Source organism: Pandoraea commovens (assembly GCF_902459615.1).
Taxonomy (GTDB): Bacteria; Pseudomonadota; Gammaproteobacteria; order Burkholderiales; family Burkholderiaceae; genus Pandoraea; species Pandoraea commovens.
The window spans coordinates 1,032,572-1,089,878 of record NZ_CABPSA010000001.1 but is presented as its reverse complement, the minus strand read 5'-3'; the positions used below and the strand labels follow the sequence as shown (position 1 = coordinate 1,089,878).

The window sequence follows — 57,307 nt, the reverse complement described above, 5'->3', positions numbered from 1 at the left end:
TTGCGATTACCATGCTTCAAGCTGGCGGCTGTTTTCTATGAGTAACGGCCGCTATTTACGCAATTTACCACGCTCGATAGAACCCATGATCGATACCAATCTCGCCAGTTTCGACACCGACGTACTGGCCGTCTCGCATCAGGTCCCCGTGCTGGCCGACTTCTGGGCCCCGTGGTGCGGCCCCTGCAACACGCTTGGGCCGATGCTCGAAAAGCTGGAGGCCGAAGCGCAGGGGCGCATCCGCCTCGTCAAGATCAATGCCGATGAAAACGCGCAACTGTGCGCGGAGTATGGCGTGCGCAGTCTGCCGACCGTCGTCGCGTTCGTCGATGGCGAGCCGGTCGATCAGTTCGTGGGCGCGTTGCCGGAAGGGCAGTTGCGCGCCTTCATCGACCGCATCGTGCCGAATCCGGCGGACATGGCGCGCAACGTGGCGCGCAAGGCGCTCGCAGAAGGTCAGCCGACGGTGGCGCGCGATGCGCTTCAGGCCGCACTGGCGCTCGACCCGGCGCATGACGAAGTCCGTCTCGATCTGGTGGATGTTTTGCTCGGCATGGGTGACATCGATGCAGCACGTACTGAGCTGACATTGCTCTCGCCGCGCACCGCCGCGAGTGGCGACGCCCGTATTGCAGCCCTCAACACGCGTATTGCTGCCGCCGAGCAGGCCAGCCAACTGCCACCGGCCTCGGAATTGATCGCGCGCGTGGACGCCGAACCGGCCAATCTTCAGGCGCGTCTGGATCTGGCCAATCGTTATCTCGCGGATCGGGCTTACGAACCGGCATTGCAGACGTTGCTCGATATCGTGCAGCGTGACCGCTCGTTTGGCGACGACGCCGGACGCAAGTCGATGCTTGCGATCTTCGAAGCACTCGCCGAGACCGATCCGGCGACGGTGGCAACGTGGCGTCGCAAGCTGAGCGCGGCGCTGAACTGAGCGACGTCCCGACATCCCATAGCTCTCTAAACTCTTCGACGCATATGACATCTCCCACATCTCCCGCGCTCATTACGTTCGCCCCCGATCAGGCGGGCGAAGCCATCTTCGATCATCCCGCCGAGGCGCGCCGTGTGAGCGGCAATCCGCAGCGCATGACGCGCCCGTTCTACACCGACGCACTGGGTGAGTTCGATTGTGGCGAATGGACTTGCGAACCCGGCGCGTGGCGCATCGCCTTCGGTGCGCATCGTCAGGAATACTTCTCTGTGATTGAGGGACGTATCCGCATCAGCGATCTCGATGGCAACGCGTCGGAGTTCGGGCCGGGCGACGCCTGCGTGATTCCGGCCGGGTTCGAAGGCGTGTTCGAAGTCATCGAACCGGTGCGCAAGCACTTCGTAATGTTCGAGCGCAAGGCGGCCGCATGACACGTCTGATCTTTTTCTGCGGCCACGCCGGGGCAGGGAAGACCACGCTGGCCAAGCGTCTGATACGTCCGCTGATTGCGCGCAGTGGTGAGGCTTTTTGTCTGCTCGACAAGGACACGCTGTATGGGGCGTACAGCGCGTCGGTGATGGGCGCGCTGACCGGCAACCCCAACGACCGCGACAGCCCGCTCTATTTGCAGACGTTACGCGAGCCGGAGTACGCAGGGCTGCTGGAGACGGCGCGCGAGAACCTGCGTCTGGGCGTGAACGTGCTGGTGGTCGGTCCGCTCTCGCGTGAGTTGCGCGAAGGCCTGCTGTTCGACCGGGCGTGGCTGGACGTCGACGACGACGTGGGCGTCCACGTGGTCTGGGTGGATCTCGACGAAGCACGCGCGCGCGAGCGCATCGAGAGCCGGGGCAATCCGAACGACGCCTACAAGCTGGCGCATTGGGACGAGTATCGCGTGCGTCGCTTCTTGCCCCCTGCGGCGGCATTTCCGGGTCTCGTGCGCTTCGATAACACCGCACCGACGCCGGACGACGACGAGCAACTGTTGCAGACGTTGCTGGCGCATACGCGCTAAGGCCACCGTAGAAGGGAAAATCGCAGCGAAGGGAATAATCCGAAAGGGCTGGTGTCGCCGCTCGTTTCGCCGGTGGCCATCGCTAAGGTGTGGGCATTTTCCCTCTTGGCGTTGCGTCGACCATGTCCCTTCTATCCGCTCTATCCCTTCTGTCCCTTCTGTCCCGCATCTCTGCGTGTGTTCGCCGCCGGTCTGGCCGCTTCATTGGCCGCTTCATTGGCATCTTCACGGCCACCATGCTCGCGTCACCCAATGCGACGCTCGCCGCCGAGCCGCCCATGGCGGGCATGCCGCGCCTGAGTACGGTGGCTGCGTCCGCGCAAGCGCCTGCATTCCCTCCCGACACCTCGTTCGCGCCGACGCCAGCCATCGCCGATACGCCGACAACGGCGCGTATTCGCGAGCGCGGACGCATTCTGCTCGGCTATCGGCAAACCGCCGTGCCGTTCTCCTATGTCGACGCTGACGATCAGCCGATGGGACTGGCGTGGGCGCTGTGCCAACGGGTCGTGACCGCGCTGCAACAGGAAATGGCGATGCCGGAACTGCGCGTCACGCCGGTGCGGGTGATCGAACAGATGCGCGCGCCGATGGTGAAGGGGGATGCCATCGATATCGACTGCGCGCCATCGACGGTCACGGCATCGCGTGGGCAGCAGGTGGCCTTCAGCTTGCCTTATTACGCGGCGAACGTCCGGTTGATGGTCAGGAAGGGCACGGGCGTCGCGTCGATCGACGATTTGCGGGGCCTGCGCCTGGCGGTGGTGCAGGGAACGACTGCGGAGCGCCTTGTGAGGGCGCAGCACGCCCGCGCAGGATTTCAGCTTCTGATGGCGCGCGACTACGATGAGGCGTTTCGCATGCTGAAGGAGCGCCGCGCGCAGGCGTTGGCGCTGGACGATGTGCTCCTGGAAGGCTTGCGCGCCACCAGCAAGACACCGGATGCGTACCGGATCGTCGGGGCACCCCTCACCACGCAGCCCGAGTATTACGCGCTGGTACTGCCCAAGGACGACCCTGAGTTCAAGGCGCGTGTCGACGCGGCCCTGACGGCGATTTTTCGGAGTGGTGAAATGGCGCAACTCCAGCGGCAATGGTTTCAGGCCGTCATACCGCCGTACGGGCATCGTCTGGCGGTCGAACCGTCGCCGCAAACCCTGACCCTTTGGGAGACTGGCGGGCATCCCGGCAAGGATCAGGAGGCGTCTGCGGCATCCCCGACATCCCCGACATCCCCGACATCCCCGACATCCCCGGCATCAGGCAGTTGATCGTCCGTGCATAAGCTAATGACAAAGGTTTCTTTGCGCTGCGTGATGCAAATCTGTAACTTCCTATCATGCTGTTAATTCGATAGGAATTTGCTGTGAACGGTTTCAAGAAGGTCGACTGGAAAATCGCTGCCGGACGCGTCGCGCTCGGTCTGTCCGTGTGGTTCGCCGCTCAGGCGGGTATTTCGACGGCGACGGCCGCGCCCGCCAGGACCGAGGCGGTTGTCGCGTTGCCGAAGGTCAACGGTGATCTCACCGGCACGCTCAAGAAGATCCGCGATACCGGCGTCATCACGCTGGGGTATCGCGAAGCGGCCATTCCGTTCTCGTACGTGAACGACAAGGGCAGGCCGGTCGGCTACACGATGGACCTCTGCTACGCAGTGGTAGACGCCGTCAAGACCGCCCTCAATCTGCCGAATCTGCGCGTGCGTGAAATGTCCATCACGCCGCAGAACCGTATTCCGCTGGTGAAGAACGGCACGGTCGATCTCGATTGCGCCCCGAACACCATTACGCCGGAGCGCGCCGAGCAGGTCGGTTTCAGCAATCCGTACTACGTCTCCGAAGTGCGCCTTCTGGTCAACAAGAAGGACAACATTCACGGGCTGGACGACCTGAAGGGGCAGAACCTCGTGGCGTCGGCCGGTTCGACCGGTGAGCGTCTGGCGCGCATGCAGGCGGAGAAGATCGGCTACCGCGTGATTCCGGCGCGCGATCACGGTGAATCGATGGTGACGCTCGAAACCGGTCGCGCCAAGGCGTTTGCACTGGACGACGTGTTGCTTGCGGGCTTCCGCGCGAATGCTCGGGACCCGGAGTCGTTCGCCATCGTCGGCGCACCGCTGGAGACGGAACTCAACGCCCTGATGCTGCCGCGCGACGATCCGCAGTTCAAGCGCTTCGTGGATACGACGCTGGCGCATGTGTACAGCTCGGGCGACATCCGCCGTATTCAACGCAAGTGGTTCCAGCAGCCGATTCCGCCGCGCAACGTCAACCTGAACCTCGAACCGAGCAAGGAAGTCGTGGAAGTCTGGCGTAAAGGCTCGCAGGTGACCGAGTGATGTGCGTCTGACGAACGTCTGATACGCGCGCGGCGAGAAACGCCGCCGCGCCTTAGCCAGCAAGGCCCCGAAGCCCGCCGATAGCGATATCGGCGGGCTTCGTCGTTTACACAATTCGGGCCTGTGTTTACACGTTGTTTACACCCCCTTTACCCCTTTTGTCCCCGTCTTTACGCGCCCCTACGTATCGTTCAGGGCACGGCTGGCATGCGCATGCGAGGGCGCGTCGCGCCCGTGGCGTGCCAGCCGCCACACGATAGGGAGTTGTCATGGACTGGTTATATCTCGGCGTGATCGCGGTGTTCGTTGCCACGACCGTCGGCTTTGTCGCGTTTTGCGCGTCGGTAGGGGGGCAGCAATGACAGCTATGTACTGGCTGAGCGGCGGACTCACGCTCGCGCTGCTCGCTTATCTCGTCTACGCGCTGTTCAAGCCGGAGGACCTAGCATGACACTCAATGCCTGGATCCAGCTCGGCGTTTTCCTCGTCGTGCTACTGGTGCTGGCGCGCCCGCTCGGTCGTTTCATGGCCGACGTGCTTGCCGGTGAATCCCGCGTGAACCGCTGGTTCGCGCCTGTCGAACGCGGTCTTTATCGTCTGTGCGGGATTCGTCCCGAACAGGAGATGCACTGGCGCACCTACGCGTTCGCGCTGATCGGCTTCAACGCCGTGGGCGCGTTCGCCGTCTACGCGCTGCAACGCTGGCAAGTCTGGCTGCCGCTGAACCCGCAAGCGTTCGGTAACGTCACGTCGGACTCGTCGATGAATACGGCCGTCAGCTTCGTGGCGAATACGAACTGGCAGGGCTACGCGGGTGAATCGACGATGAGCTATCTGACGCAGATGCTCGGTCTGGCCGTGCAGAACTTCCTGTCGGCCGCCACCGGTATCGCAGTCGTGGTCGCGCTCATTCGCGGCTTCGCCCGTCACACGGCGCAGACGATCGGCAACTTCTGGGTCGACATGACCCGCATCACGCTCTACGTTCTCGTGCCGCTGTCGGTGGTGCTCGCCGCTGCGTTCATGAGTCAGGGCGTGATTCAGAACTTCGATGCCTATAAGGACGTGACCACGCTGCAAGTCACGCACTACGACAATCCGGTCCTCGGCCCGGACGGTCAGCCGAAGATCGACGCCGCCGGCAAGCCGGTCACGACGCCCGCGCAGACGCAAACGCAAACGCTCGCCATGGGCCCGGTCGCTTCGCAGGAAGCGATCAAGATGCTCGGCACGAACGGTGGCGGCTTCTTCAACGCGAACTCGGCGCATCCGTACGAGAACCCGACGCCGCTGTCGAACTTCCTGCAAATCCTGGCGATCTTCCTGATCCCGGCGGCGCTGTGCCACACGTTCGGACGCATGGTCGGAGACCGTCGTCAGGGCATCGCGATTCTGGCGGCCATGACGATTGCATTCTCGATTGCGGCAGTGGCGACCGTGTCCGCAGAACAGGCGGGCAATCCGATCCTCACCACGCTCGGCGTCGACCAGCAGGTCAGCGCTACGCAGTCGGGCGGCAACATGGAAGGCAAGGAAACGCGCTTCGGCATCGTCTCGTCGGGCATCTTCGCGACGGTCACGACAGCGGCGTCGTGCGGTGCAGTCAACGCGATGCACGACTCGCTCACACCGCTTGGCGGCATGGTGCCGATGTTGCTGATGCAGTTAGGCGAAGTGATCTTCGGCGGCGTCGGTTCGGGCCTGTACGGCATGCTCGTCTTCGCCATGCTCGCGGTGTTCGTGGCGGGGCTGATGATCGGCCGCACGCCGGAATACCTGGGCAAGAAGATCGAAGCGTACGAGATGAAGATGGTCGCAGTGGCCGTGCTCATGACGCCGCTGCTGGTGCTGCTCGGGACTGCGCTCGCAGTGCTGGTCGCGGCCGGACAGGCGGGTGTACTGAACCCTGCGACACACGGCTTCTCGGAAATTCTCTACGCCTACAGCTCGGCCGCGAACAACAACGGCAGCGCATTTGCGGGTCTGTCGGCAAACACGCCGTTCTACAACACAACGCTGGGTATCGCGATGTGGTTCGGCCGCTTCTGGGTGATCGTGCCGGTGCTGGCGATTGCCGGTGCGCTGGCGCGCAAGAAGCGTATTGCCGCGACGTCGGGCACGTTGCCTACGCATGGTCCGCTGTTTGTCGTGCTGCTGCTCGGCACGGTGCTGTTGGTGGGCGCGCTCACCTACGTACCGGCGCTTGCACTCGGTCCGGTCGCCGAACATCTGGCGATGATCGGTGCGCATTGAACAATGAAATGAGGCATTCGAGGCTCTCATGAATCAACCCTCAAGTAATACCGCCACCCGGCAGATGGGCGAAGGGCATACATCGGCGACCAAGTCGATGTTTGACCCCGCCATCGTCAAACCGGCCATCGTGGACTCGTTCCGCAAGTTGCACCCGATCACGCAGGCCAAGAACCCGGTGATGTTCGTGGTGTACGTCGGCAGTCTGCTCACGACCGTGCTGTTCGGCATGGCCGTGGCAGGCCATGCCGAGGCGAGCGCGCCCTTCATCCTCGCGATCACGCTGTGGCTGTGGTTCACTGTGCTCTTCGCGAACTTTGCCGAAGCACTGGCCGAAGGCCGTAGTAAGGCGCAGGCTGCTTCGCTGCGTCAGGCCAAGAAGAACGTGCCCGCCAAGCAGTTGCGCTCGGCACGTCGTGACGCAGAGTGTCTGGTGATCGACAGTGCCAGCCTGCGTCGTGGCGACTTTGTGCTGGTCGAAGCGGGCGATGTCATTCCGGCCGACGGCGAAGTCGTGGAAGGGGTGGCGTCCGTCGACGAATCGGCCATCACGGGCGAATCCGCGCCGGTGATCCGCGAGTCGGGCGGCGACTTCTCGGCCGTGACCGGTGGCACGCGTGTGCTCTCGGACTGGGTCATCATGAAGGTGACCGTCAATCCGGGCGAAGCGTTTCTCGATCGCATGATCGCGATGGTGGAAGGCGCAAAGCGTCAGAAGACGCCGAACGAAATCGCCCTGACGATTCTGCTCGTTGCGCTCACGCTGGTGCTGCTGCTCGCCACGGCCACGCTGCTGCCGTACTCGATCTACAGCGTGTTCGTCACGCATGCCGGGAATCCGGTCACGATCACGGTGCTCGTCGCGCTGCTGGTGTGTCTGATTCCGACGACCATCGGCGGCCTGCTCTCGGCCATCGGCGTGGCAGGCATGAGCCGCATGATGCAGGCGAACGTGATCGCGACGTCGGGCCGCGCGGTGGAAGCCGCAGGCGACGTGGACGTGCTGCTGCTCGACAAGACCGGCACGATCACGCTGGGCAATCGTCAAGCGTCGCAGTTCGTGCCCGCGCCGGGCGTGGACGAGCGTACGCTGGCCGACGCCGCGCAACTCGCGTCGCTGGCCGACGAAACGCCGGAAGGCCGCAGTATCGCGGTGCTCGCCAAGCAACGCTTCAATTTGCGCGAGCGTGAAATGAGCGGTCTGAATGCACTGTTCATTCCGTTCACGGCACAAACGCGCATGAGCGGTGTGGATCTGACCGACAAGCAGATTCGCAAGGGCGCAGCCGATGCCGTCAAGCGTTATGTGGAATCGGCCGGTGGCGTGTGGCCGGTGGCGCTCGCGACGGCGGTCGACGAGATCGCGCGCCGTGGCAGCACGCCGCTGGTGGTGGCCGAGCAGGACGCGAACGGCGCGCGTGCGCTGGGCGTGATCGAGTTGAAGGACGTGGTCAAGGGCGGCATCAAGGAACGATTCGCCGAACTGCGTCAGATGGGGATCACCACGCTGATGGTCACGGGCGACAACCGTCTGACGGCCGCCGCGATTGCCGCAGAAGCGGGGGTGGACGACTTCCTCGCAGAAGCCACGCCTGAGGAAAAGCTCGCGACGATTCGCAAGTATCAGGCCGAAGGCAAGCTCGTGGCGATGACGGGCGACGGCACCAACGACGCCCCGGCGCTCGCGCAGGCCGACGTCGCCGTCGCGATGAACTCGGGCACGCAAGCCGCGAAGGAAGCGGGCAACATGGTCGACCTCGATTCGAACCCGACCAAGTTGATCGAGATTGTCGAGATCGGCAAGCAGATGCTGATGACGCGCGGCAGCCTCACCACGTTCTCGATTGCGAACGATGTGGCGAAGTACTTCGCCATCATTCCGGCCGCATTCGCCACCACGTATCCGCAGCTCGATGCGTTGAACGTCATGCGTCTGGCAAGCCCGTCATCGGCCATTTTGTCGGCGGTGATCTTCAACGCGCTGATCATCGTGGTGCTGATTCCGCTCGCATTGAAGGGCGTGAAGTATCGCCCGCTCGGGGCCGCGACGCTGCTGCGTCGCAACCTCTTCGTCTACGGTCTGGGCGGGATTCTGGTGCCGTTTGTCGGTATCAAGGTCATCGACATGATCATCGCCGCGATGGGCTGGGCCTGATCGCGACGGCTTCCGGGCGCGGCGGCAGCAGTTGCCGTGCGCCCGGGGCCACATTGCTGAAACTCTAAGGAACAGACGTCATGAAAACCCTCTTGCGCCCGATGTTGAGCCTGTTTGTGGTGCTCTCGGTCATCACGGGGCTGGTGTATCCGCTGGTCGTGACCGGCATCGGCCGCGCGGCGTTCTCGCGCGAAGCGGCCGGTAGCCTGATTTATAAGGACGGAAAGGCCGTCGGGTCGTCGCTGATCGGTCAGAACTTCGACGAACCGAAGTACTTCTGGGGCCGTCTGTCGGCCACCTCGCCGAATCCGAACAACGCCACGGCGTCGGGCGGCACGAACTTCGGTCCCCTCAACCCGGCGCTCACGGATGCCGTGAAGGCGCGCATCGCCGCGCTGCGCGACGCCGACCCGAGCGCGCAACTGCCCGTGCCTGCCGATCTGGTGACGGCGTCGGGCAGCGGGCTTGACCCGGAAATCAGCCCGGCGGCGGCCGACTATCAGGTCACGCGCGTGGCCAAGGCCCGCGGGCTGACGCCGGATGTGGTGCGCGATGTGATCGCACGTAACACGCAAGGCCGTCAGTGGGGAATTTTCGGAGAACCCCGGGTGAATGTTCTGAAGCTCAACCTGGCATTGGACGGGTTGGCACGCGGCGCTGTCTGAAAGGCGCAGCCGCAGGCGGGCGCATGAGCCGGAATCTCTGGTTTTGCCTGTCGGCCTGCGGTAGATTGGCGGCACGCCCTGCGCGTGCCGCGTTTTTTTGCTTCATCGGGCAACCGGTGAGGATTTGCCGCCCGACGGTGCTGCCGGGCAGCGTGGCTCGCGCTTTCAAAGTGGACTGACCCGATGGCTGGCATGGAACGCCCCGATCCCGACGAATTGCTTGGCAAGCTGCAACGCGACGAAGCGCGCGAGCGGCGCGGTCGTCTGAAGATATTCTTCGGCGCTTCCGCCGGTGTGGGCAAAACGTTTGCGATGCTGCAAGCTGCCCGCAAGCTTAGCGATGAGGGCACCGATGTGGTCGTCGGTGTGCTGGAAACGCATGGCCGGGAAGAGACCGCGCGTCTGCTCGAAGGGCTGGAAGTCCTGCCGCAGAAGACGGTCGAGTATCGCGGCCGTGTGCTGCGCGAATTCGATCTCGATGGCATGCTCGCGCGCAAACCGGCCGTAGCACTCGTCGACGAACTCGCGCATGCGAACGTGGCGGGCGAGCGGCACCTCAAGCGCTGGCAAGACGTGCACGAACTGCTCGATGCGGGCATCGACGTCTACACCACGCTCAACGTGCAGCACCTCGAAAGGCTGAACGACGTGGTCGGCCAGATTACCGGCATCCGCGTTTGGGAGACGATTCCCGACCGTGTGTTCGATCTGGCGGACGAAGTGAAGCTGGTCGATCTGCCGCCCGACGAACTGCTCGAACGCATGCGCGAGGGCAAGGTGTACATGGCCGCGCAGGCGGAGCGCGCCGTGCGTAACTTCTTCCGCAAAGGCAACCTCATCGCGCTGCGCGAGCTGGCGCTGCGTCGCACGGCCGACCGTGTAGATGCGCAGATGCGTGAGTACCGTGCGGACCAATCGATCAGTCAGGTCTGGCAGGCGCGCGAGCGCTTGCTCGTGGCGATTGGGCCGGGGCCGGAAGGCGTGGCGCTGGTGCGCGCGGCCGCGCGACTCGCGGCGAGTCTGCGCGCCGACTGGCTGGCGGTACATGTGGAAACACCGGCGATTCTGCGTCAGGCGACGGCCCGTCGCGAGAGCGTCTATGCCACGCTCAAACTGGCGCACGAACTGGGCGCAGAAACGCTCACGCTGGACGGCGCGGAAGCCGCGACGACGCTGCTGGCCTATGCGCAGATGCGCAACGTCTCGAAGCTGGTGGTCGGGGCGAGCGGTGCGCGGCGCTGGTGGACGGCGCGTACTCCGCTGCATGAGGCATTGCTGCGTCGCGCACGGGGTGTCGACGTGGTGCTGATCGGGCCGGCTGCGGGTGACCGGTCGGCCGAGAACCGGGTGGTGCGCGGCGACTGGCGCGACTGGTTCGAGACGGCTCCGGAACTGGGGCTCGTCGGTGGTCCGTGGCGGGCGTATGCGTGGGCCGTCGGCATTTGCGGCGCGGTCTCGCTGGCGGCGGCCGAGCTGACGTCGTTCCTCGATCTCGCCAACATCGCCATGCTGTATCTGCTCGGGGTGATCATTGCGGCGATGCGGCTGGGGCGTGGGCCGGGGGTGCTGGCATCGTTCCTCTCGGTGGTGGCGTTCGATTTCTTTTTCGTGCCGCCGAAGATGTCGCTGTCGGTCTCCGACACGCAGTACTTGTTGACGTTTGCCGTCATGCTGACCGTCGCGCTGGTCATCAGCCATCTGACGACGAGCTTGCGATTTCAGGCGCGTCTCGCCACTTGGCGGGAGCGGCGCACCGGTGCGGTGTACGCGATGGCGCGCGAACTGGCGGCGGCGCTCACGACGCCGCAGATCGTCGAGATCGGCTCGCGTCACGTGCGCGAAGTGTTTCAGGCGCGCGTGGCGTTGTTGCTGCCGGACAGCCAGAGCAGTGTGCGTCAGCCGGTGGAGAATGCCCGGGAAGAGACCATGCCTGCGCATATCGATACGGACGTCGCACAGTGGGTGTACGACCGTCAGCAGGCGGCGGGGCGGGGGACGAATACGCTGCCCGGATCTAACGCCTACTATCTGCCGCTGCGCGCGCCGATGCGCACGCGCGGGGTGCTGGTCGTTGCCCCCGAGTCGGGCGGCGGTGCAATAGGCACGCCGGAACAGCAGCGTCTGCTCGATACGTTTGCCGCACAAATAGCATTGGCGCTGGAGCGTGTGCACTACGTCGAAATCGCACAGGACGCGCTGGTGACGATGGAGTCGGAGCGCCTGCGCAATTCGTTGCTCTCAGCGATCTCGCACGACTTGCGCACGCCGCTCACGTCCATCGTCGGCTTTGCGAGCATGCTCAGCCGCAACGCGCAGACGCCCGGTCCGCTGCGTATCGATCTCGTCGATGCCATCCATGAAGAAGCGCAGCGCATGACGGGGCTCGTGACCAATCTGCTCGACATGGCGAAGTTGGAAGGCGGTGGCGTTCAGCTCAATCGTCAGTGGCAGATGCTGGAGGAAGTGGTGGGCACGTCGCTGCGTGCTTGCCGCCGTGTGCTCGCAGATCACGAAGTGACGACGCGCTTGCCTGCCGATCTGCCGTTACTGCGTTTCGACGCTGTGCTGCTGGAGCGTCTCTTTGCCAACCTGCTCGAGAACGCCGCAAAGTATTCGCCTGCGGGCTCACACATCGAAATCTCGGCACGTGTGGTCGGCGAGGAAGTTGAAGTGAGCGTGAGCGACGACGGTCCCGGTTTGCAAGCGGGCATGGAAGGCCGTATCTTCGAAAAATTCATGCGCGGCGAGAAGGAGTCGGCCAAGCCCGGCATCGGCCTGGGGCTGGCGATCTGTCGCGCGATTGTGGAAGCGCACGGCGGTAAAATTCACGCCACCAACGTCCCTGACGGGCATGGTGCGCGCTTCATATTCACCTTGCCGGTGGAAACGCCGCCTGTGGCGCCCGACGTCGCGCAAGGGATCGATGACGGCGTCGCCGAGTCTGGCGATTCGGCGTTATGCGTCGACCCGACCGGCGATGTGGAACCCGCGTCTGGCGCACCTGATGCGCCTGACGCAAACGTAACGAAACAACATGAGTGAACCGACCATCAACATCGTGGTGATTGAGGACGAGCGCCAGATCCGGCGGTTTCTGCGCACGTCGCTCGAAGCCGAGGGCATGGTCGTGCACGAGGCGGAAGCCGGACGGCAGGGCATGGTCGAGGCGGCCACGCGCAAGCCCGACTTGCTGATCGTCGATCTGGGGTTGCCGGATATCGATGGCGTGGAAGTCATTCGCGAAGTCCGCAGTTGGACCGACATGCCGATCATCGTGCTGTCGGCGCGCAACGAGGAAGCCGAGAAAGTCGTCGCACTCGATGTCGGGGCCGACGATTATCTGACGAAGCCGTTCGGGGTGTCGGAACTGCTCGCGCGCATTCGGGCGCAATTGCGACGACATCATCGCGGCGGCAATTCCGAGACACTCGACGAAGCGTTCTCTTTCGGCGACATCAACATCGACCTTGTGCGCCGCAAGGTGACGCGCGCGGGCGAACCGGTGCACCTGACCCCCATCGAGTATCGGCTGCTGGTCACGCTCGTGCGCCATGCGGGGCGGGTGCTCACGCATCGTCAGTTACTCAAGGAGGTGTGGGGACCGTCGCATGTCGAGAGCAATCACTATCTGCGCATCTACATGGGGCACCTGCGGCAGAAGCTGGAAGCCGACCCCGCGCAGCCGCAACACATCCTGACCGAGACGGGTGTGGGCTACCGGCTCGAGGTGGACGCGAACGGCTGAGGCCGTCGGCCGACGTCGGTCGGCGTGGTTTGCTAAAATCGCCCCTGTTCCGTCCGGGGTGTCAGGCGCTCAGCCGCAATTCGATTGACCTTCGATGGAATCCATTGCCGGGACGACCCGGCAAGCGGTTCTCTTTTCTCCGGGGACGACCCCGATCTTTCATCGAAGTCAGTCATGGCCTGGATTCTTCTGGTTTGTGCCGGTTTTCTTGAAGTGGCGTGGGCCGTCGGGCTCAAGTACACGCAAGGTTTCTCGCGTCTCGTCCCCTCCGTATTCACCATTGTGTCGATGGTCGGCAGCGTCTGGCTGCTGGCTCTCGCCGTGCGCACGCTGCCGCTCGGCACCGCCTACGCCATCTGGACGGGCATCGGCGCGGTCGGCGCGTTCGTCCTCGGGATCGTGCTGTTCGGCGAATCGGCGTCCGCTGCCCGTATCGCAAGCGTCACGCTCATTCTTGCCGGGCTGGTCGGACTGAAGCTGACGGCGGCGTGATCGCCTTTCAAGTCACCGGTGGTGCGTTGCCGCAACGCGCGGCATAATGGCGCGGTAACGGTCCAGTTACTCATCGGTCACATGTAGGGTGGATGTCGGGCAGACGCCGGGTGGTTGAACGGCTTTAAGTGGTAAGGGGTAAGGGTTCGATATCCGGCGAGTGGTCGGTGGGCTGTTACCGCGTCGGCAGTGCGCGACGCGTGATCGTGCGACGCCGTCATGTCGGCGGCAGCGAGGTCACCATGCTTGAATCGATTGCGCTCGGCGCAGGGCTGTCCTGGGGCAGCGGCCTGCGGTTGTACCTGACGGTGTTCTGCGCGGGTCTGGCAGCGCGTTTCGGGTGGTTGCACCTGCCGCCCACGCTCGCCGTACTGGCGTCGACCTGGGTGATTGCCACGGCGGGTGTGTTGGCCGCCATCGAGTTCTTCGCGGACAAGATCCCCTTTGTCGACAGCGCGTGGGACGCCGTGCACACCTTCATCCGGATTCCGGCGGGGATCGTGCTTGGCGCGGCGGCGCTGGGTCAGACCGATCCGGCCGTGACCGTGCTGGCCGGACTGGCGGGCGGTGCGCTGGCAGGCACGGCGCATCTGGCCAAGGCGGGCAGCCGTGCGCTGATCAACACGTCGCCGGAACCTTTCTCGAATGTCGCGGCCTCAGCCGGCGAAGATGTCTCCACGGTGGGCGGACTGGCGCTGGCGTTCTTCCTTCCCGCCGTTTTTCTCCTGATGTTGTTGCTGTTCGTCGTGTTGGCTTGGTGGTGGTTGCCGCGCGTCTGGCGCGGTTGGCGCTCGTTACTGGCGCGGGTCAAAGGATTGAGGAACGATGGGGTTCACTGAAGTTGCCCGCCAGGCCTGGCGGATGTTCCTGCGCGATTGGCGCGCAGGCGAGTTGCATCTGCTTCTCGTGGCATTGTTGCTGGCGGTCGGCGCACTCTCCAGCGTAGGTTTTCTCTCCGATCGGATGCAGGGCGGGCTTGAGCGCGACGCGCGTCAGATGCTCGCCGCCGATCTTGTCGTTCGCAGCGACGCTCCTCTGGCACCCGAATTCACCCGTCAGGCACAGGCCGACGGGTTGTCGACGGCCGTGATCGCCAATTTCCCGAGTATGGCCAGTGCGACGGGGGAGAGTGGACAGACGGCCGCGAGCCGTCTCTCGTCGCTCAAAGCGGTGAGCGACGGTTATCCGTTGCGTGGCCGCGTGCGCGTGGCCCCCGACGCCGGGGCCAATACACCGGACGCACCCGCCGACGGCATTCCCGCGCCCGGCACGGTCTGGGTCGACGCCGCGCTGCTCGATGCCCTGCACGTCAAACCCGGCGAGTCGATTCGCGTGGGCAATCGCACGCTGCGCATCGCCGCCGTCATTACCCGCGAGATGGATCGGGGCTACGGCTTCGGCTCGCTCGCACCGCGCGTGATGATGCGCTTCGACGAATTGCCGTCGACCGGCCTCGTGCAGTTCGGCAGCCGCATTACTTATCGTCTGCTGGTGGCGGGCGCCGACACGCAGGTCGGTAAGTTCACCGCATGGGCGCGTCCGGCGGCGGAGCAGGCGCGTGGCGTTCACCTCGAATCGCTGGAAGACGGGCAACCGCAGGTGCGGCAGACGCTCGATCGCGCCGAGCGTTTCCTCTCGCTCGTGGCACTGCTCGCCGCTGTGCTCGCGGCGGTGGCCGTGGGCATCGCGTCGCGCCGGTACAGCGAGCGCCATCTCGACGCGTGCGCCGTCATGCGATGTCTCGGTCTGCCGCGCCGGGCCTTGCGCGGCATGGTGACACTTGAATTCATCGGTCTCGGTCTGATTGGCGGTGTGCTCGGCGTGGCGCTCGGTTACGCGGCGCACTGGGCGCTGCTGGCGCAACTCGGCGACGTGATTCCGGCGGGGTTGCCTGCGCCGACGTGGCGACCCGCTGCGTTCGGTCTCGCAAGCGCGCTGGTGATGCTGCTGGGATTTGCGTTGCCGCCGCTGCTGCCGCTCTCGGAAGTGGCCCCGCTGCACGTGTTGCGTCGCGACGTAGTCGGTGGGGCGCGCCGTCAGGGATGGCTTGCGTACGGTGCAAGCGCGCTGGCGTTCGGTGCGCTGCTGCTGTTCGCGGCGCGTGATCTGCGTCTGGGTGCGATGGTGGCCGGTGGGTTTGTCGTCGGCGCGATTGTTTTCGGCGTGCTGGCCTGGTTGGCGATTCGCGGTCTTGCGGCTTGGGCGCGCAGTACGGGTGCCGCCGGTGGCGCGGTGGGAGGCATCGGCTGGCGGTATGCGGTGGCCGGGTTGCGTCGTCGAGGTCTCGGCAGCGCCTTGCAGGTGGTGGCGTTGGGGCTGGGATTAATGGCGTTGCTGCTGTTGGCGGTGACACGCAACGATCTGGTTGCGGGTTGGCAGCACTCGAGCCCGCCGGATGCGCCGAACCGTTTCGTCATCGACATTCAGCCGGGGCAGGACGCGCCGGTGCTCACACAACTTCACGCGGCCGGTCTGCCCGATGTGCAGCTCTCGCCGATGATCCGCGCGCGACTGACGGCCATCAACGACAAGCCGGTGACGGGCGAAAGCTACACCGAGGAGCGCGCGCGTCGCCTTGCCGAGCGCGAATTCAATCTGTCTTACACGTCGGCGTTGCCCGACGGGAACCGTGTGACGGCGGGCCAGTGGTACGGCGAGACCGATAAGCCGCAGATCTCGATGGAAGAGGGCATCGCGAAGACGCTAGGCCTGAAGCTCGGCGACACGCTGCGATTCGAAGTGACGGGGCAGACCATCGACGCGCCGATTACGAGCCTGCGCAAGCTCGACTGGGGATCGATGCGCGTGAATTTCTTTGTGGTGATGCCGCCCGCCGCGCTGCGCGATTTTCCGATGACGTGGATTACCTCGTTCCATCTGGAGCCGAATCAGCAGAGCGTGGCGGACGCACTGGTGCGTCAGTTCCCCAATGTCACCGTGATCGATACGGGCGCATTGCTCGCACAGATTCAGCAGATTCTGTCGCAGGTGATCGACGCCGTGCAGGCGCTCTTCTTCTTCACGCTCGCCGCCGGGGTGCTGGTGCTGTATGCCGCGCTTGCCGGTACGCGCGACGAACGCATGCGCGAGAGCGGTATTTTGCGGGCGCTGGGGGCATCGTCGCGACAGTTGCGGGATGTCCATCTGGCGGAGCTGGTGACGGTCGGTGCACTGGCCGGGCTGCTCGCCGCGCTGGGGGCGGGTGCGCTTGGCTGGGCATTGGCGCGCTACGTCTTCGAGTTCGCGCTGACGTTCAATCCGTGGCTGCCGGTGCTCGGGATCGGCGCGGGTGTCCTGTGCGCGCTGATTGGCGGCTGGAGTGGTTTGCGCGCGGTGTTGCGTCAGTCGGCCGTGCGCACATTGCGCGACGTGTGATGGTTCGCTGTCGGGCGCGGCAATGTGCCGCGCTCATCGTTCTGATCACGCGCTGTCCTTTTCGAGACGCCGTTCGTGGCACACGCGTTGGGCCTCGGGCACAATATTGCCCATGACGACCGAAAACTCCTCTGAAAACACCCGTCAGGCTGCTGCGGCAGATGACGACGCGCAAGACACGTCGGCACAGCCGACGGCCTTTTCCCTGCTCGGCGGCGAGGCGCGCGTGCGCGAACTCGTCGACCGTTTTTACGACCTGATGGACCTTGAACCCGAGTTTGCGGGTATTCGCGCGATGCATCCGGCGTCGCTCGACGGCTCACGCGACAAGCTCTTCTGGTTCCTGTGCGGCTGGCTGGGCGGGCCGAACCATTACATCGAACGCTTCGGCCACCCGATGCTGCGCGCGCGCCACCTGCCGTTCCCGATTGCATCGAGTGAGCGCGACCAGTGGCTGCGCTGCATGGCGCTCGCCATGCAGGACATCCATGTGGAAGGCACGTTGCAGGAACGCCTGATGCAGGCGTTCTACGGCACGGCCGACTGGATGCGGAATAAGGCGGGTTGAGCCCCCTGCCTCAGGTGACCAGGGGGCGCCAACGCTTACTTCGCCTCCTACGTCATATCGGCTAGGTATAAACGTCATTCGCATTCGTCCGTCGTCTTGACTAATGTTGGAAAGCGTTCGTGCGAGTCGTGGAAGTGCTGCGTGCCGACATTGGACACGCGGGCGATCTGCGGTTTGCATGCCATTCCTTCACGACGTCATAGAGTGCCCGACCGATGTCAGTCACCAACGTAGGACCTCGCTATCAACCTCCGGTCGATGGCGATTTCGACAGGCCAAACGGCCAACCGAAGGCTCCGGCGAATTCGGTGCCATTCGTGCGGTCGCCCATGTTTCCCACAGTGCCCGAACAGTCCCTGCGGACCACACTCCTGCAGTCGGACCGGATGATGGCGACATACATGGAAGGGGTTTCTCGGGAGGCCGGCATGAGCGAGCGCCTGCCGATATCCAACGGGTACGTCATCTCGGTTCAATTGCAAACGACAGTCGGCGCGGAACTTTGGAAGCACGGCACGTTTGTCCAGACAGAGCAATTCAATCAAGGGACCATCTTTCTGGGGCACCTCGGGGATGAGCCGACCGCGTACATGCCGAACGCTTTCGAGTGCGTCATCATGATGATTCCGCAGGTCTCGTTGCTCGAAGTCCAAGCGGAGACGAAAGGTGGAATGAACACGCTTCTGGAAGACGTCAATCACGCGGAAGATCCTGTGCTCTATCACCTCGGCATGGCAATGAAGCTGGCTATGCTGAACCCCGTGACGTCGGGAAAGCTCTTTATCGATCAGGTATCCCTCGCGGTTTGCACGCATCTGTGCGCGACCTATGGGAATCGTGCCACGTCGTCGACGACGAAGCGTCGCGGATTGTCCAGACGCGAGGAGCGGATCGCGAAGGATCTGTTGACGGCGGACCTTGGCGTCGAGCCGTCATTGCCTGACGTAGCCGCTGCGTGCGGGATTCCGGTTCGCAGATTTGCCGACGCGTTTCGTGTGACGACGGGTATGCCTCCGTTTCGCTGGCTGAGAGGCTATCGTGTCGAGCGCGCGAAGACGCTGCTTGTCGACGCCCGGTTGAGTCTCGCCGAGATTGCCTACGCTTGCGGCTTTGCGGACCAAAGTCATTTCACGCGCGTCTTTTCTGCCGCAACGGGAGTGACGCCGGCTGTCTGGCGCAAGTCCAGCATCGGCTGAGCGGCGGTGGCTTCGCGCGTAGCGCGTCCATGTACGAAATGAAGCATCCCGTCGCGCCACCGCCTGCGCGAACGGGACCTTCAACTACCGCTGCGAGAAGTCTGCCGATCAGGGGGAGCGATCGTAGACGACTTAGGTGACGTCGCGCTGCCGACGGTGGCCACTGACACGCGATTCACCAATGCGCTCGTGAAACGGGGAGCGCCTCCTTCACATCAGGCTTGCCGGGGGAGCAGGGGATAAGGCAAAACCCGGCAAACCGTAGTGATCTGCTATTCGAACTGCTTGACCGCTTGCGCTCATTCAGCGGCGTCGGCCAGTTACGCCGCCAGTCGCTGCTTGTGCTGTGCGACGACTTCGGCTTCGTCCTTCAGGGCCTTCTGAACGGACGGACGTGCTTCGATACGGGCGATATAGGCCTTGAAGTAGGTCAGGTGGTCGAGATTGACACCCGAGCGCTCGTTCCACAGCGTGGCCCAGGCGTAAGCGTCGGCAACGGTGAAGTGCTCGCCGGTGAGATACGCACGACCGTCCGAGAGCATGTCGTCAAGACGACCGTAAGCGGAAAGCAGCTTGTTCGTGTGGAATTCGATACCCTCGGCGGTCATGAGCTTGCGCATTAACGGAATGTGCTTCTGTGCGATTTCCGTCGCGATGAACGTCAGCAGTTCGTCCATACGAACGCGTTCCCAGGTACCGCGTTGGGGAATCAGACCGGCTTCCGGGTGCTGATCAGCCATGTACGACGTCACAATCACGGTTTCAGAGAGCACGCCTTGCTCGGCATCGTCCATGACGAGCGCCGGTACATAGAGCAGCGGGTTGACGTCGGCGAACGCGCTACCGTCCGACGTCGATTTACCGAAGACGTCGAAGTGAACGAGTTCCGGCGTCAGGCCGATTTCGTTAGCGATGGCTTGTGCCGCGAGCGAGCAGGTGGCTTGTGCGATGTAGAGTTTCATGTCGTTGACTCACAAATTGACGGGTTGGACCGTAAGGCGGTCGGAGAAATCAGGCGCGCTTGTTTCGTGCCCATGGAAATCAGTATGAAGTGAAGGGCACGGGCGATAAACAGTCCAATTTGCGTCACTCTGTAGGCGCTCGAGCGACAATCGGACGCATCACGGTGTGCTGCGCGACATGCGAGCCGATCGCGACGAACGCGAGAAAACTCAGCACTGCGCCGCAGATGACAATGGCGTCGGGGCCGAATTCGCGACCGAGGATTTGCGAGAGCGAGATGCCTGCCAAGGCGCCGCCTGCGGCCATCGTCACGTGCAGTGACGCCATCGAATCCCGACGATTCCGATAGGGCTGACCTAACAGGAGGCGCGAGAGCAACATGCCAGTGGTATGGACTGCGCCCCAGAACGCCACAACGAAGAACGACCCCATGCCGGATTCCCTCCCTAATGCGTAAAGCAGGACGTAAGCGGCGGCGAGCGCCATCGGATGCAGACACAACAGGGTGCGCGTGAGTGACTGCATCCAGCGGCTGATCGACAACGCACCGAAGACACCGCCCATGCCGAAGATCACCATGAGGAATGCCGACGTTTGCGTGTCAATATGTCCGCCGGATTCGAGAAAGAGATGCGCGTGCGAGTAGACGGCAAACAATGCGGCGTATTGCAGGGCGATGGCTAGCGCGGGCCGCCAGATCGCGGCGAGACGGTGCGTGCCGTGACGCCACGGCCGAAGGATCATATGGGTGTCCTGAAATCGCGCAGGCCCGCGTAGGTGGCTGTCATCGCGTAGCAGGATCACGGCACCGATCGCCGCTGTGCCAAACGCAGCCACCTGGAAGATTCCGGGCGACGCGAACGTCGTCGACAACCAGGTCATCATCGGCATGCCCAGCCACAGTCCGAGCAACGATGTGCGTGCCGGGAAGACACCTTGCCATGTCGACGCCGGGCGCCGCTCTCGCGGTGCGCCGTTCGAAAGCGCCGCAGCCAGCATGACCGGATGAAGCGACGCGAGCACGCGGCCCCAGCCGTGCATGTTGCCGATCCCGATTTGCAGATGGGGCGTGGCGGCGAAGAGGCAACCCAACGTCGCGAGACCAAACAGCGTGCTGACCAGCACTGCGTGTCTGAAGCGCGCGGGCGAACATATCGCGAGCGATGGCGCGAGCAGCACGGCACAGTAGACCCATCGATTCGTCACGTCGTCCTCGCGCTTCTACAGAAAGTCCCGCTGCGATGCGCGTTGTTTTTGCACCCGGGAGCGCGCACGCAGCGACAGGCATATTGCCGATTCGATCAGACGAACCGTGCCTTCCAGAAGGCGCTCGGTTAAGACAAGCAGTCCGCGCGACACTTCCGCTCGCGTTCGCGATAGCTGACGACGCAGGGACGATGCGAGCAGGGTGCGGTCACGATTCACGGCGTTCTCCTTTGCGTTGCGTGTTGCCTCCAATCTAGTGCGCAGCCGTAGTCGGATAAAGACGCTCGAAGCGAATTGAGATTTCGCGTTGCTACAACGTCGTTGCACAACGCATTCGTAAAGCATCGTCTGGACGAAAAGACAATTCGGCACGCGGCAATGACGGGCGTGACCGTATCGGCGTAGCATCGACGCAGGTTGGTCGGCGGCCAGCGCCGCTTCGACCGAACACGGAATCCGCTCCCAAGGAGACACCCATGACTCAGCCTCTTCACGCGCCGCGCGAACCCTCTCCCGATCATCCGATTACGATCACGCGCAGTGCATCCCGCGTGGTCGTGCAAGCCGGGGGACGCGTGATCGCAGACACACGAGAAGCGCTGGCGCTTAAAGAGTCCACCTATGCCGTGGTCCACTACATCCCGAGGAAGGACGTCGACATGTCTGCGCTCACGCGCACGTCGCACTCGACGTTTTGCCCTTATAAGGGCGAAGCGTCCTACTTCTCGATCAACGTCCCGGGCGGCGGGGCCGAGAACGCCGTCTGGACTTACGAGTCGCCGTATCCGGCGGTCAGCGCCATTGCGAGCCATCTGGCGTTTTATCCAGACCGCGTCGAAAGCATCGACACGAGCGAATTGCTCTGAATAGATGACGATGGGGGGGGCCTGAAGCAGCCTTCGATTCGCGATTTGAGCTTCGTGTTTTGAGATATGACTGAATTGTCGCCATCGAGGCGACACTCTGACCACGACCCGACGGTTTATCGAACGTCCGTTCCTTACGAGAATTCAGCCAGACCAATCACCGTAAAGGGATTGGATTTTGCGTAAATTTTTCGTTCGGAAACGTTCATGAACACTGCAACACAGGAACGCGACGGCGGGGGCAAGCTCATGGTGCTCGTGGCCGTCTGCCTTGCCGCGCTGGTATTGCCCCTTTCATTTTCAGGCGGTGCGGTCGCCACTCCGGCGATTGGCCGCGACCTCGGCGGCAGTCCCGTCATGCTGACGTGGGTCACCAACGCCTTTATGCTCAGCTTCGGCAGTTTGCTGATGGCCGCCGGCGCGCTCGCGGATCAGTTCGGACGTAAGCGACTGTTCGTCTACGGTCTCGGCGGCTTCATCGTGACGTCGCTTGCGATGAGCTCCGCGCCGTCGACGCTTTGGCTGGACATCCTGCGTGGCGCACAGGGCGTTGCCGCTGCGGCATCGCTCTCGAGCGGTGCCGCGTCGCTCGCGCAGGAGTTCGACGGTCATGCTCGCACCCGCGCGTTCAGCATGCTCGGCACCAGCTTCGGCATCGGCCTCGCGTTTGGTCCGCTCATGGCGGGTGTGCTCATCGAGCACTTTGGCTGGCGTGCCATCTTCCTCGTCATCGCCGTGATCGGAGTCGCCGCCTTCGTGTTCGGCGTGCCACGCATGCGCGAAACCCGCGACCCCGGGGCCACGGGACTCGACTATCCGGGAACCATCTCATTCACGGCGACGTTGGCGCTGTTTACGTTTGGCGTGATTCAGGCACCGGAAAGCGGTTGGGGAAGTGCGCTTGTCGTCACGCTGCTTGCCGCGTCGGTGATCTCGCTGGCCGTCTTCATTCTGGTGGAGACACGCGCGAAACGGCCAATGCTCGACCTGTCGCTCTTTCGCTATCCGCGCTTCGTCGGCGTGCAGATCCTGCCGGTCGGTACGTGCTATTGCTACATCGTGCTCATCGTGATGCTGCCGTTGCGATTCATCGGCGCGGAAGGTCTTAGCGAGATCGATGCCGGGCTGCTGATGATCGCCCTGTCTGCGCCGATGCTGGTCGTGCCGATGCTGGTCGCGTCCTTCACCCGTTGGTTTTCGGCCGGTGTTCTGTCCGGCGTCGGGTTCCTGATCGCAGCGGCAGGACTGTACTGGCTGAGCACGGTGAGCTTCAGCGGTCCGAGGTTCGATCTGGTTCTGCCGATGATCGTGATCGGGATCGGGGCGGGTATGCCGTGGGGGCTGATGGACGGACTGTCGGTCAGCGTCGTTCCCAAAGAACGTGCAGGCATGGCTGCCGGGATCTTCAGTACAACCCGTGTGGCGGGTGAGGGGATTGCACTGGCGATCGCCACCGCAGTGCTTGCCGCCCTTGCCCATCAGACGCTTGCCGATTCGGTGACGTCGACCGATGCGGGACTGACGGCGCGTATCGCCGAAGCGTCGCAACGCATTACGGCTGGCGACATGGTTCACGCTTCAGCCGTGCTGCCGGAGGTCGGCCGTCAGGCACTCGCCGCCAGCTACGCCGGGGCTTTCACGAATCTCATCCACATCCTCATCGTCATCACGCTGTTCTCCTCGCTGGCCACGTTCGCATTTCTGAGCCGGACGCCCGCGCAAGAGGAGACCGAGGTCGATGAAGATGGCGACCTGATGACGAACGCCTCCTGACGCACCGCGGTTCTCTTAACGCAGGAACGGCCGTTCACCGGTTGTTCCTGCGTCATCGTTTGAACAAGGGTTCTAGGGCCATAGGAAAAACATGAGACACAGCGCTGTCCGGCGACTCGACGCCGAAAGACTCTGGCAGCAATACCAAAAGACGCGTGAATATACGCTGTCGCTGACCGGGACGCTGAGCGTCGAAGATCAGAACATTCAATCGATGCCCGATGCCAGTCCGACCAAATGGCATCTCGCGCATACCACATGGTTCTTCGAGACGTTGGTGTTGCTAGGGCACTGCCCGGCGTACGTGCCGTTTTCGCCCAGCTTTTCGTATCTCTTCAACTCGTATTACGAAGCGCTCGGGCCACGGCATGCCAGACCGGCGCGCGGCCAGTTGTCCCGTCCTGGCGTCGACGAGGTGCTCAGCTACCGAATGCACGTCGATACCCATCTCCGTTCGCTGCTGCTTAACGCGCCGGAAGACCGTCTTGGCGAACTGTTTGGCGTCATCACACTGGGGATCCATCACGAGCAGCAACATCAGGAACTGATCGTCACCGACATCCTGCATGCTTTCTCGCGCAACCCGTTGCGTCCGGCATTCATGACGGGTGACGACGATCTGCTGCGTTTTCCCAAGGCGGCGGGCGGCCCGGCGGAATGGTTGTCTGTTCAGGGTGGACCGGTGGACGTGGGACATCAGGGGTCGGGTTTCTGCTTCGACAACGAACTGCCTCGCCATACCACGTTAGTCAACGCATTCGAGATTGCCGACCGATTGGTCACGAACGGTGAGTTTCTCGATTTCGTCGCCGATGGAGGATACTCGCGCCCGGAATTCTGGTTGTCTGACGGATGGAGCGTGGCCCAGCACGAGGGCTGGCAGGCACCGGCCTACTGGATCGCGCCGACGGACGAACGCTCACCGTTCGCCAACGTCTGCGAGTGGCGCTGCTTCGGCCCGTGGGGTGTCGCGGCGCTGGATATGCGCGCCCCGGTATCTCACATCAGCTTCTACGAGGCCGCGGCATTTGCCGAGTGGTCCGGCACGCGACTGCCCACCGAATTCGAGTGGGAAGCCGCGCATGGGTTGCCGGGGATGCGCCAGATGAGCGACAGCGTTTGGCAGTGGACACGCTCGGCTTACGCACCATACCCCGGCTTTCGTCCGATGGCAGGGGCCGCCAGCGAATACAACGGCAAATTCATGGTCGGGCAACAGGTGCTGCGCGGCGGCAGTATGGCTACGCCGTCAGGGCATGCGCGCCCGAGCTATCGCAATTTCTTTCCGCCAGCAGCACGCTGGCAGTTCTCCGGAGTCCGCCTTGCACGCGACACAACCCGCTAACCCTGCGTCCGGCATCGATGCATTGCCGGGCATCCAGCTCGCTTCCATGGCGTTTGCCCGTGATCTGATGAGCGGCTTGTGCGAATTTCCGCGACACGTTCCCCCGAAGTATTTCTACGACGCACGTGGCTCGGCGTTGTTCGATCACATCTGCGAACTCCCCGAGTATTATCCGACGCGAACCGAGTTGGCGATTCTTCGCGACAATGCCCATGACATTGCGCGGCATATGGGCGCGCACGCCAACATCATCGAATTCGGTGCAGGGTCTCTCGCGAAAGTCCGTATCGTGCTAGACGCTTTCCCTGCAAAGTCGGGGCCGGACAGGTATATCCCCATCGATATCTCTGGCGAACATCTGGAGAGCGCGGCTGCAAAACTCGGGGCCGAATATCCCACTCTGGAAGTGTCGCCCCTGGTCGCGGATTACATGGACCCCCCGCAGCTTCAGACACTCGACTGGATTCGCGGCCGGCGCGCCGGATTTTTCCCGGGTTCGACGCTGGGCAACCTGTCAACCCATCAGGCGGCAACTTTCATGGCGCGTGCCCGGCGGCTGCTCGTCGGTGGCGGTCTGCTCGTCGGTGTCGATCTGGTGAAGGATCACCGAACGTTGCATGCGGCGTACAACGACCGGGAGGGCGTAACGGCGGCCTTTAACCTGAACTTGCTCGAGCGCGCTAACCGGGAGCTTGGTGCAGATTTCGACTTACAGGGGTTCCGGCATCTCGCCTTCTACAACACGGAGGCTCAACGCATCGAGATGCATCTTCTGAGCGTGAGACATCAGACGGTGCAAGTGCTGGGTCGGACCTTCGACTTCTCCGAAGGCGAAACCATCCACACCGAGAACTCGCGGAAGTTCACCACCGAGGGCTTCCGCTCGCTGGCCATCGCGGCGGGCTTTCAGCCGGGGCCGGTGTGGATGGACGCCAATGAGCAGTTCAGCGTGCATTGGCTGGAAAGCCCGGCGTTCGGCACCTCGCGGTGATCTGACGGCAATCTGACAGAGCGTCCGTCGCAGATCGGTGGCGGCCTCTGATACAGTCTTTGACAATACCCTAAACGTCACAGGGAGAGATGGCATGACCGAGCGTTCGGACGCGCAAATCAGCGACATTGTGGCCTTCATTGCCGTTGCGCAGAGCGGCAGCTTCACGCGCGCGGCGGAGGATATCGGCAGCAGTAAATCCAATGTCGGCAAGGCGGTTCAGCGTCTTGAGGCAAGTCTCGGGACGCGCCTCTTTCAGCGAACCACGCGTGCCGTCAGACTGACGGAAGACGGGGAAACCTATCTGCTCGCGGCGAAAGAGGCCATCGATGGCCTGCGCGACGCAGAACAGCAACTGGCGTCGCGACGTGCCGAACCGTCTGGCCGGGTCAAGATCGATCTCCCCGCCGGGTTCGGCCGGTTGCTCTTGCCTAGCTTTATCGAGTTGCGGGAAAAGTACCCGAAACTCACGTTGGAAGTCGCATTGACCGACCGCATGTCCGATCCGGTGGGAGAGGGATGGGACGTCGTGGTGCGCATCGGTGCGCTCCCGGAAGATAGCGAAATGACGGTACGGCGACTGTGCAATCTCAGAGTGGGGCTGTACGCGTCGCCTGACTATCTGGCGCGCCACGAGCCGATTCGTGGCATCGCCGATCTCGCCACCCATGACGCCGTCGTGTTTCGCGGACCGACCGGACGCTTGCGTCACTGGACGTTGCGCGACGGCGATTCCATCCAGGAAATTGCGCCGAATGCCGTGCTGGTCCTTGCCGACGGACAGGCGCTGGTGGACTCGGCTGTCGCCGGTTTTGGGATCGCGCAGATTCACGATCGCGTGGCACAGCCCTATATCGAAGACGGCCGATTGGTTCAGGTGTTGCCGGGCTCGGATGTCGAGGGCCCGCCGGTACATGCCATCATCTCGCTGGGTCAGAAGATGGCAGCGAAGACCCGCGCAGTGGTGAACCATCTCGCGGAGACGTTGCAGAAGCCAGCACCGACATCGTCTCCCAAATCCCCTCAAAAGCCGACGCGATAGGTTCGCGAGCAACGCACTTCGCCACGTATCGCCAAAGAGAAACGCCGCGTCATATGAAATGACGCGGCGTTTTTTCATGGCTTGCCGTGCTTACTTGCTGGCCAAGGGGGGTGTGGCCGGTTGCGGTTCTACGCCGTCCCAACCGCCGCCGAGCGCGCGGATCAGGCTGACGGTCGCCGCCGCCTGCACGCCCTGCAATTGGATCGCGTTGCGTCGGACCTGAAGGACCGTGCGCTCGGCGTCGACCACGTCGAGATAGCTGACCTCTCCCTCGTCATACTGCGTGCGCGAAAGACGCGCTGCACGTTGCGAAGCCTCGACCGCTTGCCCCTGAATCGCCGTCTGGGACTCGAGAATCCGCATGTCGGACAAGCTGTCTTCGACTTCCCGGAACGCCGTCAGGACACGTTGCCGGTACTTGGCGACATCTTCCTCGAAGACGGCATGCGCGTTGTCGAGGTTCGCCGAGCGGCGTCCGCCGTCGAAGATCGGAATGTTCAGCGACGTTCCGGCGAGCGGGCCGAGCAGGAAGGCGCGGCTGCTCCACTTGAACAGGTCGCCGATGGTGCCCGACTCGAAGCCGCCCGTCGCGGTCAGCGTGAGCGACGGGAAGAAGGCCGAACGTGCCACCCCGATTCTGGCGTTAGCCGCCGCCATCGCCCGCTCGGCGGCGGCGATGTCGGGGCGGCGCTCGAGCAGCGCGGATGGCAATCCAGCAGGCACCCGGATACGCACGGGCTTCAACGGGTTCGGCGTCATGGAAAACTCCGCCGGTGCTTTGCCGAGCAATACGGCAAGGCTGTGTTCGGATGTCGCCCGCAAGCGCTGGACCGTCATCGAGTCAGACTTTGCCGTTGCCAGCTCCGTTTTGGCTCGCGACAGGTCGAGTTCGTTGACCGCGCCTTCGTCGTACCGTCGCTGAATCAGCTTGAGCGCCTGCTCGCGAAGCGTCACGGCCGAGACGAAGACCTCCGTTTCGGCATCCAGCTCGCGTAGCGCGAAATAGTTCTGCGCCACGTCGGCCTGCAATGCCAGTTGTACCGAGCGGAACAAGGCTTCGCTTTGCTGCACTTCGGCCTTCGTCGCATCGGTATTCGCGGCGACGCGGCCGAACAGATCGACCTCGTAAGACATACCCGCCTGCGCACGCCAGAAGGTCTGCTGCGGTACGTTCGTGCCGTCCGGCTCGAACAGCGAGGCAGCGGAGACTTTCTGTCGCGACGGGCCGAAGCCCGCATCCAGTGTCGGGAAAAAGTCGGCGCGCGCCGCCTGATTCATCGCGCGTGCTTCCTTGACCCGGGCCGCCGCGGCGGCCAGATTCTGGTTAGCCGCCAGCGCCTGTTCTTCGAGCGCGTCGAGGGCGGTGTCGTCGAAGACAGTCCACCACTTGCCGCGAGCGACTTCCTCAGAGGGTTGCGCAACCTTCCACGTGCCGAGGTTCTCGTTGGGGCTGACCGGCGCCTCCTTGAACGCAGTCGACATCGGCGTGGATGGCACCTCGTAATGCGGTGCCAGCGAGCATCCTGCCAGCACTAGCAGTGCCGAGAGCAACGCCGATCCCACGAAGGCGGATTTCATTGACTTAATTCCTTTCATGATGGCCTCTCACTCGTGCAGCGCGGGCTTGGTCGCGCGTGCATCGGGTTGCATATCGGCGTCGCGCTCGTCGGGGCCGTGGATATTCGGATGATTGCCATGCTTGTCGGCGAGCTTCTTGCCGCCCGCCAGCTTGCGCAGGAGGACGTAGAACACCGGCGTGAGCAACAGACCGAACAACGTCACACCGAGCATGCCGAAGAACACGGCAATCCCCATGGCACGGCGCATTTCCGAGCCGGCACCGGTCGAAGTGACCAGCGGGACCACGCCCATGATGAACGCGATAGACGTCATCAGAATCGGACGAAGGCGCAGGCGACACGCTTCAATCGCAGCCTGCACGATGGTGCGTCCCTGCATTTCGAGTTCGCGGGCAAACTCCACAATCAGAATGGCGTTCTTTGCCGACAGACCGACAAGCACCATCAGACCGATCTGCGTAAAGATGTTGTTGTCACCGCGTGTGAGCCACACCCCGAAGAGTGCCGACAAGATGCTCATCGGCACAATCAGCAGAATCGCGAGCGGCAGCGTCAGGCTTTCATACATGGCGGCCAGCACGAGGAATACGAGCAGCACGCTGATCGGGAACACCCAGAATGCGGTGTCGCCGGTGATGATCTGCTGATACGTCAGGTCGGTCCATTCGAACTTGATGCCACGCGGTAACGTCTGCGCAGCAATGCGTTCGACGGCGGCCATTGCCTGACCGGACGAGTAGCCCGGTGCCGGACCGCCGTTGATGTCGGCCGCCAGGAAGCCGTTGTAACGAATCACCGTCTCCGGACCGTAGGTCGGCGTAACTTTGACGAGCGACGCGAGCGGCACCATGTCGCCCTTGGTGTTGCGGGTCTTGAGCGCGAGGATGTCCTCTGCGTTTGCGCGATAGGGCGCGTCAGCCTGCGCACGGACCTGGTACACCCGACCGAACTTGTTGAAGTCGTTGACGTACAGAGAGCCGAGATAGATCTGCATGGTGTCGAACACGTCGGTTACCGACACGCCCAACTGCTTGGCCTTCTCACGGTCGAGTTCGACGTTCAGTTGAGGCACGTTGATCTGGAAGCTCGAGAACGCCGGGCCGAGTTCGGGGGCCTTGGCCGCTGCCGCGAGGAAGTCCTGCGTGGCTTTGTTCAGGGCTTCGTAACCTAGTGCACCACGGTCTTCCAGTTGCAGCTTGAAGCCGCCAATCGTCCCAAGTCCCTGCACCGGCGGCGGCGGGAAGGTGGCGATCATCGCGCCCTTGATCCCCGAGTACTCCTTATTCAGGTTGGCGACGATATCGTTGGCCGATTCGCCTTTGCCGCGCTCTTTCGAGGGGCTCATCACCGGGAACACCAGACCGCTGCTGGAGGAGTTCATCAGGCCTGTCACATTCAGTCCCGGGAATTCCGGAGAGTGAACAACGCCCGGCTGTTGGCGTGCGATCTTGCCAACTTCTTCCACGACCTTTTCCGTGCGATCGAGCGACGCACCTGCGGGCAGTTGCAGAATGCTGACGAGGTAGTCCTTGTCCTGTGCGGGCACGAAACCGCCCGGCACGATCTTGCCCAGCAACACCGTCGCACCGAGCAGGACGGCGTACACCGCCATCATGCCGGCCTTACGATTGATGACCGAACCGATACCGCGACCGTACTTTTCCGAACCGCGATTGAAGACCTTGTTGAAGGCATTGAAGAACCGGCCGAACAGGCGATCCATGACGCGTGTCAGCCAGTCCTTGGGGGCGTGGTGATCCTTGAGCAGAATGGCCGACAGGGCGGGGGACAACGTGAGCGAGTTGAAGGCCGAGATCACCGTCGAGATGGCGATGGTCATGGCGAACTGCTTGTAGAACTGACCCGTCAGGCCCGACATGAAGGCGAGCGGCACGAACACGGCGACCAGCGTCAGCGCGATGGCGATAATCGGCCCGCTGACCTCTCGCATCGCTTCATAAGAAGCCTCCAGCGGACTTAGCCCGGCAGCGATATTACGCTCGACGTTTTCTACCACGACGATGGCATCGTCGACCACAATGCCGATGGCCAGCACCATCCCGAACAATGACAGGGCGTTGATCGAGAAGCCGAATGCGAGCATCAGCGAGAAGGTGCCGACAATGGAGACCGGAACCGCGAGCAACGGAATCAGCGAGGCGCGCCACGTCTGAAGGAACACGATGACCACAATGACTACGAGGAAGATCGCCTCGAAGAGCGTGTGGACTACTGCGTCGATACTCTCGCGCACGAACTGCGTCGGGTCGTAGACGATCTCGGCCTTGACGTCTTCCGGCATGTCCTTCTGCAACTCGGCAACAATGCGGCGAACGTCCGTCGAAATCTGCAACGAGTTGGCATTGGGCTGCTGGAAGATGATGAGCTGAACGCCCGGCTTGCCGTCCAGACGTGCGCGCAAGGCATATTCCGCAGCACCCAGTTCTACGCGTGCAACGTCGCTAAGCCGCACGACTGCGCCGTCCGGGGTCGTCTTGAGAATGATGTTGCGGAACTCTTCTTCCGTCTTGAGTCGGCCCTGTGCGTTGACGCTGAGTTGCATGGGCACGTCGGTGAGCATGGGCGCACCGCCGACGATACCGGCAGCGACCTGCACGTTCTGTTCGCGAATGGCTTTGATGACATCGCTGGCCGTCATGTCCTGACGTGCGACCTTGGTCGGATCGAGCCAGATCCGCATCGAATAGTCGCCTGCACCCCACATCGCCACTTCACCCACGCCCGCGACCTGTGCCAGCCGGTCCTTGATGTTGATGAGCGCGTAGTTGCGCAGGTAGGTCAGGTCATAGCGGCCGTTCGGCGACACCAGATTGACCCCCATCGTGAGCGTGGGAGACGATTTCACGGTGGTCACGCCAAGGCGCTGGACGTCGTCCGGCAGGCGCGGCATGGCCTGCGATACGCGGTTCTGTACCAGTTGTTGCGCCTTGTCCGGGTCCGTGCCGAGCTTAAAGGTCACGGTCGTCGTCATGTTGCCGTCGCTGTTGGCCTGCGACTGCATGTACAACATGTTCTCGACGCCGTTGATTTGCTCTTCGATGGGCGACGCCACCGTTTCGGCAATGACCTTCGGGTTGGCGCCCGGGTACTTGGCGCGTACGACCACTGAGGGGGGCACGACTTCGGGGTACTCGGCCATCGGCAGTTGCAGTAGGGCGATGAAGCCCGCCAGCACCGTGACCACCGAGAGCACACCTGCGAAGATTGGCCGGTCGATGAAGAATTTTGAGATGTTCATTTGAGCGACTCCGATCGCTTTGGATGGCGTCGAATCACGCGGCAGATTTGGCCGCGTCGACCATATTCACGACCTTCGCCTTGACAAGGTCGTTGGGACGCACGCGTTGCAGGCCGTTCACGACAATGCGCTCGCCCGGCTTGAGGCCGGAAATCACGATGCGCAGGCCGTCGCTCAGACCGCCGAGCGTGACTTCGCGGTATTGGACTTTGTTGTTCGCGTCGATGACGAGCACGAACTTCTTCGCCTGGTCGGTGCCGACGGCCGCATCGTCGATCAGGATCGCGGCGTGGGCTTGCCCGCCGCCGACTTTCACGCGGGCGTACAGGCCCGGCACGAGCGACCCGTCGGCGTTGTCGATGCTGGCGCGCACACGGATCGTGCCCGACGATGTGTCCAGACGGTTGTCCACCGACGTCACAACACCCTTTCGGGAGTAACCGGTTTCGTTCGCCAGGCCGAGTGCGACCGGGACCTTGCTGTTGCGGTCGCGTCCGAGATACTGGAGGTAGGTCTGTTCGTCGACCTCGAACGAGGCGTAGATGGGGGAGACGGACACGAGCGTCGTCAGAAGCGGCGCATTCGGCCCGCTCGACACGACGTTACCGACCGTGAGTTCCGCCCGAGAAACGCGACCTGTCACCGGTGCGGTGACTTGCGTGTAGCCAAGGTTGACCTGTGCGGCCTCAACAGCGGCCTTCGCTGCCTTGACGTTCGCCAGTGCTTCTTTGGCGGCGTTCTGCTTCTCGTCGTAATCCCGCTTGGCAATGGCGTTATCCGCAATCAGACGGTCAGCGCGGGCGGCATCGGTCGTGGCATAGCTCGCGCGTGCCTGTGCTGCGGCCAGTTGTGCTGCGGCACGGTCGGCCTCTGCTGCGAAGGGACGCGGATCGATCGTGAACAGGACATCGCCCTTCTTGACGAGCGCACCGTCCTTGAAGTGAACCGACACGATGGTGCCCGCCACCTGAGGACGCACGTCGACCCGGTCGACCGCTTCGAGCCTGCCGGAATAGCTTTGCCATTCGGTGATGGTGCGTGAGACGACGGCAGCCACGTCCACCTCGGCCGCCGGTGGCGGCGCATCGGCGGCGTGGGCGAGCCCGACCGGCAGTGCCTCGTAACGGGACACAACGATGACGGTGATCGCACTGGCAAGCGCGATCGCCGTCAATGAGCTGTAAAGCAGCTTTCGATTCTTGTTCATGAGTAGTACTCCTTAATAAAATAAGGTGTTCTCGGACGATGCGAGGGTGATGGGTTTTCGAATCGATCGCGTTATCAGCCTTCGGGATCACTGGACGGGCGACAACACGAGTCGATTCGGTTAAACCAAATTATGGATAGCCCCTGTCGGGCGATAAAGGCACTAAACGTGGTTGCTTCGTATCCAATCCGGCGACAATGCCGGGACTACCGCGCGTCTGACAGGTGCTGTCTGAGGAACGCGACGACCTCTTCAATTGCCGGTGTATGCCGGGTCAGCGCCTCGGCGCCCACGCCGCGGTGGCGTGTCGCAACGACGGGGACACCGGCAGGAATGAGTTCACTGGCATACGCTTCTCCTTCGGCCCGGAACAGATCGTGTTCTGCGCTGACGACCAACGTGGGCGGCAATTGGGCGAGACGCTTCGATTCAAGTGGTGCTGCGTAGGGATGTATCCGGTCGCTGATCGTCGGCAGGTAGGCCCGGTAGTGCTGCGCGCAGTCGCGCGCCCGTCCTTCGTTGCTTACCGACATCCTGCCGGTGAGTCGCGTCATGCTTGGATCGAGCAATGGCGAGATCAGTACCTGCGCCTGTAACTTCAGGTAAGAGCGGTCCCTCGCAATCGCGGCGAGACTAGCAGCAATGTTGCCGCCGGCCTCTACGCCAACGGCAGCCAGACGTGTCAGCGAAGCGCCATAAGCCGACGCATTCGTCACGGCCCATTTCAACGCGAGGTATGCATCTTCGGAGGCTGCCGGGAACGGAAAATGGGGCGCCAGCGAATAGCCGACGTCGACGACCCACGCCGGTAGCGATCGCGCCAGTCGCGCAGCCAATTCAGCGGAGTCGCGCAGTTCGCCACCGACGAAACCTCCACCGTGAAAGCACAGAACGACAGGGAGCCGAGCCGGGACATGCGGGCGATATGAGCGCAGCGGGATGCGCTGCAAATATCCGTCAATCGTGACGTCGGTGATGTCAAACTGAGATTCCATTGCATTTCGGGACTAAGGTTGCCGGTCGCACACTCGCTGAGTGCGTGCGAGCGCCATTGTCCGTAGAACGATGCTTCCGATAAACCGTCTACTCGCGATAGGACAATTCGGAATTTCCGAATCGAACGCTGTGCGAACCGTCATTGCGAAGCTCTGGCAGTTCATCGTCCGGGTCGTTCACACCGTTCGAATCCGGTACCGCTGAGCGGCGCATGATCGACGTCACGCGTTTTGCTTTGGAGGGTGCCAATTCGGAAGGGTGGATATTGTCGCTACTGAGCAGCGGGCATTTGTTTGCTAGTTCCGTCACCCATTCGGCAAAAGCGCGCACTTTGGGCGACAGGTGCCGGTTTTGCGGATAAACGACGGAGACCGGCAGCGGTACCGGGCGAAATGCAGGTAGCACCTCGACCAGATCGCCCGCATCGATGTGCGACTGCGCCAGGAAGCGAGGCACCTGAATCAGTCCTAGTCCGCGCAATCCGCATTGCAGGTAGGCGTCGCCATCGTTCGCGGCAAGGTGCGACGGCAGGCGGGTTTCGATGGCCTGACCGTCCACGAGAAAGTCCATTTGCAGAATGCGGCCGTTGGAGAAGTAGTTGACCGCGACGTGCCGGCCCAGATCGTCGACGGTCGACGGCGTGCCATAGGCCTTCAGATAGCCGGGACTGGCGACGGTCACGAATGCTGCCGCGCCGATGCGCCGGGCGACCAGTGTCGAATCCTGAAGCTGTCCGATACGAATGGCGCAGTCGATGCTGTCTTGCACCAGATCGACGTGACGGTCACCCACGCCCAGCATGAGATCGATGTCGGGATAGCGCCGGTGAAATTCGTCGAGCGCGGGCACCAGAAGCAGCCGGCCAAGCGTGCCAGGCACGTCGACGGTCAGTCGGCCTCTCGGAATGGAGATGGCAGAGAACGAGCTTTCCGTTTCTTCGATTTCGGCGAGCACCCGCACGCAGCGTTCGTAATAGGACGCACCGTCCGGTGTCACACTGATGCGGCGCGTCGTTCGATTGAGCAAGCCGACCTTCAGATACGCTTCGAGCTGCTGAATCATCGTCGTTACCGACGAGCGGTTCATGGACAGCGAGTCCGCAGCGCCCGCGAAGCTCTTCGTTTCGACCACTTTCGTAAACACCAGCATTGCCTGAAGTTTGTCCATGATGCTCACTCACGAGTATTTCGATAGCGCATGTGCCGTTACCGCGAATCCCCGGCGGCCGAGGAGCGGTCGGCCGCCTCATGTGCCGGACGCTCGATCTCCGCGATCAATGCGTTGATGTAGGGGTCGCGGAGCTGCCATGCGTGCAATGCCGTTCGAAGGTTGAAAAGGTAGTCGGCGTTGCTGCCGAACTGGCCCGTCGCCTCGCGAATCAGGGGGGCCGCCACCGACACGGAAGCGTCGCCCTCGTATTGCTCGCTGCTCTCGTCCGCTACGAAAGCGACGGCCTCGACGCGCGTGCCGTCGTCCAATTGCAATGTCACCCACGTCGGTCGGTATGACCCGAGGATCATTTCCCGAACCCATACGACTTGCAGTTCTTCGGCCAGCGATGCGGCCGCGAGCCGGAAGGCCAGACCTTGTGTTTGCCCGCCCGGACGCAGCGCAAGCATGCGACCTGGGCGCTCCGGGTTGCCCCGACCGGCGACCATCTTCAGGCAGAACGCGCGATGCCAACCGTCGAGTGTGGCGACCCGACGCCGGTCGAACTGCACCATCGGATTCCATATCAGCGAGCCGTACCCGAAGATCCAGACCTCGTTGGGCATGCCGCGTGCGGCCATGGTGTCGTTCAGCGATTGTTCGATGCGCTCGATCGTCCAGCGATTCGGAAGCGACTCGAATTGCTCCAGATACTCTCCGGAATGAATGATTTGCCGTGTCAACATCGCAGATGCCCAGAATGAATTGACTATTGCGGCGTACAGGCGTGCTTTTCGCACATGGGCCTACGCCAGAATGGTCGAAAGTATGACTGTGGCGATCTGTGGAATAAACACGCTGCGGGGATACGCTTTGACGCTCCGGGCGCGACAATGCCTGCGCATATCGGTTGTGGGGCTGACCGCCGCTAGGCGTCGGTGCGGGCTTAGTCGCGTTCGCTGACATGATCTAGTGCCGATGCGAGGATCATGGCGCGCGCGTTGAGCGGCGGCGTCTTGCGATGCGTACGCGGCATGTAGACGCGTGCGCCTGCGCGAAAGCGCTGGCCGGTCAGCGCGCACCGGCCGGAGCGGTGCGCCGATGTCGGGGCCCAGAGCTGCTCTTCGTAATTGCAGCGTGTTGGGTCGTGCCAGGACAAGGTCACGAACGAATTGGGTAGCCGTTCGATGAGCTCGATGGAGACGGAGGTGTGTGAGGTGTGCACTGCACCGCTACGCGACACGTTGCGTGTCGCGGCGAGCCGCTTGGGCAGGCGGGGGGAGGATTCCGGCATCATCGAGAAACGTTCGAGTGCGGCTAGCGTGCTCGACCAGGGATCAGACCCGTGTTCACCGACTGTGCTTAACATTTTCGCCCTCTCGCATTGCGTCCCGATGTGATTCAAGCGTAGGGGACCGGGCGGGGCGAATCCACTCTACGGTGGGGTATCGCGATAGCGCTTTTGCATCGTCCGACTATCCGTCCGTATAAGGTGTCGACGAGTTGCAATATTCGGTAATGAAGCGCGCTCAGGGTTAGCGATTAGCCATATTCTGAATCGCGCTATACCAGTGTATAAGTGTAGAAATTGACGTCCAGGTCATTGAAAACGAAAGGTTTTCAATGAGAAAACCGGAGGCGGTCCGATCCTTTTTGGAGGACGGTTGTGAAAAGTCTGGGATCCTCTCGACACCGAAGCCGGATGGGTTATCTGTTGCCGCTCTGGATCGTCGGGTGCGCAGCGCTTTGCGCGATTGCGTGGATCGCGTTGTCATTGCATTTGCGTCTCGCGACGACAGGCTTCACGATGCTCCTGCTGATCGTTGCGTTGTCTTATCTGGATAGTTTCGTTTCGTCGCTGCTGTTCTCGGTCACGGCGGCGCTGCTTCTGAATGTCTATTTCACGCCGCCGATCTTCAGCTTCCGGATCGACAAGTCGATCGACTATATTCCGCTGGTCACATTCATGACCTGCTCGCTGCTCGTCACGTCGCTGGTGCGCAGAATCCGGGATGCCGAGCGGCTTCAGCGCGATCATGCGCGGTTGCTCGACCTCACGCACGATACCGTCTTCGTCCGCGATCCCGATGACGTCGTCACGTACTGGAATCACGCCGCAGAGCAACTCTATGGATGGCGTCGCGACGAAGCGCTCGGGCGACGCGCTCAAGACCTGCTGAAAACAGAATTCCCCGCGCCCATTGACGCGATTCAAGCAACCTTTCTTGCAAGCGGCGAATGGGAGGGGGAGCTGACTCATGTCAAGCGCGACGGCACCCGGGTCACCGTGGCCAGCCGATGGGCGATGCAACGCGATGCGCACGGGCGATTCTCGGGAACGCTCGAGACGAACAACAACATCACGCGCCGGAAGCAGGCCGAGGCGCGACTGCATCGCATTCAGGCGCAATATCTGGAGGAAGCGCAACGCCTGAGCCGGACGGGCAGTTTCGGCTGGAACGTGGAAACCGGGGCGTTGTTCTGGTCAGCGCAGGCGTACGAGATCTTTGAGATCTCACCCGACGTGCCGCCCAGTCTGGCCTTTGTGCGAAGCAGAATCCATGCTGACGATCTGGCAGTGTTCGAATCGATGCTCAGGCGCGTCGCGGACCATGACGACTGCTTCGATATCGAGCATCGCATTATGCTACCGGACGGCCGGACCAAGTATTTGCATGTCGTCGCGCGTGAAGCGTCGGGACAAGTCGAGGGGCGTCAGTTCATCGGCGCTGTCATGGATGTGACGGAAGCCAGAGAGACGGCCGCGAGACTACGTGTGGCGCAGGCCGACCTCGCGAAGACGAGCCGCATGACCTCGCTTGCCGAACTGAGCGCGTCGATCGCACACGAGATCGGTCAGCCGCTTGCGGCGGTTGCGACGAACGCCGAGGCCTGCCTTCGATGGCTGCACCGCGTGCCGCCCAATCTCGCCGAGGTCGAAGGGTGTGTCACGCAGATCGCCGAGGAGAGCAACCGTGCAGCCGACATCGTTCAGCGCGTGCGGCGTCTGATGAAGGGCGCGCCGCCCGAAGCACAGCCGGTTGACGTCGGGCGGCTTGTCCGCGAAGCGTGTGTGATGGTTCGCTCCGAGCTCGACGAGCACGGTGTATTGCTCAAGCTCCATCTCGCTGACGAACCGTTGACGGTTTGGGGAGACGCCGTTCAGCTTCAGCAGGTCATGGTCAACCTGTCGACCAATGCGATACAAGCGATGGCGTCTCAGTCGGGACCGCGGCAGCTGTCGATTACCGCGCAACGCGCCGGGGACGATAGGGTCAGCATTTCCGTACGCGATACCGGCCCTGGAATCGCCAACGACGATGTGCCCAGACTCTTCGATGCGTTCTTCACGACGAAACCCAACGGCATGGGAATGGGGCTCGCGATTTGCCGCTCCATTGTGGAGTCGCACGGCGGCTCGGTTCGTATTGGACATTCAGGCGGCGCGGGCCCTGAAGGGGCGACGTTCACGCTGGTATTACCTTGCCCGTCCATTGCGTGAGCCCACCTCGTCCCCGGTTATACGTTTGTATCATCGCGCTCGCGGCAAACTTACACTACGCTGACAATACCGGGGACGGAAGACACCACATTCTCCCCATCCAAGGGAGCCCTATTTTGCAGACGACCCCAGTCGTGGCCATTGTCGACGATGACCGTGCGGTCCGGAGCGCCCTCGCAAGTCTGGTCAGATCGTTGGGCCTCGACGCGCATCTGTTCGCGTCGGCAGAAGCATTCCTCGCGTCGGGGGAGGCCAGTGCGACCGCTTGCCTCGTTTCTGACATTCGTATGCCGGGAATGTCTGGCGTCGAACTTCATGAGCAACTGATTGCCGACGGACTGAACCCGCCCACAATTTTCATCACGGCCTACGCGACGCCTGCCGTCGCAGCGAAGACCACCACAAACGGTGCGCTCGTGTTGCTTCCCAAGCCGTTTCTGGCGCGCGAGATGACACACTGGCTCTCGGTGGCCATTGGCTCGCCACTGGCAGGGTAACGGTTAGGGGGCAGGGTTGAACGCCTGCACGCCTAACAGTTCGGCCTTGCGAACGAGATCCGGGATCGAGCGGGCGAGCATTTTTCGCATGAGCTGCCCTCTGTGCACTTTGACGGTAATTTCGCTCAGTCCCATTTGCGCTGCGATCTGTTTGTTCAGCAGACCGCTGAGCACATAGGTCATCACCTCTTTTTCTCGCGTCGACAGCGATTCGTAGAGCAACCTGAGCGTCGAGCGGCTCGATTCGTCGGCGATCCGTGCGCGGTCTTTCACCAATGCCTGCGTGATGGCGTCGATCATGTCCTGATCGCGAAAGGGCTTGGCAAAGAAGTCTGCCGCGCCGCCTTTCATCGCCTTCACGGACATTTCGATGTCGCCGTGCCCGGTGATGAATACCACCGGCAGCTTGATGCCGCTATGCACGATGTCTCGATGAAACGTCAGCCCGTTGGTGCCGCGCAGCCGTACATCCAGGACAAGGCAGCTCGGCAGGTCCGGGCGGGCGTACGCAAGGAAGTCCTGCGCGGAGGCGAACGTCTCAACCTGCAGGTCAACCGATCGCATCAGTGTCGCAAGAGCTCGTCGCACGCCGGCGTCATCGTCGACAACGTAGACGATGCCGGGCGTTGGCCCGTCTGCGCGATTGTCGGAAACCTTCAACGTGTCCGGCGGCATGATGGTCCTCTGGCGATTTTGAGATGGCTGACGAGTTCAGGCGTGCGAGAGCTGCGGCGACACGGTGGAAGATACCGTTCTGTGTGCGCTTTCCCGCTTCACCGCGTAGTCTGAGGAAATGGCCGGGGTTCGGTCGCCTGTTGGCAGGCCGATGGCGTCGAGAATGAGGTTGACGAGACCGGTCAGCTTCGGGCGCGGGCCGCCGTCTTCGAGGTAGACCAGATGGGCGGGGCGCGGGGGCGGCAGAACGTCGCCGAGCACCTGCACCAGACGCCCCTGCGCAATGTCCTGTGCTACGAGCACTTCCGGTTGCAGCAGTAAGCCCGCTCCCTCCAGCGCAGCCGAGCGTAGCGCGTGGCCGTCATTCGACGTGAAGGTGGCCGTATCCGGCCACATGATTTCCTCGCCGTCGACATGCCACCGGAATCGTGAGCGCAGTGCGAGATGTCCGAGACAGCGGTGGGTCGCGAGGTCGACGAGCGTGCGCGGCACACCCGATTGGCGAAGGTATTCCGGCGAGCCGCAAATCACCATCTGGTATGGCTGAATGGGACGCGCAATGAGCCGCGAATCGGCGAGCGGCCCGATGCGAACGGCGAGGTCGAATCGGTCCTCGATCAGGTCGACACGCTCGTTGTTCAGCACCAGCTCTACGTGTACCCCACGGTGCTCGCGCGAGTACCTTGCGAGCAGGGGGGCGATGACTGTCGCCCCCAACGTGTGGGGCGCCGACACGCGAATGCGCCCCTGCGGCAACGTCTGAAACCGCTCGATGCTCTGCTGTGCGAGTGCGGCCTGACGGAGGATCTCGCGAGCATGTTGGAGGAATGTCGTGCCTGCGTCGGTGAGATTTTGCTTTCTCGTGGTGCGATTCAGGAGTCGGGCATTGAGCTTCGTTTCCAACGCGGCGATGTGCTTGCCGATCATGACCGACGACACGCCCAGCCGGTCGGCAGCGGCACTGAACGTTCCCGTTTCCACGACGGCGACAAATGCCTCGATATCTCTGATGCGGTCCATTGGCTTAACTCGACGTTTGCACTGTTCTAACTCAATTCAACTGGTTCCGAGTGAAAGCGAAGCTGAAAATCGCATCACCTTTCACGCGGAGTACATCATCATGAAAATCCTGGTATTGGGTGGCACGGGAACCATCGGCACGGCAGTCATGGCGGAACTGAAACATCACGATCTCATTTCCGTCGGGAAGACGTGCGGCGACCAACAATGCGACATCGGCAGCGATGAAAGCGTTAGCGCCTTGTTCCAGCGAGTCGGTAAAGTCGGTGCGATCATTTCCGCGACGGGAGACATGTTCTTCGGCGCGTTCGACGACATGACACCCGCGCAAGTCAATGTGGGTCTTCAAAGCAAACTGCTGGGCCAGATTCGGGTTGCACTCATTGGCAAACGCCATCTTGAAGACGGCGGATCGATTACGCTGACCAGTGGTATTTGTTCGCACGAACCGATTGCGCAGGGCAACAATGCCACGGTCGTGAATGCTGCTGTGGACGCGTTCGTTTTCGCAGCAGCCAGCGAGATGCCGCGCGGTATTCGTATCAACGCCGTGAGCCCTTCGATCGTGACGGAGTCGAAGGGCATGTACGGCCCGTTCTTCCCCGGATTCGAATCGGTCGACGCCAGTCGTGTGGCGCTGGCTTACCGGCGCAGCGTCGAAGGTATCCACACGGGGCGCACCTATCGCGTCTGGTAACCGGTTGCCCCCTGCGCATGCGTTGGGGGGAACGCATGCGCAAGTTCCGGCAGGGGGCATTGTCTGCCAGATTGGGGGCACCATTGTTTGCCAACGCCAAACACACCGTTCGCGTTGCCAGACGTCTTGGGTCGAATGTGAAATGTTATGCATTGCCGCCGATGCGAATATGGCCGTTTCGCCATGTTTCGAAGACTCGTTTAGTTTGATTTTCGACGGCAAGGCGGTGTCGATATAGAACGGAATTACGTTCGATTGAACAAGAACGCACGTAGCTGGCAGAAATGTCCGGGCCAGATGCGCCAGAAGCGAAAACCAGACTTCCGTTCGTTTTTTTCTGCGGTTCTCTACATGCGTCGGCGTCGCGCCGGATGAGATTGTTCGGCAGATGCTCGCAGTCTGAAGCGTGAGGCCTCGACTATTGGCCGCCGCCAATTATTCAATTCGGAACGCGATGCTTTCGCGATCGCCGGTGCTTACCTAGGCTCAAGTCGTCGCCTCCGGACGTGCGGCCTGCCGTGCAGGCGAAAGATGGGTGTCGTAGTCAGAGGTTTTCTGAGTTCAGATCATGATGAGATTGTGTTCCCGTGCTTGCGAGCCGTCCGTTGGACGGCATCCGTCGACAAGCTGCCCGTGTCTATCGGCGCAAAAGACCTGTGCCCGCTCACGACGGCTGTCGCGCAGACGCGACCGTTCGACCGACGACATGGCGTTTCGGCCTGCCCGGCGAATGCGCATGTCGCCGGGCAAGCGGCCCTGTTTGCTGAGCGTATGGCGCTGGGACGATGCGTGAACTTCACGGCGGCGTTGGCGCAGTAAATGATCGGCTCGCATGACCGCAATCAGGCGAGCCGAGTGCGGGGTTACTGGCGCGGCAACGCGTCGAGTACCGGATACATCTCGCTGGGCTCCGGACGTTGCGTGTAGTCCGGATTGATCTCGGCGTAGGCGATGGTGCCGTCTTGCGCGATGACGAAGCGTGACGGCATCGGCAACGTCCAACTGTCGTCGCCATTGATCGCGGGCAGCTGAACGCCGAAGCTCTTGTACGTCTCGATCAGATAGTCCGGCATGCGGAAGCGAAGTCCGAACGCGTTCGAGACGTCGCCGTTGGCATCGCTCAGGATCGGAAAGCTCAATCCCAGCTCCTGCGTCGACTTTTTGCTGTTGACCGGCGTCTGCGGCGAGATCACGACGAGCGACGCACCCTTGGCACGAATCTGGTCGGCGGCTTCTTCAAGCGCCGTCAAATCCAGCTTGCAGTACGGGCACCAGCCGCCGCGATAGAAGGTCACTACCACCGGCCCCTTGGCCAGCAGCTCCGACAGCACGACGGTGTTGCCGAGCGCATCTGGCAAGGAGAACGACGGTGCGACGTCTCCGGTTTTGATGGCGCGTTCGGCCTGGCCCGTGGCAATCAGCTCATCGGTGGCGCGGTGCATGGCATCGACGGCGGCCTGCGGAACTTGTGATTCGAATTGGACTTTGAAGGCGTCCAGTTTGGCTTGGAGAGTCATGACTTAATTCCTCTGTGAAGTCGAAAGCGACTTGTGTGTATTGACGGCAGCGAGGCATTCGATGAAGTCGCCGCCAGGTTTCCAGTCGATGCACGCGGTAGGTGATGCGGTATGTGATGTGCTTCGATGGACACAATTTCGCTTATTTGCAGAGTGAGGGGTAGACTGCCGAATCAACTAAGATTTATTTGAATTTCGTATGAGTGATCGTCTCTATGCTTTGCGGCTGTTCGCACGGGTCGCTCGTGCCGGGAGCTTTTCGCGGGCAGCGAAGGAAATGCATCTCTCTCAGCCGTCGGTGTCGAGAATCATCTCCACGCTCGAGGGTGAAGTCGGGGCGGCGCTATTCACGCGAACCACTCGGGCCGTGACGCTGACGGAAGCCGGGGCCGATTACCTGTCACGCGTCGAACGAATCCTTGCCGAGCTTGAAGAGGCGGATCACGCCGTGAGAGGGACCGGGGAGTTGCGCGGCATATTGCGTGTCGGCGTGGCCACGAGCTTCGCGATCCGCGAAGTCATCCCGCATCTACCCGCATTCATGCAGCGGCATCCGGCCCTGAAAATCGAACTCCAGATGAGCGATCGTCGACAAAATCTGGTGGTCGAAGGGGTCGACGTGGCGCTCAGATTCGGTGCGTTGCCGGACTCGTCTGCGCTGGCGAAACGTCTCGGTACTTCGGTGCGCCTGCTCGTGGCCTCGCCCGAGTACCTCGCTCGGGCGGGGACGCCAGCATCGCCTTTGGACTTGTCGGCGCACGCGATCATCGTCGGTCCTGCGGCCTCCGGGCAGATCGGCTGGACATTCCGTCGCGACGGCCGGGAAACCTCGGTGGCCGTCGACGGACGATTGCTGGTCAACGTGAACGAAGCCGTCACCGTGGCGGCCGTTGCCGGTCTTGGCATTGCATCGACGGGCACCTGGGGCTGTCGGGCCGAGTTGGCTGACGGACGGTTGATTCAACTGCTTGCCGACTGGGAGATGGAGCCGGTGGAGGTCCATGCGGTGCTGGCCGCAGGCCGGGCGGCAAAACCGTCGGCCAGAGCATTCACCGCTTATCTGGCCGACGTGTTTCGGGCGATGTGAGGGCAGCCTCGACGTCGACGTCTTCCCGGGGCGTTGCGTCGGCATCCCGAAGCCTGAACTTCCCCACGGTCCCGAACGCTTCTTCGTAGTTCATGCTGCGCTCGACCACATCCATGTTGCGTTTTGCTTCTCTCGCGTTCATCCAGTCGATGACCGCTGTCGTCGCAACGTCCCCGAAGGCGCGGTAAGCCGTGGCGACCAGACCGATGCAGCTTTGCAGCGAGTCGAGTTCCTGTGCGCGGGTCTGCGGTGAAGCGGACGGCGCGGGCAAGTCCAGCGAGTTCGGCGTGACGGTGTCCTCGTGTTCGTGCTGCGCGTGGTGCTGGCCTGCGATCTGGCCCGCCTGATTGAAGAACAGGATCATCGACGTGCCCAGCAACGCCGTCTGATATTTCCCGCCGTAGGTCTCGATATGCTTCGAGCCGAGGAGCTTTCCGGCAGAGGCGAACCATGCCGTATTCATGATCTGCGACGTGGTCGACGCGGGATTACAGTACTTGCCGACCGCCACCGCCAGATCCATCACGCTCGACAACGATGCGACTGCGGCAGTACCCAACGTAATCTTGTGCGCGCTCGATAGCGAGCTGCTCACATACGTTTCCTTCACCGTATTCAGACTGGCGGCGCCCAGCGCACTGATGCTCAGCGCGACATTACCGACGTGGTGCATCAACGCCGTAAAGCGACCGACCGCAGGCGGCGACGGCGCCATCTCACTCAATGAACTCGAAATTTCGGAAAGGCGTTTAAGGGCGTTTGCCGCGTCGTTTCGCACCGCAGCGTTGTCCGCGTCGGGCAAAGGCATGCCACCGGTGTAGGTGTTCGAAGCGTTGGCAGGCGTGAGGTAGGTGTTCGAATGTGTGCTTGGCATTGACTTCAGGGGCTTGAGCGTCGTTGAAAGAGTTGCGAATCAGAGGGCGTCCAGCAGGCGCGTCAAACGCGCGCGCAGGTCGGTGTTGTCGTGGGCGCAGCGGGCCATGTCCAGCGCGTCGGTGGCCATCTCGCGCGCGGTTTTTGGGTCGCCCGTGCGTTGCATGCAGATTGCAGCGAAGTAGAGCGGTTCCGGATTGCCGTATTCACGGGAGATCGCCACCATGAGCGGCGCAATCGCCTGTTCGAAATCGCCGAGCTGGCAAAGCACGTAGCCGAAGGCCTTGTACGCGGCGGTGTGATCGGGAAGCGCGCGGCAAATCGAGGCGAACGCGCGTGCGGCGCCTTCCAGATCGTTCGAGGCGTACAGGGCATACGCATGCGCGAGCGCTTGCGCATCCACAGCGCCATTGATGCGGGAGACGGGGGCCGAGGAGGACAAGGCGTGAGCCCGATGATGAGCGGCCGCATCAGGAGAGGGGGCCCGTGGACGGGCAAGAGGGGGTCTCGTCATGGCGTCGTTCCTTTCAAATGCGATCGCGTCATTGCGATCGTCCGTAATATGCGGCGAGCGAAAGCAGTGGGCTGTTGCGCCGGGACAATCGATGTCGAGAAGTCGCAAACGCGGCGTCGGGTTGGGGCGCAACCTATGAGGTCACGTTGCTCATGGACCAAAGTGCGCCGCGTTGGGAGAAGCACGAGGAACTGCCTGATGGCGCTGGAAGTCGCAGGACTGCTGTCACAGGGCACGACCGTACCGGCGTCGGCGCATCGGATTGTGTCTTGCCAGCGGGGCGGGAGTCGCGCGAACATGTCCCGTTCCCACAGGAGGCCGCATGACAACCGAAGCGCTGTTCCGACAAGACGCCTATCTGCGCCAATGCGAGGCGCGCATCACGCATATCGACGAGACGGGCATCATGCTCGATCGCACCGTCTTCTATCCGCTCGGTGGCGGGCAAGCCGGTGACGCTGGCGCATTCGTGCTTGCCGACGGTACGCGCCTGACCATCGCCGACACCCGCAAATCGAAGCACGAAGGCGCGACGCCCGACGATGCCGTGCACGTACCTGCCGAAGGGCAGGGCCACCTACTGGCCGGACTGTCGGTCGGCGATGTCGTTCAGGCGGAAATCGACTGGGAGCGACGCTTCCGTCATATGCGGTTTCATACCGCGTCGCACCTGATGTGCGCCGTGCTGCCGCACCCGGTCGACGGATGCAGCATCACCACGGAGTACGCGCGGCTCGACTTTGTGACGAACGAACCGATCGAGCGCGAGACAGTGGAGGCCGGGTTGGCGGCGCTTGTGGCGGCGGCACGTCCGGTCGCGATCGACAGCATCAGCGACGAAGAGATGGCGGAGCGCCCGGAACTCGTGCGGACGATGAGCGTGAAGCCGCCGGTCGGGTTGGGCCGCGTGCGACTCGTGCGCATCGAAGGCATCGACTTGCAGCCTTGCGGCGGCACGCACGTCGGCAACACTGCGGAGATCGGCGCATTGCGCGTGTCAAAGATCGAGAAGAAGACGTCGCGCACCCGCCGGGTGGTGTTGGCATTCGCCTGAGTCTGGCATCATCGGGCGATCTCACAACGTTCACCTCAGGATTCTCGATGGCGACTCCGGCAGCAGACATTCTTTCGCAAACCCAACCGTTGCAACCGTGGCAGGCGGTGCTCGACTTCTGGTTCGGCACGCCTGACGCCGAGGTCTATGGGATGGCACGTCCCGAGTGGTTCCGTAAATCGGATGCCTTCGACGAGGAGATTCGCACACGCTTCGGTGAGATCCACGCGCAGGCGGTTGCCGGGGCGTTGAGCGACTGGGCACAAACGCCGCTCGGCGCTTGTGCGCTGATCGTGGTGCTCGATCAGTTCTCACGCAACTTGTTCCGGCATCGCGGCGAAGCGTTCGCGGGTGACGCGCAGGCGCTGGCTGTGGCGCGTCGTCTTGTGGAGGCGGGTGACGATCAGCGGTTGCCGACTGCGCAGCATCGCGTGTTCGTCTATCTGCCGTTCGAACACGACGAGTCGCTTGAGAGCCAGCACACGTCGCTGGCGCTCTACGAGCAACTGGCGCAAACGTCGGGCCTCGTCGACAACCTCGATTACGCGCGCAAGCACGCCGTCATCATCGAGCGATTCGGTCGATATCCGCACCGTAATGCAGCGTTGGGACGCGACTCGACGCCGGAGGAAATCGCTTTCCTTAAGGAGCCGGGCTCGTCGTTCTGATCTGCTGAGGTGGGAAGGGCAGTCAGCCGCGCGGCGGGTTTCTCACCGCTGCTGTGGCTGCTGAGGTTGGCGAAGCCACCGACGTTGCCGGTTGACGTTGCTGGTGCCACCGGATCGAGAAGAAGCCGATGACGTACGCCAGCGCGCCGCCTGCGACGGCAAAGGCGGCCAGACCTGTACCGAGATGCAATGTCGCGGTGCCGAAGTCGAAATTCAGCAATTGCGTCCAGAAGCTCTCACCGGCCTGCGTGGCCGCCGCGACAGTCGCTTCGATCTCGGCCTTGGGGGACCAGTCGAGCATCCAGCGGCCGACATGATGCGCCCCGAAATAGACGAACGGCACCGTGAGCGGATTGGTAATCAGCGTGCCCATCGTCGCCAGAAAGAGATTCCCGCGCAGCAAGGCTGCCACGAGAATCGCCACCGGCATTTGCGCCACCGGAAGCAGAAACCCGAAAAAGACACCGCACGCCAGTCCGATGGCCACGCCACGCGGCGTGGCTTGCCACAGACTACGGCGCAACAGCAGGCCAGCATGTGGACGCAGCCAACGGGATCGCAGCAGCCGCATCGGGCGGAACATCTTTAACATCATGGGCAGGTTGCTCGTCGGATGGTGTTGACCCAGGCGGGCAGAAGGGCGGGCGCGCACGCAGAGGTCCGCATGCAACGGATGTCTGAGTGTCGGGGACGTCGAGAGTTCAATCGCGCCGTTTGGCGTGGGATGAGGCTGCTGGAGGGGCGGGGGACGGGGGAGGAGGAGGTGCTGCGCGACGGTCGTGCCGCGCAGCGATGAAGCGAAAGGCAACGACGCGACTGCTTAGATCTGCGTGCGTTGATGCGCCCAGCGATCGACCTGCGACGGCTTGAAGTGACGCATCGTCTCCAACAACGATTCCGGCGATGCGGCGATCTGCAACTGATCGAGTTGCGGCGCCTTGAGGAACTGTTCGGTCACCATCGACTTGAGGAACACCAGCAGCGGATCGTAGTAGTTCTCGACGTTGAGCAAGCCAATCGGTTTCGCGTGGTAGCCGATTTGCAGCCAGGTGAAAACTTCGAATAGCTCTTCGCACGTACCGATGCCGCCGGGCATGGCGATGAAGGCGTCCGAGAGATCGGCCATCATCTGCTTGCGCTGATGCATGTTCTCGACGACGTGGAGTTCCGTCAGCCCGGTATGGCCGACTTCCTTCTCCATCAATGCCTTCGGAATGATGCCGATGACCTCGCCGCCATGCGCGAGCACGGCGTCGGCAATGATGCCCATCAGGCCGACCTTGCCACCGCCGTACACGAGACGGATACCCGCTTCGGCCATGCGACGGCCCAGATCACGGGCCGCGTCTGCGTACTCGGGGCGAGCGCCGGTCGCGGCCCCGCAGTAGATGCAAATGGATTTGACTTCCGACGACATGCCTTACTGCACTCCCTTGGACGATGATTCCCGGGCCATCTTGTCATACAGCTCGCGTGACTTTCCCTTGAGGTAGGGCGCCATCTGCGAAAGGATGTGATAGCTCGATTGATGCAGCCCTGCGCCGATTTCTGCGGGATCGTTGTACTTGCGCGGGTTCATCACGAATTGATAGGACAACCAGTACGTGGATAACACCACCATGTTGGTGGTCACGATCTCGATCTGCTCCGGCGTGATTTCCATTTCGCCATCGGCCACGAGCAGGTCGCACATCTCGCGTGCGAAGCGCTTCTTGTGGCCGACGATCTGCTTGAAGTGCGTCTCCAGCGTACGGTTACGCGCGAGCAGGTCGTTGAGGTCGCGATAGAGGAAACGGAAACGCCACAGAAATTCGGACATGTATTGCAGATACGTCCAGACTTCGTCGAGCGTGGGTTTGTGATCATCGGGCAGTCGCAGGCGACGTTCGATTTCCTGCTCGAACTGCGCAAAGATGCTGTTGATGATGTCGTCTTTGTTGCGGAAGTGATAGTACAGATTGCCGGGGCTGATTTTCATCTCCTCGGCAATCGTGGTGGTGGTGACGTTCGGTTCGCCGATTTCGTTGAAGAGTCGCAGGGACACTTCGAGAATTCGTTCGCGGGTTCGGCGTGGCGGCTTTGCTTCCATGTCTGTCGGCCCCGGTTAGCGGCAAGCTCGGCGAAGGAGGTTCTCCGCTTGCGTTTATGAGTTGAGTATTGGGTATACGGCGAACGATTATACCCGGCAGCCAGACGCTGCCAAGCCTGCAACCCGGGGCGACGAGCGATATCAGAAAAATGCCGTACGTACGAGCTCCACAATGACCGGGCCGGCGAGCGAGGCCCAGGTGAGAAGGCACAGACCGAGCGCGACCAGCACGGCGGCACTGCCGAAATCCTTCGCACGCTTGGACAGTTCGTGCCGTTCGAGCGAAATACGGTCGATGGCGGCCTCGATGCTCGAATTGATCAGCTCGATGATGAGCACGAGCAGGATCGAGCCGATGAGCAGTACGCGCTCGACGGCCGTCACCGGCAGGAAAATCGCAGCGGGCAGGAGAATGGCGGCGAGCGCGAGTTCCTGACGGAAGGCGCTCTCCTCGAACACGGCAAACTTGAATCCGGACAGCGAGTACTTCAGGGCACGCCAGGCGCGCATGACGCCCCGGTTGCCCTTGTACGGATTCGGTTGTTTGTCGCGTGGCGGCGGGTGATCGATGAACAAGCGTCAGGTTCCTCGCCGCAACGGGCTCTGGAGGTGGATCAGACCGCGGGCGCGAGCGACGGCTCGGGCTTGCGCGGATGCAGATGCGAGGCGAATTCTTCAGAGGCCGCCTGCCACGAGAAGCGCTCGGCCCAGGCACGCGCGCTGGCTCGCGAGACCTTGAGGGCGTCCAGACACGCCTCGCGCAAATCCTCGCGCAGTGCGCCGCCGTCGCCCTCGGGGCAACCGGCGAACACATCGACCGGCCCGGTCACCGGGTAGGCCGCCACCGGCAGCCCGCACGCCATCGCTTCGAGCAACACCAGACCGAACGTATCGGTGCGGCTCGGGAAGACGAAGACGTCGGCCGACGCATAGACCTTCGCCAGTTCAGGCTGCGAGAGCATGCCGAGATAGTTCACATCGGGGTAGCGCGAGCGGAGTTCGGCCAGTTGCGGCCCTTCGCCCGCGACCCATTTCGAGCCAGGCAAATCCAGCTTCAGGAAGGCTTCGATGTTCTTCTCCACGGCAACGCGCCCCACGTAGAGGAAAATCGGATGTGCTGAATTTAGCACATGTGCTTCCTGCACACGGAAGATGTCGAGATCGACGCCGCGCGTCCACAACACCACGTTGTCGAAGCCATTCGCTTCGAGGTCGCGTTTGACGACCGGTGTAGGGGCCATGACCGCACGCGAGGGTTTGTGAAACCAACGCAGGAAACGGTAGGTGGCAGAGAGCGGGAAGCCGAAGCGCGCCTGCACGTATTCCGGGAAGCGCGTGTGATAGGCGGTGGTGAACGGGAAGCCGTTACGCACCGCCCACTTGCGGGCCGCCATGCCCAGCGGGCCTTCGGTGGCGATGTGCAGGGCGTCCGGGGCGAAGTCTGCGATGCGGCGTCCGACGCGCCCGCCCGCGAAGAACGCGAGGCGGATTTCCGGATAGGTCGGGCACGGGATCGTGCGGAATTCCTGCGGCGTGAGCAGCTCGACACGATGGCCGGCCCCTTCCAGCTGAGCGCGCGTGTTCTTCAACGTGCGGACCACGCCGTTGATCTGCGGATCCCAGGCGTCGGTGACGATCATGATTTTCATCGGGCGCTCCTTCGCGCGTTTGGCGCGGGTGGAATGACACGCGCAATCGCGCGTGAAGTAACGCGCACGTCGGGCGGTGTTCGGCCGTCCGTGCGCAGGTTGAGTTCGGGGTGTCTCGTGCTGCTGAGTCAGGCGCTGACCGGTGTAGCTTTCACGCGCTCGCGCGTGTTGCGCTTCTGTGTCCAGTAGATGATCTTCAGCTCGCCTTCGGTCGTCTCGACGAGTGCGGACAGGCTTTCGACCCAGTCGCCGTCGTTGCAATACAGCAGCCCGTCGATCTCGCGGATTTCCGGCTTGTGGATGTGCCCGCACACCACGCCGTCACAACCGCGGCGGCGCGCTTCGTCGGCCATCACGTTCTCGAACGCGGAAATGAAATTCACGGCGTTCTTCACTTGGTGCTTCAGGTACTGCGAGAGCGACCAGTACGGGAAGCCGAAGCGCGTGCGCACGCGGTTGAACCAACGGTTGAGCAGCAGTGTGAGCGTATAAAGCGAGTCGCCCAGATAAGCGAGCCATTTGGCGTGCTGAATCACGCCGTCGAACAGATCGCCGTGGGTGATCCACAGGCGCTTGCCCGAGAGCGTGGTGTGAAACGCTTCGTCGCGCACTGCGATGTCGCCGAACGCCAGCCCGCAGAACTGTCGTGCCGCTTCGTCGTGATTGCCCGGCACGTAGATCACCTGCGTGCCCTTGCGTGCACGCCGCAGCATTTTCTGGACGACGTCGTTGTGCGCCTGAGGCCAGTGCCAGCCTTTGCGTAAATGCCAGCCGTCGATGATGTCGCCGACCAGATAGAGGTAATCCGACTCGTGATGCCGCAGGAAGTCGAGCAGATATTCCGCCTGGCAGCCTTGCGTGCCGAGGTGGATGTCCGAGAGCCAGATGGTGCGGTAGCGGGTGATGCCTTCGGGCGGCGGGTCGAGCGGATCGGGAGTGTCCGGCGGCAGGTCGATGATGGAGGGCGGTGTGGCGGGAGGACTGGCGGGCGGGGAGGCGGGGCGGCCCGGCGGGGTGTCTGCGAAGTGACCGGCGCGAGCCGAAGGCGTTGGGATCGGCAGATCGAAAGTGGGTGTCGTCGTCATAGCGGCTCGCACGTCGCGTTGAACATGCGAGCATTCCGCCATGCCTTCGTGAACGCACGATGACAGTCATGCGTGTGTCGCGAAAGTGTCTTTTAGCGTCGTGCCGATGCGACAGCCTGCAGCGCATGCATCCATCGCGAGTTGCCGGGCGGCATCGTCGCGCCCGCGTCAGTTGCCGTGCCGCAACCCTTGCGCCACGCGCTCAAGTGTCTCCAGCACGAGTGCCCGCGAGCGCGGATGCGTGCCCAGAGAGACGTGCCCCAGACCGTCCAGCGCAATGTTGTGTGCACCCGGCAAAACAGACGTGCGCACCGGATACACGACGTTGTCGTGCGCCGTGTAAATCGACGTGATTCGCGCGCGTTCGGCATCCTTTTCGCTGCTTGCCAGCGCCACCAGCCACTCGCTGCCGATGCTCATCTGACGGACGTTATGTCCGATGCCATGACGCGCATGCAGCGTGCCGAAGTGCGGCGAACCCAGGGTGATGGTGTGCGCGACAGGCAGCGTCGGATAGCGGCGCAGGCCGGCGCGTGCGGCGATCCCGCCCATGCTGTGGCCGATGATGACCACAGGCAGCCGCGTGCGCTCTGCAAGGTGCCGCGCGGCGTTGGCGATGGTTTCGGCGTAGTCGTCGATGTCGCCGAAGATCGGGGCGAGATTGACGGCGTCGCAATGATAACCAGCGTCCGCCAGATGACGGGAGAAACGCAGCCAGAAGGCGCGATTGCAGCCGTAACCATGCAGCAGGAGGACCGCCACGGGGCGTGCCGGTCCGCTGGGCGCGGGCAGTGGGGCGGCGCTGAACCACGGTTGGTACAGGTCGAGCAGGAGGATCGACGCTGCGCACTCATAGACCCAGATGGCGATGTTCGTGCCTGCGGTGGTGCGACGCTCAGGGCTCGGGTCGCCGTGCGCCGCCATGACGAAGCCAGCCGCGAGGCCGAGTGCGTGGGAGAAGGGAAGCCAGAGGAGTGTCCAGAGCACGGTCGTCCACGGGCTGTGCCACGCTGACCACGTCGCGATGGCGACAACGATCGACAGGGCGATTTCGATCGCGCCGTAAATCAGATGTGGACGGGAGGGCCGCAGCACCGGGGCGGCGGCCAGCGGCGGCGTGCTCATCGTCCCCTCATTTGCCCAAAACGCTGACGAGCCGCGTACCGGCGAGCCGGTCGTGAACGAACTGATGATCGGGCATCACGCGCATGGCGAGCGCCCAGATCACGAGCCAGCCGCCGAGCAGCGCCACGCTGTTCCAACCGGTGAGTCCCAACGCCCAGTCGAGTGCCATGGCTGGCAGCACCCAAAGCCACGCCAGGACATAGCGCAGGACCGCCCGCACCGGGCGTACCGGCAAACCGTGCGCGTCGACCAGACGGATCTTCCAGGTCTTCATGGCAAGCGTCTGACCGCCGTGCGTCCAGAACCAGACGAAGTACGCGCCGAGCACGAGGAACAGCCAGGTTTGCATGGCGTGGCGGTACATCAGTCCGCTGCGTTGCTGCGTCAGCGCGCTGAAGAGGTAGCCCGCGAGGAAGAGCACGCCGAAGAGCAGCAGCGACTCGTAGACCATCGAGAGCAGACGGCGACGCAGCGTCGGCACGGCATAGCTTTGCGGCCCGGCGGAGTCAGGTGCGTCAGGTGTGTCGGCAGCAGGGGACGAATGAGACGAACGAGGCGGCTTGGCAGCCTGAGTCGTAGCGGAGTCGGTCATCGCGGCGTGGTCTGAGGTCTTGTTGTCGAAGGCGCGGGGCGGCCCGGTTGGCATCCGGCAGCATGCGTTCGTTACGTATTCGCTGAGAAGGCGTCGCCCATTATGCGGAAGATTGGGCGGATGGGCCAGCCAGCCGGGGTGGCCTCACACGGGCGCCAAATGCAAACGGCCGCCCGAAGGCGGCCGTCGACTGTCATGTCGGCTGACGGTTGGCGTCAGTTGTGGTGATACAGATCCGAATTGAAGGTGTCCGCGTTCTTGTCGCTGTTGGCCGGGGCGGCGCTGGCTGCACCGTTGCTGGCGGCTGACGGATTGGACGCGGCGGGTGACGACGAGCCGGATGCCGGTGCCGGAAGGGCGGCCGACGGGGTCGACGCGACCGGTGCGGGTACGGGCAACGCACCGTTCTTCGAGGCGGCAGCACCATCCTTGCGATGCACGGCAGCGTACGGATTCTTCACGCCGGAACGGCCTGTGGGCGGTGCGCTGACCACGTTGGGACGGTTGGATTGCTTCTTGTCGTCCGCCGCCAGACGCTTTTTCTGCTCTTCCGTGAGCTGCTGGTACTGCTGCCAGACCTGCGCTTTGCGCTCCGGCGGCAAGGTCTTGGCGTTCTGATAGCTTTCGCGGGCCAGTTGGCGCTGCTCAGGCGTCAGGCGCACCCAGTCGGCCATACGGTCGTGCAGACGCTTGCGGCCTTCGGGCGACAACGTCTGAAAACGCTTGGCGATCTCGACCCACTTCTCGCGCTGACGTTCGCTCATCCGGTTCCAGTCCTGGGCGAGCGGGGCGAGGGCTTCCTGCTGTGCGGCATTGAGCTTCGCCCACGCACCACCCGGCGAGGGCAGGGCAGCCAGCGGCGCGCTGGTTGCAGCGGGCTGGCTGGCGGTGAGCGTACCGACGGGGCCGGAGACCGCCGCCGCGCCGTTGCCGGATGCGGTGGTGCCGTCGATCACCGGCGGCGCATCGGACACCGGTTCGGGGGCTTGCGAGCGGCGCAGCGCTGCCGTGCCGGCAAGAGCGGCGACGACTAGCGCGGCGACCAGAAAAAGTACGTTGCGTCGCGTCACTGGCTGGTCTTGGATGGGGGGACTACTGGGCACGCTTCACGTAAGCGTTGAAACCATGATCGGCATAGGCCGATAGCGGCAGTTCGTCGCTCAATACGGCAGCGTCGATATCCGCCAGATCCTGAATATGCTGCTGATGTTCCCAGTACGCTATGCCTGCCAGACCGATCACCAGTGCGGCGAGCGGCCAGAGCAGACCCAGACGGCCCAGTTTGTCGAACGCGCGACGCGGCCCGCCGATATCCGGCGATTGCATGCCGCCTACACCCGCGAGCACCAGCGCCGGTTGCACAACGGCCACCGGTTCGGGCTTCTTGCGGGCGAGCGCCTCCTGGCGCGCGGCGGCCAGCCGGGCCGCGATGTTCGGCGACGGTGCCTCGGACGCTTCGTCCAATGCCAGTCGCACGCGATGTGCGAAGCGAATTTCCCTCGTTTCCAGATCGTGACTCATAACCTGATCCCTTTTGCCTTCAACGCCTGTGCCAACGCGTGAGTGGCACGCGAGCAGTGCGTCTTGACGCTGCCTTCCGAGCACCCCATCGTGGCGGCGGTCTCGGCAACGTCCATGTCTTCCCAGTAACGCATGAGGAAGGCTTCTCGTTGACGTGTCGGTAGTTTCTGTATTTCCGCTTCGATGAGCGTGAGAATTTCGGCACGCGAAACCGAGTCTTCGCTGCTCTCGGTTTGCACAGACCCATCCTCGCCCAGTAAGGTTTCCAGCGGGTCGAAGTCGTCGCGTTCGTCGTCGCCGGGGCCGGCGAGGTTGGAGAACAGCGTGACCCACGTGTTGCGTACCTTCTGGCGGCGGAAATAGTCGTGAATGGTGTTCTGGAGGATGCGCGTGAACAGCAGCGGCAGGTCGGACGGCGGCTTGTCGCCGTACTTCTCGGCCAAACGGATCATCGCATCCTGAACGATATCGAGGGCGGCCTCGTCGTCGCGTACGGCATAGACGGCCTGCTTGAAAGCGCGCCGTTCGATGCCCGCGAGAAAATCCGCCAGTTCCTTGTCAGATGCCATCCGGTGGGGTACACGCAGCGTCGGCCGCTGCGCCTGTGAAATGCCGTGTAAGCGTAAAGATTACGTAAAGATCGCGTAGTCGGTGCGGATGCTACCAAAAACGCGCCTGCCTGTAACCGCTTTTGCTTCCGGTTGTGTCACGTTGTGTCGAGTTAGGTCGGTCGGATCGGTGCCGGCTTCCTATCATGTCAAGATTGTGCACCAGCGTGGGGATGCGCGCCGCATGATGTGGGAATTTTGCGAACTGTACTTCGCAGTCATGCTGCAAATGCATAAACTTGCTTGACCATTTTGCTGCAAACCGGTAACGTTGCCAGTTCGCAATATCTGTGATTGTCTCAATATCGGCACACCCATCAGGTGGGTCCATCATTCAGACGCGCAGCTTGAGCCCGGACCACAAGTTCGAGGGGAGAGCACCCAATCAAAATTTTTGCCGAAACTTTGAAAGGTCGACGATGAACATGCCAAGCGCGGAATTCTCCGAGGCGGAAGCTACACGCCACCAAAATACTTCTGAAGACATGATTGGCGCCGAGATCCTCGTGCGCTCGCTTCAAGAAGAGGGGGTCGAACATCTGTGGGGTTATCCCGGCGGTTCGGTTCTCTACATCTACGACGAACTCTACAAGCAGGACAAGATCCAGCACATTCTGGTGCGCCATGAGCAGGCAGCCGTGCATGCGGCCGACGCTTATTCGCGTTCCACCGACAAAGTCGGCGTGTGTCTCGTGACGTCTGGCCCGGGTGTGACCAATGCGGTCACCGGGATTGCCACGGCGTACATGGATTCGATCCCGCTCGTCATCATCACCGGGCAGGTGCCCACGGCCGCCATCGGTCAGGACGCCTTCCAGGAGTGCGACACGGTCGGTATTACCCGTCCCTGCGTCAAGCACAACTTCCTTGTGAAGGATGTGCGCGACCTCGCCGCCACCATCAAGAAAGCCTTCTATATCGCCAAGACGGGCCGTCCGGGTCCGGTACTGGTTGACATTCCGAAGGACGTTTCCAAGGCTCGCTGCCGCTTCGAATATCCGAAGACGGTGTCGCTGCGCTCGTACAACCCGGTGACGAAGGGCCATTCGGGCCAGATCCGCAAGGCCATGAGCCTGCTGCTCTCGGCCAAGCGTCCCTATATCTACACCGGCGGCGGCATCATTCTGGCCGACGCGTCGAAGGAACTGAACCAGTTCTGCGACCTGCTCGGCTATCCGGTGACCAATACGCTCATGGGCCTGGGCGGGTATCGCGCGAGCGATCCCAAGTTCCTCGGCATGCTTGGCATGCACGGCACGTACGAAGCCAACATGGCCATGCAGCACTGCGACGTGCTCATCGCCATCGGCGCGCGCTTCGATGACCGTGTGATCGGCAACCCGGAACACTTCTCGTCGACCGCCCGCAAGATCATTCACATCGATATCGACCCGTCGTCGATTTCCAAGCGTGTG

The 57,307-nt window shown here is 62.6% G+C and carries 54 protein-coding genes (1 of these 54 only partly in view); 29 read left to right on the top strand and 25 right to left on the bottom strand.

Going from position 1 to position 57,307, the window contains the following annotated elements; all coding sequences use genetic code 11:
- Window positions 1-88 precede the first annotated feature (88 nt).
- The 16 genes from trxA (at window position 89) to PCO31010_RS04795 (ending at window position 18,742) form a co-directional block, all read left to right on the top strand.
- Window positions 89-940, top strand: coding sequence for a thioredoxin (gene trxA, locus PCO31010_RS04870; RefSeq protein WP_150663514.1), 852 nt, complete (start codon window positions 89-91; stop codon window positions 938-940).
- A gap of 44 nt (window positions 941-984) precedes the next feature.
- A complete protein-coding gene (locus tag PCO31010_RS04865) occupies window positions 985-1,371 on the top strand; it encodes a cupin domain-containing protein (RefSeq protein ID WP_150663196.1) in 387 nt (128 codons plus the stop codon).
- Entirely contained in the window at window positions 1,368-1,955 is a 588-nt protein-coding gene (locus PCO31010_RS04860) for a P-loop nucleotide/nucleoside kinase family protein (RefSeq protein WP_150663195.1), read from the top strand. The genes PCO31010_RS04865 and PCO31010_RS04860 overlap by 4 nt, the downstream gene beginning before the upstream one ends.
- Before the next feature lie 236 nt (window positions 1,956-2,191).
- Window positions 2,192-3,226 (top strand): amino acid ABC transporter substrate-binding protein, encoded by a 1,035-nt coding sequence (locus PCO31010_RS04855; RefSeq protein ID WP_174984323.1) that lies wholly within the window; start codon window positions 2,192-2,194, stop codon window positions 3,224-3,226.
- 95 nt (window positions 3,227-3,321) lie between these two features.
- A complete protein-coding gene (locus tag PCO31010_RS04850) occupies window positions 3,322-4,293 on the top strand; it encodes an amino acid ABC transporter substrate-binding protein (RefSeq protein ID WP_246184443.1) in 972 nt (323 codons plus the stop codon).
- A 358-nt stretch (window positions 4,294-4,651) separates the two neighbouring features.
- The gene (gene kdpF / locus PCO31010_RS04845) at window positions 4,652-4,744 is read left to right on the top strand and encodes a K(+)-transporting ATPase subunit F (protein WP_063389843.1); all 93 of its coding nucleotides are present in this window, start codon (window positions 4,652-4,654) and stop codon (window positions 4,742-4,744) included.
- Window positions 4,741-6,546 carry a potassium-transporting ATPase subunit KdpA gene (kdpA, locus tag PCO31010_RS04840; protein ID WP_150663193.1) on the top strand — a complete coding sequence of 602 codons (1,806 nt, stop codon included), beginning with the start codon at window positions 4,741-4,743 and terminating at the stop codon, window positions 6,544-6,546. The genes kdpF and kdpA overlap by 4 nt, the downstream gene beginning before the upstream one ends.
- Window positions 6,547-6,574: 28 nt before the next feature.
- Window positions 6,575-8,701, top strand: coding sequence for a potassium-transporting ATPase subunit KdpB (gene kdpB / locus PCO31010_RS04835; RefSeq protein WP_425494997.1), 2,127 nt, complete (start codon window positions 6,575-6,577; stop codon window positions 8,699-8,701).
- An 80-nt stretch (window positions 8,702-8,781) separates the two neighbouring features.
- Window positions 8,782-9,366 carry a potassium-transporting ATPase subunit KdpC gene (gene kdpC / locus PCO31010_RS04830; protein ID WP_150663192.1) on the top strand — a complete coding sequence of 195 codons (585 nt, stop codon included), beginning with the start codon at window positions 8,782-8,784 and terminating at the stop codon, window positions 9,364-9,366.
- Window positions 9,367-9,558: 192 nt separating this feature from the next.
- Window positions 9,559-12,408, top strand: a complete 2,850-nt coding sequence (locus PCO31010_RS04825) for a sensor histidine kinase (protein ID WP_150663511.1) — start codon at window positions 9,559-9,561, stop codon at window positions 12,406-12,408.
- On the top strand, window positions 12,401-13,111 hold the full coding sequence (gene kdpE / locus PCO31010_RS04820) for a two-component system response regulator KdpE (RefSeq protein WP_150663191.1): 711 nt from the start codon (window positions 12,401-12,403) through the stop codon (window positions 13,109-13,111). Before PCO31010_RS04825 ends, kdpE begins: the two co-directional genes overlap by 8 nt.
- A 174-nt stretch (window positions 13,112-13,285) precedes the next feature.
- Complete coding sequence (sugE, locus tag PCO31010_RS04815) at window positions 13,286-13,603, top strand: quaternary ammonium compound efflux SMR transporter SugE (protein WP_039397603.1); 318 nt, start codon at window positions 13,286-13,288, stop codon at window positions 13,601-13,603.
- Window positions 13,604-13,845: 242 nt separating this feature from the next.
- A complete protein-coding gene (locus tag PCO31010_RS04810) occupies window positions 13,846-14,442 on the top strand; it encodes a DUF4126 domain-containing protein (protein WP_039402874.1) in 597 nt (198 codons plus the stop codon).
- Window positions 14,429-16,978 carry an ABC transporter permease gene (locus tag PCO31010_RS04805; RefSeq protein WP_246184442.1) on the top strand — a complete coding sequence of 850 codons (2,550 nt, stop codon included), beginning with the start codon at window positions 14,429-14,431 and terminating at the stop codon, window positions 16,976-16,978. The genes PCO31010_RS04810 and PCO31010_RS04805 overlap by 14 nt, the downstream gene beginning before the upstream one ends.
- A gap of 112 nt (window positions 16,979-17,090) precedes the next feature.
- On the top strand, window positions 17,091-17,546 hold the full coding sequence (locus tag PCO31010_RS04800; protein WP_150663190.1) for a group II truncated hemoglobin: 456 nt from the start codon (window positions 17,091-17,093) through the stop codon (window positions 17,544-17,546).
- 428 nt (window positions 17,547-17,974) lie between these two features.
- Entirely contained in the window at window positions 17,975-18,742 is a 768-nt protein-coding gene (locus PCO31010_RS04795; protein ID WP_174984320.1) for a helix-turn-helix domain-containing protein, read from the top strand.
- Window positions 18,743-19,062: 320 nt separating this feature from the next.
- Here PCO31010_RS04795 and PCO31010_RS04790 read toward each other — a convergent pair whose 3' ends face one another.
- Complete coding sequence (locus PCO31010_RS04790) at window positions 19,063-19,704, bottom strand: glutathione S-transferase C-terminal domain-containing protein (protein WP_150663188.1); 642 nt, start codon at window positions 19,702-19,704, stop codon at window positions 19,063-19,065.
- Between the two features lie 124 nt (window positions 19,705-19,828).
- On the bottom strand, window positions 19,829-20,911 hold the full coding sequence (locus tag PCO31010_RS04785; RefSeq protein WP_150663187.1) for an MFS transporter: 1,083 nt from the start codon (window positions 20,909-20,911) through the stop codon (window positions 19,829-19,831).
- Between the two features lie 476 nt (window positions 20,912-21,387).
- Here PCO31010_RS04785 and PCO31010_RS04780 point away from each other — a divergent pair, with 476 nt between their 5' ends.
- The 5 genes from PCO31010_RS04780 (at window position 21,388) to PCO31010_RS04760 (ending at window position 26,928) form a co-directional block, all read left to right on the top strand.
- Window positions 21,388-21,777 (top strand): DUF427 domain-containing protein, encoded by a 390-nt coding sequence (locus tag PCO31010_RS04780; RefSeq protein ID WP_150663186.1) that lies wholly within the window; start codon window positions 21,388-21,390, stop codon window positions 21,775-21,777.
- 207 nt (window positions 21,778-21,984) lie between these two features.
- Window positions 21,985-23,550 carry an MFS transporter gene (locus PCO31010_RS04775; protein ID WP_150663185.1) on the top strand — a complete coding sequence of 522 codons (1,566 nt, stop codon included), beginning with the start codon at window positions 21,985-21,987 and terminating at the stop codon, window positions 23,548-23,550.
- Between the two features lie 91 nt (window positions 23,551-23,641).
- Window positions 23,642-24,895 (top strand): ergothioneine biosynthesis protein EgtB, encoded by a 1,254-nt coding sequence (gene egtB / locus PCO31010_RS04770; RefSeq protein ID WP_150663184.1) that lies wholly within the window; start codon window positions 23,642-23,644, stop codon window positions 24,893-24,895.
- 46 nt (window positions 24,896-24,941) lie between these two features.
- Window positions 24,942-25,886 carry an L-histidine N(alpha)-methyltransferase gene (gene egtD, locus PCO31010_RS04765; protein ID WP_150663509.1) on the top strand — a complete coding sequence of 315 codons (945 nt, stop codon included), beginning with the start codon at window positions 24,942-24,944 and terminating at the stop codon, window positions 25,884-25,886.
- A 94-nt stretch (window positions 25,887-25,980) separates the two neighbouring features.
- Window positions 25,981-26,928: a LysR family transcriptional regulator gene (locus PCO31010_RS04760; protein ID WP_150663183.1), complete on the top strand. Its 948-nt coding sequence runs from the start codon at window positions 25,981-25,983 to the stop codon at window positions 26,926-26,928.
- Between the two features lie 90 nt (window positions 26,929-27,018).
- On the opposite strand, the gene PCO31010_RS04755 is transcribed toward PCO31010_RS04760, so the two are convergent.
- The 7 genes from PCO31010_RS04755 to PCO31010_RS04725 all read right to left on the bottom strand — a co-directional run bounded on the left by PCO31010_RS04755 (window position 27,019) and on the right by PCO31010_RS04725 (window position 36,488).
- On the bottom strand, window positions 27,019-28,506 hold the full coding sequence (locus tag PCO31010_RS04755; RefSeq protein WP_246184441.1) for an efflux transporter outer membrane subunit: 1,488 nt from the start codon (window positions 28,504-28,506) through the stop codon (window positions 27,019-27,021).
- 27 nt (window positions 28,507-28,533) lie between these two features.
- Window positions 28,534-31,767, bottom strand: a complete 3,234-nt coding sequence (locus PCO31010_RS04750) for an efflux RND transporter permease subunit (protein ID WP_150663181.1) — start codon at window positions 31,765-31,767, stop codon at window positions 28,534-28,536.
- A gap of 34 nt (window positions 31,768-31,801) precedes the next feature.
- Window positions 31,802-32,974 carry an efflux RND transporter periplasmic adaptor subunit gene (locus PCO31010_RS04745; RefSeq protein WP_150663180.1) on the bottom strand — a complete coding sequence of 391 codons (1,173 nt, stop codon included), beginning with the start codon at window positions 32,972-32,974 and terminating at the stop codon, window positions 31,802-31,804.
- 206 nt (window positions 32,975-33,180) lie between these two features.
- Window positions 33,181-33,969 carry an alpha/beta hydrolase gene (locus tag PCO31010_RS04740; RefSeq protein ID WP_150663179.1) on the bottom strand — a complete coding sequence of 263 codons (789 nt, stop codon included), beginning with the start codon at window positions 33,967-33,969 and terminating at the stop codon, window positions 33,181-33,183.
- An 88-nt stretch (window positions 33,970-34,057) separates the two neighbouring features.
- Window positions 34,058-35,137: a LysR family transcriptional regulator gene (locus PCO31010_RS04735; protein WP_150663178.1), complete on the bottom strand. Its 1,080-nt coding sequence runs from the start codon at window positions 35,135-35,137 to the stop codon at window positions 34,058-34,060.
- Window positions 35,138-35,175: 38 nt separating this feature from the next.
- Window positions 35,176-35,865: a gamma-glutamylcyclotransferase gene (locus PCO31010_RS04730; RefSeq protein ID WP_150663177.1), complete on the bottom strand. Its 690-nt coding sequence runs from the start codon at window positions 35,863-35,865 to the stop codon at window positions 35,176-35,178.
- A gap of 200 nt (window positions 35,866-36,065) precedes the next feature.
- Window positions 36,066-36,488, bottom strand: coding sequence for a DUF3331 domain-containing protein (locus PCO31010_RS04725; protein WP_246184440.1), 423 nt, complete (start codon window positions 36,486-36,488; stop codon window positions 36,066-36,068).
- Window positions 36,489-36,821: 333 nt separating this feature from the next.
- Here PCO31010_RS04725 and PCO31010_RS04720 point away from each other — a divergent pair, with 333 nt between their 5' ends.
- A complete protein-coding gene (locus tag PCO31010_RS04720; protein WP_150663176.1) occupies window positions 36,822-38,621 on the top strand; it encodes an ATP-binding protein in 1,800 nt (599 codons plus the stop codon).
- Window positions 38,618-39,118 carry a response regulator transcription factor gene (locus tag PCO31010_RS04715; RefSeq protein ID WP_343039084.1) on the top strand — a complete coding sequence of 167 codons (501 nt, stop codon included), beginning with the start codon at window positions 38,618-38,620 and terminating at the stop codon, window positions 39,116-39,118. The genes PCO31010_RS04720 and PCO31010_RS04715 overlap by 4 nt, the downstream gene beginning before the upstream one ends.
- Window positions 39,119-39,121: 3 nt before the next feature.
- Here PCO31010_RS04715 and PCO31010_RS04710 read toward each other — a convergent pair whose 3' ends face one another.
- Both PCO31010_RS04710 and PCO31010_RS04705 read right to left on the bottom strand, forming a co-directional pair.
- The gene (locus PCO31010_RS04710; protein ID WP_150663174.1) at window positions 39,122-39,793 is read right to left on the bottom strand and encodes a response regulator transcription factor; all 672 of its coding nucleotides are present in this window, start codon (window positions 39,791-39,793) and stop codon (window positions 39,122-39,124) included.
- Window positions 39,794-39,829: 36 nt separating this feature from the next.
- Complete coding sequence (locus PCO31010_RS04705) at window positions 39,830-40,813, bottom strand: LysR substrate-binding domain-containing protein (protein WP_150663173.1); 984 nt, start codon at window positions 40,811-40,813, stop codon at window positions 39,830-39,832.
- Between the two features lie 100 nt (window positions 40,814-40,913).
- On the opposite strand from PCO31010_RS04705, the gene PCO31010_RS04700 reads away from it, so the two are divergent.
- On the top strand, window positions 40,914-41,510 hold the full coding sequence (locus PCO31010_RS04700; RefSeq protein ID WP_150663507.1) for a short chain dehydrogenase: 597 nt from the start codon (window positions 40,914-40,916) through the stop codon (window positions 41,508-41,510).
- Between the two features lie 633 nt (window positions 41,511-42,143).
- A complete protein-coding gene (locus tag PCO31010_RS04695; RefSeq protein WP_174984317.1) occupies window positions 42,144-42,329 on the top strand; it encodes a hypothetical protein in 186 nt (61 codons plus the stop codon).
- 44 nt (window positions 42,330-42,373) lie between these two features.
- On the opposite strand, the gene PCO31010_RS04690 is transcribed toward PCO31010_RS04695, so the two are convergent.
- The gene (locus PCO31010_RS04690; RefSeq protein WP_150663171.1) at window positions 42,374-43,027 is read right to left on the bottom strand and encodes a peroxiredoxin-like family protein; all 654 of its coding nucleotides are present in this window, start codon (window positions 43,025-43,027) and stop codon (window positions 42,374-42,376) included.
- Window positions 43,028-43,226: 199 nt separating this feature from the next.
- Here PCO31010_RS04690 and PCO31010_RS04685 point away from each other — a divergent pair, with 199 nt between their 5' ends.
- A complete protein-coding gene (locus PCO31010_RS04685) occupies window positions 43,227-44,114 on the top strand; it encodes a LysR family transcriptional regulator (RefSeq protein ID WP_150663170.1) in 888 nt (295 codons plus the stop codon).
- Here PCO31010_RS04685 and PCO31010_RS04680 read toward each other — a convergent pair.
- Window positions 44,077-44,988: a hypothetical protein gene (locus tag PCO31010_RS04680; RefSeq protein WP_150663169.1), complete on the bottom strand. Its 912-nt coding sequence runs from the start codon at window positions 44,986-44,988 to the stop codon at window positions 44,077-44,079. The genes PCO31010_RS04685 and PCO31010_RS04680 overlap by 38 nt on opposite strands.
- Before the next feature lie 39 nt (window positions 44,989-45,027).
- Window positions 45,028-45,609, bottom strand: coding sequence for a tetratricopeptide repeat protein (locus PCO31010_RS04675; RefSeq protein ID WP_150663168.1), 582 nt, complete (start codon window positions 45,607-45,609; stop codon window positions 45,028-45,030).
- 214 nt (window positions 45,610-45,823) lie between these two features.
- Between PCO31010_RS04675 and PCO31010_RS04670 the strand changes: the two genes are divergently transcribed.
- Both PCO31010_RS04670 and PCO31010_RS04665 read left to right on the top strand, forming a co-directional pair.
- Window positions 45,824-46,555 (top strand): alanyl-tRNA editing protein, encoded by a 732-nt coding sequence (locus PCO31010_RS04670; RefSeq protein ID WP_150663167.1) that lies wholly within the window; start codon window positions 45,824-45,826, stop codon window positions 46,553-46,555.
- A gap of 47 nt (window positions 46,556-46,602) precedes the next feature.
- The gene (locus PCO31010_RS04665) at window positions 46,603-47,223 is read left to right on the top strand and encodes a DUF924 family protein (protein ID WP_150663166.1); all 621 of its coding nucleotides are present in this window, start codon (window positions 46,603-46,605) and stop codon (window positions 47,221-47,223) included.
- Between the two features lie 22 nt (window positions 47,224-47,245).
- Here the strand turns inward: PCO31010_RS04665 and PCO31010_RS04660 are convergent, their stop codons facing one another.
- The 11 genes from PCO31010_RS04660 to PCO31010_RS04610 all read right to left on the bottom strand — a co-directional run bounded on the left by PCO31010_RS04660 (window position 47,246) and on the right by PCO31010_RS04610 (window position 55,853).
- Entirely contained in the window at window positions 47,246-47,818 is a 573-nt protein-coding gene (locus tag PCO31010_RS04660) for a DUF2062 domain-containing protein (RefSeq protein WP_150663165.1), read from the bottom strand.
- Between the two features lie 225 nt (window positions 47,819-48,043).
- Window positions 48,044-48,640, bottom strand: a complete 597-nt coding sequence (locus PCO31010_RS04655; protein WP_150663164.1) for an LOG family protein — start codon at window positions 48,638-48,640, stop codon at window positions 48,044-48,046.
- A gap of 3 nt (window positions 48,641-48,643) precedes the next feature.
- Entirely contained in the window at window positions 48,644-49,312 is a 669-nt protein-coding gene (locus tag PCO31010_RS04650) for a TetR/AcrR family transcriptional regulator (RefSeq protein ID WP_150663163.1), read from the bottom strand.
- A gap of 141 nt (window positions 49,313-49,453) precedes the next feature.
- On the bottom strand, window positions 49,454-49,888 hold the full coding sequence (locus PCO31010_RS04645) for a diacylglycerol kinase (protein WP_047905104.1): 435 nt from the start codon (window positions 49,886-49,888) through the stop codon (window positions 49,454-49,456).
- Window positions 49,889-49,926: 38 nt separating this feature from the next.
- Complete coding sequence (locus tag PCO31010_RS04640) at window positions 49,927-50,961, bottom strand: glycosyltransferase family 4 protein (RefSeq protein WP_150663162.1); 1,035 nt, start codon at window positions 50,959-50,961, stop codon at window positions 49,927-49,929.
- A gap of 128 nt (window positions 50,962-51,089) precedes the next feature.
- Complete coding sequence (locus tag PCO31010_RS04635; protein ID WP_308340565.1) at window positions 51,090-52,046, bottom strand: UDP-2,3-diacylglucosamine diphosphatase; 957 nt, start codon at window positions 52,044-52,046, stop codon at window positions 51,090-51,092.
- A gap of 168 nt (window positions 52,047-52,214) precedes the next feature.
- On the bottom strand, window positions 52,215-53,171 hold the full coding sequence (locus PCO31010_RS04630; protein WP_150663160.1) for an esterase/lipase family protein: 957 nt from the start codon (window positions 53,169-53,171) through the stop codon (window positions 52,215-52,217).
- 7 nt (window positions 53,172-53,178) lie between these two features.
- Window positions 53,179-53,763 (bottom strand): RDD family protein, encoded by a 585-nt coding sequence (locus PCO31010_RS04625; protein ID WP_150663159.1) that lies wholly within the window; start codon window positions 53,761-53,763, stop codon window positions 53,179-53,181.
- 215 nt (window positions 53,764-53,978) lie between these two features.
- Window positions 53,979-54,833: a DUF3106 domain-containing protein gene (locus PCO31010_RS04620; protein WP_174984315.1), complete on the bottom strand. Its 855-nt coding sequence runs from the start codon at window positions 54,831-54,833 to the stop codon at window positions 53,979-53,981.
- A gap of 22 nt (window positions 54,834-54,855) precedes the next feature.
- Entirely contained in the window at window positions 54,856-55,284 is a 429-nt protein-coding gene (locus PCO31010_RS04615; RefSeq protein WP_039397623.1) for a DUF3619 family protein, read from the bottom strand.
- Complete coding sequence (locus PCO31010_RS04610; protein ID WP_046292342.1) at window positions 55,281-55,853, bottom strand: RNA polymerase sigma factor; 573 nt, start codon at window positions 55,851-55,853, stop codon at window positions 55,281-55,283. The genes PCO31010_RS04615 and PCO31010_RS04610 overlap by 4 nt, the downstream gene beginning before the upstream one ends.
- A gap of 458 nt (window positions 55,854-56,311) precedes the next feature.
- Here PCO31010_RS04610 and PCO31010_RS04605 point away from each other — a divergent pair, with 458 nt between their 5' ends.
- Window positions 56,312-57,307, top strand: the 5' portion of a protein-coding gene (locus tag PCO31010_RS04605; RefSeq protein ID WP_039397628.1) for an acetolactate synthase 3 catalytic subunit. It continues 774 nt past the right edge of the window; the window shows 996 of its 1,770 coding nt (coding positions 1-996); it begins with the start codon at window positions 56,312-56,314; the stop codon falls past the right edge of the window.

Coding starts and splice junctions, on each gene's coding strand:
- PCO31010_RS04630 (WP_150663160.1), bottom strand. CDS start 53,171: ATGAGCACGCCGCCGCTGGCCGCCGCCCCGGTGCTGCGGCCCTCCCGT.
- PCO31010_RS04635 (WP_308340565.1), bottom strand. CDS start 52,046: ATGACGACGACACCCACTTTCGATCTGCCGATCCCAACGCCTTCGGCT.
- kdpE (WP_150663191.1), top strand. CDS start 12,401: ATGAGTGAACCGACCATCAACATCGTGGTGATTGAGGACGAGCGCCAG.
- PCO31010_RS04665 (WP_150663166.1), top strand. CDS start 46,603: ATGGCGACTCCGGCAGCAGACATTCTTTCGCAAACCCAACCGTTGCAA.
- PCO31010_RS04750 (WP_150663181.1), bottom strand. CDS start 31,767: ATGAACATCTCAAAATTCTTCATCGACCGGCCAATCTTCGCAGGTGTG.
- PCO31010_RS04865 (WP_150663196.1), top strand. CDS start 985: ATGACATCTCCCACATCTCCCGCGCTCATTACGTTCGCCCCCGATCAG.
- PCO31010_RS04685 (WP_150663170.1), top strand. CDS start 43,227: ATGAGTGATCGTCTCTATGCTTTGCGGCTGTTCGCACGGGTCGCTCGT.
- PCO31010_RS04660 (WP_150663165.1), bottom strand. CDS start 47,818: ATGATGTTAAAGATGTTCCGCCCGATGCGGCTGCTGCGATCCCGTTGG.
- PCO31010_RS04810 (WP_039402874.1), top strand. CDS start 13,846: ATGCTTGAATCGATTGCGCTCGGCGCAGGGCTGTCCTGGGGCAGCGGC.
- PCO31010_RS04745 (WP_150663180.1), bottom strand. CDS start 32,974: ATGAACAAGAATCGAAAGCTGCTTTACAGCTCATTGACGGCGATCGCG.
- PCO31010_RS04800 (WP_150663190.1), top strand. CDS start 17,091: ATGACGACCGAAAACTCCTCTGAAAACACCCGTCAGGCTGCTGCGGCA.
- PCO31010_RS04725 (WP_246184440.1), bottom strand. CDS start 36,488: ATGTTAAGCACAGTCGGTGAACACGGGTCTGATCCCTGGTCGAGCACG.
- sugE (WP_039397603.1), top strand. CDS start 13,286: ATGGCCTGGATTCTTCTGGTTTGTGCCGGTTTTCTTGAAGTGGCGTGG.
- PCO31010_RS04705 (WP_150663173.1), bottom strand. CDS start 40,813: ATGGACCGCATCAGAGATATCGAGGCATTTGTCGCCGTCGTGGAAACG.
- egtD (WP_150663509.1), top strand. CDS start 24,942: ATGGCGTTTGCCCGTGATCTGATGAGCGGCTTGTGCGAATTTCCGCGA.
- PCO31010_RS04650 (WP_150663163.1), bottom strand. CDS start 49,312: ATGGAAGCAAAGCCGCCACGCCGAACCCGCGAACGAATTCTCGAAGTG.
- PCO31010_RS04740 (WP_150663179.1), bottom strand. CDS start 33,969: ATGGAATCTCAGTTTGACATCACCGACGTCACGATTGACGGATATTTG.
- egtB (WP_150663184.1), top strand. CDS start 23,642: ATGAGACACAGCGCTGTCCGGCGACTCGACGCCGAAAGACTCTGGCAG.
- PCO31010_RS04680 (WP_150663169.1), bottom strand. CDS start 44,988: ATGCCAAGCACACATTCGAACACCTACCTCACGCCTGCCAACGCTTCG.
- PCO31010_RS04760 (WP_150663183.1), top strand. CDS start 25,981: ATGACCGAGCGTTCGGACGCGCAAATCAGCGACATTGTGGCCTTCATT.
- PCO31010_RS04655 (WP_150663164.1), bottom strand. CDS start 48,640: ATGTCGTCGGAAGTCAAATCCATTTGCATCTACTGCGGGGCCGCGACC.
- PCO31010_RS04775 (WP_150663185.1), top strand. CDS start 21,985: ATGAACACTGCAACACAGGAACGCGACGGCGGGGGCAAGCTCATGGTG.
- kdpA (WP_150663193.1), top strand. CDS start 4,741: ATGACACTCAATGCCTGGATCCAGCTCGGCGTTTTCCTCGTCGTGCTA.
- PCO31010_RS04690 (WP_150663171.1), bottom strand. CDS start 43,027: ATGACTCTCCAAGCCAAACTGGACGCCTTCAAAGTCCAATTCGAATCA.
- kdpC (WP_150663192.1), top strand. CDS start 8,782: ATGAAAACCCTCTTGCGCCCGATGTTGAGCCTGTTTGTGGTGCTCTCG.
- PCO31010_RS04855 (WP_174984323.1), top strand. CDS start 2,192: ATGCTCGCGTCACCCAATGCGACGCTCGCCGCCGAGCCGCCCATGGCG.
- PCO31010_RS04710 (WP_150663174.1), bottom strand. CDS start 39,793: ATGCCGCCGGACACGTTGAAGGTTTCCGACAATCGCGCAGACGGGCCA.
- PCO31010_RS04795 (WP_174984320.1), top strand. CDS start 17,975: ATGAGCGAGCGCCTGCCGATATCCAACGGGTACGTCATCTCGGTTCAA.
- PCO31010_RS04825 (WP_150663511.1), top strand. CDS start 9,559: ATGGAACGCCCCGATCCCGACGAATTGCTTGGCAAGCTGCAACGCGAC.
- PCO31010_RS04805 (WP_246184442.1), top strand. CDS start 14,429: ATGGGGTTCACTGAAGTTGCCCGCCAGGCCTGGCGGATGTTCCTGCGC.
- PCO31010_RS04640 (WP_150663162.1), bottom strand. CDS start 50,961: ATGAAAATCATGATCGTCACCGACGCCTGGGATCCGCAGATCAACGGC.
- PCO31010_RS04610 (WP_046292342.1), bottom strand. CDS start 55,853: ATGGCATCTGACAAGGAACTGGCGGATTTTCTCGCGGGCATCGAACGG.
- PCO31010_RS04730 (WP_150663177.1), bottom strand. CDS start 35,865: ATGTTGACACGGCAAATCATTCATTCCGGAGAGTATCTGGAGCAATTC.
- PCO31010_RS04860 (WP_150663195.1), top strand. CDS start 1,368: ATGACACGTCTGATCTTTTTCTGCGGCCACGCCGGGGCAGGGAAGACC.
- kdpF (WP_063389843.1), top strand. CDS start 4,652: ATGACAGCTATGTACTGGCTGAGCGGCGGACTCACGCTCGCGCTGCTC.
- kdpB (WP_425494997.1), top strand. CDS start 6,575: ATGAATCAACCCTCAAGTAATACCGCCACCCGGCAGATGGGCGAAGGG.
- PCO31010_RS04720 (WP_150663176.1), top strand. CDS start 36,822: ATGGGTTATCTGTTGCCGCTCTGGATCGTCGGGTGCGCAGCGCTTTGC.
- PCO31010_RS04755 (WP_246184441.1), bottom strand. CDS start 28,506: ATGAAATCCGCCTTCGTGGGATCGGCGTTGCTCTCGGCACTGCTAGTG.
- PCO31010_RS04735 (WP_150663178.1), bottom strand. CDS start 35,137: ATGGACAAACTTCAGGCAATGCTGGTGTTTACGAAAGTGGTCGAAACG.
- PCO31010_RS04780 (WP_150663186.1), top strand. CDS start 21,388: ATGACTCAGCCTCTTCACGCGCCGCGCGAACCCTCTCCCGATCATCCG.
- PCO31010_RS04790 (WP_150663188.1), bottom strand. CDS start 19,704: ATGAAACTCTACATCGCACAAGCCACCTGCTCGCTCGCGGCACAAGCC.
- PCO31010_RS04625 (WP_150663159.1), bottom strand. CDS start 53,763: ATGACCGACTCCGCTACGACTCAGGCTGCCAAGCCGCCTCGTTCGTCT.
- PCO31010_RS04615 (WP_039397623.1), bottom strand. CDS start 55,284: ATGAGTCACGATCTGGAAACGAGGGAAATTCGCTTCGCACATCGCGTG.
- PCO31010_RS04700 (WP_150663507.1), top strand. CDS start 40,914: ATGAAAATCCTGGTATTGGGTGGCACGGGAACCATCGGCACGGCAGTC.
- PCO31010_RS04670 (WP_150663167.1), top strand. CDS start 45,824: ATGACAACCGAAGCGCTGTTCCGACAAGACGCCTATCTGCGCCAATGC.